54 protein-coding genes and 2 tRNA genes (1 of these 56 running past the window's edge) are annotated in these 57,671 nt (G+C 49.2%); 26 read left to right on the forward strand and 30 right to left on the reverse strand.

All coding sequences use genetic code 11. The annotated features are described in order from the left end of the window. Nucleotides 1-262: 262 nt before the first annotated feature. Nucleotides 263-646, reverse strand: coding sequence for a VOC family protein (locus tag GC178_17335; protein MBI1289334.1), 384 nt, complete (start codon nucleotides 644-646; stop codon nucleotides 263-265). Between the two features lie 53 nt (nucleotides 647-699). Here GC178_17335 and GC178_17340 point away from each other — a divergent pair, with 53 nt between their 5' ends. The 8 genes from GC178_17340 to GC178_17375 all read left to right on the forward strand — a co-directional run bounded on the left by GC178_17340 (nucleotide 700) and on the right by GC178_17375 (nucleotide 6,932). Then, entirely contained in the window at nucleotides 700-1,101 is a 402-nt protein-coding gene (locus GC178_17340; GenBank protein ID MBI1289335.1) for a 3-oxoacyl-ACP synthase, read from the forward strand. Between the two features lie 35 nt (nucleotides 1,102-1,136). After that, nucleotides 1,137-1,619, forward strand: coding sequence for a hypothetical protein (locus GC178_17345; protein ID MBI1289336.1), 483 nt, complete (start codon nucleotides 1,137-1,139; stop codon nucleotides 1,617-1,619). Between the two features lie 270 nt (nucleotides 1,620-1,889). Further along, nucleotides 1,890-2,444, forward strand: coding sequence for a sigma-70 family RNA polymerase sigma factor (locus tag GC178_17350; protein ID MBI1289337.1), 555 nt, complete (start codon nucleotides 1,890-1,892; stop codon nucleotides 2,442-2,444). Continuing rightward, the gene (locus GC178_17355; protein MBI1289338.1) at nucleotides 2,441-2,665 is read left to right on the forward strand and encodes a hypothetical protein; all 225 of its coding nucleotides are present in this window, start codon (nucleotides 2,441-2,443) and stop codon (nucleotides 2,663-2,665) included. Before GC178_17350 ends, GC178_17355 begins: the two co-directional genes overlap by 4 nt. A gap of 182 nt (nucleotides 2,666-2,847) precedes the next feature. Continuing rightward, nucleotides 2,848-3,759: a hypothetical protein gene (locus tag GC178_17360; GenBank protein MBI1289339.1), complete on the forward strand. Its 912-nt coding sequence runs from the start codon at nucleotides 2,848-2,850 to the stop codon at nucleotides 3,757-3,759. A gap of 16 nt (nucleotides 3,760-3,775) precedes the next feature. Next, a complete protein-coding gene (locus tag GC178_17365) occupies nucleotides 3,776-4,186 on the forward strand; it encodes a hypothetical protein (protein ID MBI1289340.1) in 411 nt (136 codons plus the stop codon). 429 nt (nucleotides 4,187-4,615) lie between these two features. Then, nucleotides 4,616-6,229: a gliding motility protein GldM gene (gene gldM, locus GC178_17370; GenBank protein MBI1289341.1), complete on the forward strand. Its 1,614-nt coding sequence runs from the start codon at nucleotides 4,616-4,618 to the stop codon at nucleotides 6,227-6,229. A gap of 10 nt (nucleotides 6,230-6,239) precedes the next feature. After that, nucleotides 6,240-6,932 carry a hypothetical protein gene (locus tag GC178_17375; GenBank protein MBI1289342.1) on the forward strand — a complete coding sequence of 231 codons (693 nt, stop codon included), beginning with the start codon at nucleotides 6,240-6,242 and terminating at the stop codon, nucleotides 6,930-6,932. Nucleotide 6,933: 1 nt separating this feature from the next. Here GC178_17375 and selD read toward each other — a convergent pair whose 3' ends face one another. Both selD and mnmH read right to left on the reverse strand, forming a co-directional pair. Next, nucleotides 6,934-7,968, reverse strand: a complete 1,035-nt coding sequence (selD, locus tag GC178_17380) for a selenide, water dikinase SelD (GenBank protein MBI1289343.1) — start codon at nucleotides 7,966-7,968, stop codon at nucleotides 6,934-6,936. A gap of 143 nt (nucleotides 7,969-8,111) precedes the next feature. After that, on the reverse strand, nucleotides 8,112-9,134 hold the full coding sequence (gene mnmH, locus GC178_17385; protein MBI1289344.1) for a tRNA 2-selenouridine(34) synthase MnmH: 1,023 nt from the start codon (nucleotides 9,132-9,134) through the stop codon (nucleotides 8,112-8,114). 47 nt (nucleotides 9,135-9,181) lie between these two features. Between mnmH and GC178_17390 the strand changes: the two genes are divergently transcribed. Beyond that, nucleotides 9,182-11,302, forward strand: a complete 2,121-nt coding sequence (locus GC178_17390; protein MBI1289345.1) for a S1 RNA-binding domain-containing protein — start codon at nucleotides 9,182-9,184, stop codon at nucleotides 11,300-11,302. On the opposite strand, the gene GC178_17395 is transcribed toward GC178_17390, so the two are convergent. Next, nucleotides 11,292-15,377 (reverse strand): PKD domain-containing protein, encoded by a 4,086-nt coding sequence (locus GC178_17395; GenBank protein ID MBI1289346.1) that lies wholly within the window; start codon nucleotides 15,375-15,377, stop codon nucleotides 11,292-11,294. The genes GC178_17390 and GC178_17395 overlap by 11 nt on opposite strands. A 208-nt stretch (nucleotides 15,378-15,585) precedes the next feature. On the opposite strand from GC178_17395, the gene GC178_17400 reads away from it, so the two are divergent. Then, complete coding sequence (locus GC178_17400) at nucleotides 15,586-16,515, forward strand: OmpA family protein (GenBank protein MBI1289347.1); 930 nt, start codon at nucleotides 15,586-15,588, stop codon at nucleotides 16,513-16,515. A gap of 2 nt (nucleotides 16,516-16,517) precedes the next feature. Here the strand turns inward: GC178_17400 and GC178_17405 are convergent, their stop codons facing one another. The 4 genes from GC178_17405 to GC178_17420 form a co-directional block, all read right to left on the reverse strand. After that, nucleotides 16,518-16,910: a hypothetical protein gene (locus GC178_17405; GenBank protein MBI1289348.1), complete on the reverse strand. Its 393-nt coding sequence runs from the start codon at nucleotides 16,908-16,910 to the stop codon at nucleotides 16,518-16,520. Continuing rightward, entirely contained in the window at nucleotides 16,907-17,728 is an 822-nt protein-coding gene (locus GC178_17410) for a phosphatase PAP2 family protein (GenBank protein ID MBI1289349.1), read from the reverse strand. The genes GC178_17405 and GC178_17410 overlap by 4 nt, the downstream gene beginning before the upstream one ends. Nucleotides 17,729-17,745: 17 nt before the next feature. Further along, nucleotides 17,746-18,609 (reverse strand): hypothetical protein, encoded by an 864-nt coding sequence (locus GC178_17415; GenBank protein ID MBI1289350.1) that lies wholly within the window; start codon nucleotides 18,607-18,609, stop codon nucleotides 17,746-17,748. A gap of 61 nt (nucleotides 18,610-18,670) precedes the next feature. Further along, a tRNA-Ile gene (locus GC178_17420) sits at nucleotides 18,671-18,744 on the reverse strand. A gap of 77 nt (nucleotides 18,745-18,821) precedes the next feature. Here GC178_17420 and GC178_17425 point away from each other — a divergent pair. After that, the gene (locus GC178_17425) at nucleotides 18,822-19,445 is read left to right on the forward strand and encodes an HAD-IA family hydrolase (GenBank protein MBI1289351.1); all 624 of its coding nucleotides are present in this window, start codon (nucleotides 18,822-18,824) and stop codon (nucleotides 19,443-19,445) included. Here the strand turns inward: GC178_17425 and mce are convergent. Then, nucleotides 19,437-19,841 (reverse strand): methylmalonyl-CoA epimerase, encoded by a 405-nt coding sequence (gene mce / locus GC178_17430; protein ID MBI1289352.1) that lies wholly within the window; start codon nucleotides 19,839-19,841, stop codon nucleotides 19,437-19,439. The two genes, GC178_17425 and mce, sit on opposite strands and share 9 nt — an antisense overlap. Nucleotides 19,842-19,905: 64 nt before the next feature. After that, nucleotides 19,906-20,658 carry a hypothetical protein gene (locus GC178_17435; protein ID MBI1289353.1) on the reverse strand — a complete coding sequence of 251 codons (753 nt, stop codon included), beginning with the start codon at nucleotides 20,656-20,658 and terminating at the stop codon, nucleotides 19,906-19,908. 211 nt (nucleotides 20,659-20,869) lie between these two features. On the opposite strand from GC178_17435, the gene GC178_17440 reads away from it, so the two are divergent. The 4 genes from GC178_17440 to GC178_17455 are packed head-to-tail and all read left to right on the forward strand — an operon-like array spanning nucleotide 20,870 to nucleotide 24,900. Continuing rightward, a complete protein-coding gene (locus GC178_17440; protein ID MBI1289354.1) occupies nucleotides 20,870-21,904 on the forward strand; it encodes a hypothetical protein in 1,035 nt (344 codons plus the stop codon). Nucleotides 21,905-21,928: 24 nt separating this feature from the next. Beyond that, on the forward strand, nucleotides 21,929-22,633 hold the full coding sequence (locus tag GC178_17445; GenBank protein MBI1289355.1) for an SDR family NAD(P)-dependent oxidoreductase: 705 nt from the start codon (nucleotides 21,929-21,931) through the stop codon (nucleotides 22,631-22,633). A 60-nt stretch (nucleotides 22,634-22,693) separates the two neighbouring features. Next, nucleotides 22,694-24,163 (forward strand): T9SS type A sorting domain-containing protein, encoded by a 1,470-nt coding sequence (locus GC178_17450; protein ID MBI1289356.1) that lies wholly within the window; start codon nucleotides 22,694-22,696, stop codon nucleotides 24,161-24,163. Next, nucleotides 24,160-24,900 (forward strand): hypothetical protein, encoded by a 741-nt coding sequence (locus tag GC178_17455; protein ID MBI1289357.1) that lies wholly within the window; start codon nucleotides 24,160-24,162, stop codon nucleotides 24,898-24,900. Before GC178_17450 ends, GC178_17455 begins: the two co-directional genes overlap by 4 nt. On the opposite strand, the gene GC178_17460 is transcribed toward GC178_17455, so the two are convergent. Both GC178_17460 and GC178_17465 read right to left on the reverse strand, forming a co-directional pair. Continuing rightward, nucleotides 24,901-26,382 (reverse strand): SpoIIE family protein phosphatase, encoded by a 1,482-nt coding sequence (locus GC178_17460; protein ID MBI1289358.1) that lies wholly within the window; start codon nucleotides 26,380-26,382, stop codon nucleotides 24,901-24,903. 75 nt (nucleotides 26,383-26,457) lie between these two features. Then, a complete protein-coding gene (locus tag GC178_17465; GenBank protein ID MBI1289359.1) occupies nucleotides 26,458-29,049 on the reverse strand; it encodes a M1 family peptidase in 2,592 nt (863 codons plus the stop codon). Nucleotides 29,050-29,133: 84 nt separating this feature from the next. Between GC178_17465 and GC178_17470 the strand changes: the two genes are divergently transcribed. Then, the gene (locus GC178_17470; protein MBI1289360.1) at nucleotides 29,134-29,637 is read left to right on the forward strand and encodes an acetyl-CoA carboxylase biotin carboxyl carrier protein subunit; all 504 of its coding nucleotides are present in this window, start codon (nucleotides 29,134-29,136) and stop codon (nucleotides 29,635-29,637) included. Here the strand turns inward: GC178_17470 and GC178_17475 are convergent. Beyond that, nucleotides 29,634-30,563, reverse strand: a complete 930-nt coding sequence (locus tag GC178_17475; protein MBI1289361.1) for a sugar kinase — start codon at nucleotides 30,561-30,563, stop codon at nucleotides 29,634-29,636. The two genes, GC178_17470 and GC178_17475, sit on opposite strands and share 4 nt — an antisense overlap. 75 nt (nucleotides 30,564-30,638) lie before the next feature. Between GC178_17475 and GC178_17480 the strand changes: the two genes are divergently transcribed. Continuing rightward, nucleotides 30,639-30,712: transfer RNA gene (locus GC178_17480), tRNA-Asn, on the forward strand. Between the two features lie 37 nt (nucleotides 30,713-30,749). Here the strand turns inward: GC178_17480 and GC178_17485 are convergent. Beyond that, nucleotides 30,750-31,418 carry a YdcF family protein gene (locus GC178_17485; GenBank protein ID MBI1289362.1) on the reverse strand — a complete coding sequence of 223 codons (669 nt, stop codon included), beginning with the start codon at nucleotides 31,416-31,418 and terminating at the stop codon, nucleotides 30,750-30,752. A gap of 94 nt (nucleotides 31,419-31,512) precedes the next feature. Between GC178_17485 and GC178_17490 the strand changes: the two genes are divergently transcribed. The 6 genes from GC178_17490 (at nucleotide 31,513) to azu (ending at nucleotide 37,773) form a co-directional block, all read left to right on the forward strand. Continuing rightward, nucleotides 31,513-32,178: a TetR family transcriptional regulator gene (locus tag GC178_17490; protein ID MBI1289363.1), complete on the forward strand. Its 666-nt coding sequence runs from the start codon at nucleotides 31,513-31,515 to the stop codon at nucleotides 32,176-32,178. A 22-nt stretch (nucleotides 32,179-32,200) separates the two neighbouring features. Beyond that, entirely contained in the window at nucleotides 32,201-33,868 is a 1,668-nt protein-coding gene (locus GC178_17495; GenBank protein ID MBI1289364.1) for an ATP-binding cassette domain-containing protein, read from the forward strand. An 8-nt stretch (nucleotides 33,869-33,876) separates the two neighbouring features. Beyond that, nucleotides 33,877-35,232: an HlyD family efflux transporter periplasmic adaptor subunit gene (locus tag GC178_17500; protein MBI1289365.1), complete on the forward strand. Its 1,356-nt coding sequence runs from the start codon at nucleotides 33,877-33,879 to the stop codon at nucleotides 35,230-35,232. Then, a complete protein-coding gene (locus tag GC178_17505; GenBank protein MBI1289366.1) occupies nucleotides 35,229-36,644 on the forward strand; it encodes a transporter in 1,416 nt (471 codons plus the stop codon). Before GC178_17500 ends, GC178_17505 begins: the two co-directional genes overlap by 4 nt. 36 nt (nucleotides 36,645-36,680) lie before the next feature. Then, nucleotides 36,681-37,151: a hypothetical protein gene (locus GC178_17510; GenBank protein MBI1289367.1), complete on the forward strand. Its 471-nt coding sequence runs from the start codon at nucleotides 36,681-36,683 to the stop codon at nucleotides 37,149-37,151. A gap of 109 nt (nucleotides 37,152-37,260) precedes the next feature. Further along, complete coding sequence (gene azu, locus GC178_17515; protein ID MBI1289368.1) at nucleotides 37,261-37,773, forward strand: azurin; 513 nt, start codon at nucleotides 37,261-37,263, stop codon at nucleotides 37,771-37,773. Between the two features lie 82 nt (nucleotides 37,774-37,855). Here azu and GC178_17520 read toward each other — a convergent pair whose 3' ends face one another. Then, complete coding sequence (locus GC178_17520; protein ID MBI1289369.1) at nucleotides 37,856-38,248, reverse strand: hypothetical protein; 393 nt, start codon at nucleotides 38,246-38,248, stop codon at nucleotides 37,856-37,858. Nucleotides 38,249-38,359: 111 nt separating this feature from the next. Between GC178_17520 and GC178_17525 the strand changes: the two genes are divergently transcribed. Further along, complete coding sequence (locus tag GC178_17525; protein ID MBI1289370.1) at nucleotides 38,360-39,244, forward strand: aldose 1-epimerase family protein; 885 nt, start codon at nucleotides 38,360-38,362, stop codon at nucleotides 39,242-39,244. Here GC178_17525 and GC178_17530 read toward each other — a convergent pair. Beyond that, nucleotides 39,232-41,973 carry a PAS domain-containing protein gene (locus tag GC178_17530; GenBank protein ID MBI1289371.1) on the reverse strand — a complete coding sequence of 914 codons (2,742 nt, stop codon included), beginning with the start codon at nucleotides 41,971-41,973 and terminating at the stop codon, nucleotides 39,232-39,234. The genes GC178_17525 and GC178_17530 overlap by 13 nt on opposite strands. Before the next feature lie 105 nt (nucleotides 41,974-42,078). On the opposite strand from GC178_17530, the gene GC178_17535 reads away from it, so the two are divergent. Next, nucleotides 42,079-42,678: a redoxin domain-containing protein gene (locus tag GC178_17535; GenBank protein MBI1289372.1), complete on the forward strand. Its 600-nt coding sequence runs from the start codon at nucleotides 42,079-42,081 to the stop codon at nucleotides 42,676-42,678. 27 nt (nucleotides 42,679-42,705) lie between these two features. Here GC178_17535 and GC178_17540 read toward each other — a convergent pair whose 3' ends face one another. The 13 genes from GC178_17540 to GC178_17600 all read right to left on the reverse strand — a co-directional run bounded on the left by GC178_17540 (nucleotide 42,706) and on the right by GC178_17600 (nucleotide 55,989). Further along, nucleotides 42,706-43,200: a redoxin domain-containing protein gene (locus GC178_17540; protein ID MBI1289373.1), complete on the reverse strand. Its 495-nt coding sequence runs from the start codon at nucleotides 43,198-43,200 to the stop codon at nucleotides 42,706-42,708. After that, nucleotides 43,184-44,086 carry an exopolyphosphatase gene (locus GC178_17545; GenBank protein MBI1289374.1) on the reverse strand — a complete coding sequence of 301 codons (903 nt, stop codon included), beginning with the start codon at nucleotides 44,084-44,086 and terminating at the stop codon, nucleotides 43,184-43,186. Before GC178_17545 ends, GC178_17540 begins: the two co-directional genes overlap by 17 nt. A gap of 56 nt (nucleotides 44,087-44,142) precedes the next feature. Continuing rightward, nucleotides 44,143-44,637 carry a histidine phosphatase family protein gene (locus tag GC178_17550; protein ID MBI1289375.1) on the reverse strand — a complete coding sequence of 165 codons (495 nt, stop codon included), beginning with the start codon at nucleotides 44,635-44,637 and terminating at the stop codon, nucleotides 44,143-44,145. A 178-nt stretch (nucleotides 44,638-44,815) separates the two neighbouring features. Further along, the gene (locus GC178_17555) at nucleotides 44,816-46,432 is read right to left on the reverse strand and encodes an FAD-dependent oxidoreductase (GenBank protein ID MBI1289376.1); all 1,617 of its coding nucleotides are present in this window, start codon (nucleotides 46,430-46,432) and stop codon (nucleotides 44,816-44,818) included. A gap of 70 nt (nucleotides 46,433-46,502) precedes the next feature. Then, on the reverse strand, nucleotides 46,503-47,882 hold the full coding sequence (locus tag GC178_17560; GenBank protein ID MBI1289377.1) for a hypothetical protein: 1,380 nt from the start codon (nucleotides 47,880-47,882) through the stop codon (nucleotides 46,503-46,505). Beyond that, nucleotides 47,879-48,433: a redoxin domain-containing protein gene (locus tag GC178_17565; GenBank protein MBI1289378.1), complete on the reverse strand. Its 555-nt coding sequence runs from the start codon at nucleotides 48,431-48,433 to the stop codon at nucleotides 47,879-47,881. The genes GC178_17560 and GC178_17565 overlap by 4 nt, the downstream gene beginning before the upstream one ends. 209 nt (nucleotides 48,434-48,642) lie before the next feature. Further along, entirely contained in the window at nucleotides 48,643-49,359 is a 717-nt protein-coding gene (locus GC178_17570; protein MBI1289379.1) for a DUF547 domain-containing protein, read from the reverse strand. Then, complete coding sequence (locus tag GC178_17575; protein ID MBI1289380.1) at nucleotides 49,353-49,712, reverse strand: hypothetical protein; 360 nt, start codon at nucleotides 49,710-49,712, stop codon at nucleotides 49,353-49,355. The genes GC178_17570 and GC178_17575 overlap by 7 nt, the downstream gene beginning before the upstream one ends. Nucleotides 49,713-49,881: 169 nt before the next feature. Further along, nucleotides 49,882-51,696: a hypothetical protein gene (locus GC178_17580; GenBank protein MBI1289381.1), complete on the reverse strand. Its 1,815-nt coding sequence runs from the start codon at nucleotides 51,694-51,696 to the stop codon at nucleotides 49,882-49,884. Further along, entirely contained in the window at nucleotides 51,693-52,835 is a 1,143-nt protein-coding gene (locus GC178_17585) for an AAA family ATPase (protein ID MBI1289382.1), read from the reverse strand. The genes GC178_17580 and GC178_17585 overlap by 4 nt, the downstream gene beginning before the upstream one ends. A gap of 76 nt (nucleotides 52,836-52,911) precedes the next feature. Then, nucleotides 52,912-54,402: a glycerol kinase GlpK gene (gene glpK, locus GC178_17590; protein ID MBI1289383.1), complete on the reverse strand. Its 1,491-nt coding sequence runs from the start codon at nucleotides 54,400-54,402 to the stop codon at nucleotides 52,912-52,914. After that, the gene (locus GC178_17595; GenBank protein ID MBI1289384.1) at nucleotides 54,395-54,976 is read right to left on the reverse strand and encodes a hypothetical protein; all 582 of its coding nucleotides are present in this window, start codon (nucleotides 54,974-54,976) and stop codon (nucleotides 54,395-54,397) included. The genes glpK and GC178_17595 overlap by 8 nt, the downstream gene beginning before the upstream one ends. Nucleotides 54,977-54,981: 5 nt before the next feature. After that, complete coding sequence (locus GC178_17600) at nucleotides 54,982-55,989, reverse strand: endonuclease/exonuclease/phosphatase family protein (protein ID MBI1289385.1); 1,008 nt, start codon at nucleotides 55,987-55,989, stop codon at nucleotides 54,982-54,984. 131 nt (nucleotides 55,990-56,120) lie between these two features. Between GC178_17600 and GC178_17605 the strand changes: the two genes are divergently transcribed. Beyond that, nucleotides 56,121-56,960, forward strand: a complete 840-nt coding sequence (locus GC178_17605) for an alpha/beta fold hydrolase (GenBank protein MBI1289386.1) — start codon at nucleotides 56,121-56,123, stop codon at nucleotides 56,958-56,960. A gap of 38 nt (nucleotides 56,961-56,998) precedes the next feature. Here GC178_17605 and GC178_17610 read toward each other — a convergent pair whose 3' ends face one another. Beyond that, nucleotides 56,999-57,671, reverse strand: partial view of a hypothetical protein gene (locus GC178_17610; protein MBI1289387.1) — the end only. 1,424 nt of this gene lie beyond the right edge of the window; 673 of the gene's 2,097 nt are visible here — the last part of the coding sequence; its start codon lies beyond the right edge, outside the window; the stop codon is at nucleotides 56,999-57,001.

Below are 57,671 nucleotides of genomic sequence, written 5' to 3' on the forward strand. Positions count from 1 at the left end.
CACAAAACAAAACGAAATATTTGTTTCGTATGCAGAGTCGCCAGCATCTGCAATAGGGAAAGAAAAAGCGTGGGAAATAATCAAAAAGCCTATTAAGCTATGAAATATCGGAATCAATCCTTTATAGGGAGACGTACGAAGAATTTTTATTAGAGGTCTCTGTTCAACGATTGAGCGAGCAAGAACAACAGTTTGCCAAGGAAATGATTAGAGCGGCTCAGAATTCCTCTGACATAATGAATGTCATCTATCAATTAAACACCTACTTCCGAGAATGAATCCCAATGCGGTTTCCTTCGCTATCGAGGATCAGCCCCATGTAGCCGTATTCTTCTGAGATCTGTGTTTTAGGAACGAGCACTTGTCCGCCAGCGGCACTTACTTTTTCCAATTCTTTGGCCACATCGCCTACGGCAGAAGTGAAGTAGATCAGCACGCCATTGTCCAACGGTTTGTAGAACTCAGAATTATGAACCAACGCGCCACCGCTTCCCATTCCTTCAGCGACCGAAGGAAACATGGCCATATCCAATTGCGGCATTTTCATCCGGTGGAATTCAAATCCGAAAACATCCTTGTAAAACTGAATGGCGCGTTCCATATCTCCAGTTGGAATCTCAAACCATCCGACAACATTCTTATTCATAGTCCTTTGCGTTTGTTGGAAACGAAAGGTAAGAAACAAGCTAACTTCGGAGCGTGAAAACCACGCTCTACAGTCGTTGCCTGGAATTAGCTTCCGAAAAGGTGAATGCCTTGGAAGCTGAACTTGCTTCCATGCGCGATGCCATGCAGACCGAAAGCAAAAGCACCGCTGGCGATAAGCACGAAACGGGTCGTGCCATGATACACTTGGAGCAGGAAAAACTCCAAAAACAATTAGCAGAAGCAAAAGCGGTTGTCGCAGAATTGGAGCAGATAAAACCCGACCAAACATTCGAAACCGTTCAGAAAGGCGCGTTGGTGCAGACCAACCGAGCCACGTTTTTCATTGCAGTTGGATTGGGCAGGATCAACCAGAACGGAACAGACGTTTTTGTGGTTTCTCGCCCATCGCAAAACAGATGTTGGGAAAACGGTCGGGCGAAAGCTTCAACATGAATGGAACGGAATATGCGATTACCTCAATTCAATAGATGAAAACAGCATTGCTTTCCACATTCCTTGTTCTGTTCTCGGCACACGAATTCCACTTGTCGCTTACGGAGATCAATCACAATATCGAGAACAAAACCCTCGAGATTTCCATCAAGCTTTTTACGGACGACCTTTTAACCGCCTTACAACAAGCGGGAGCACCCAAAATGGAACTCGGAACGGAGAACGAACCACCAGAAGCCAACGAATACATCGAAAGCTATTTGAAACGCCATTTCAAACTCACCATCAACGGCAAACCGACCGATTTCCTCTACCTCGGAAAAGAAGCCGAACTCGATGCCACGTGGTGCTACGTGGAGGTAAAAGACGTGAAGAAAGTACAATCACTGGAAGTTGAAAACAGCTTTCTGCTCGAAGCCTTTGACGATCAAACCAATATGGTCAACCTCAACATCAACGGCCGCAAAAAGAGTGGCCTTGCCCGAAAGGGCAATACCAAACTCAAATTCGAGTTCTAAGTACTTTGATTTCCTGCGGAAAGCGAGTTTATTTTTTCACAGAGACCAATGGAGAGATAGAGTTTCACAGAGAATGTTGTTTTGCAGAACCTAAGAGGGTAACAGGAACCGCGTTCCTCCTTTTAAAGCCTGTACTGAGCAAGGTCGAAGTAGAGGTGGGCCGACTCGCGTAGCGGTCGGGTCGGAGGATTTTTAGAACCGCTGTCTGTGCAATTTGCAGCGTACTTGTAATTTGCGAAGAAACAGTAACAAGCACATTGAACCTATAGCATGCTCACCCGCGAACAGGAGGCCGAATTCATCCGCAAGGCGCAGAAGGATATCAACGCCTTCGGGCCGCTTTACGATGTGCATTTCAGCACCGTTTTCGGGTTCATTTTCAAACGGGTTCGAGATCAGGCACTCACGGGCGAACTCACCTCGCTCGTCTTTCTAAAGGCCATCAACGCGCTGCCCAAATACCAGATCACGGGCGCACCGTTCTCTTCGTGGCTCGTTCAAATTGCCCTCAACGAAGTGCGGCAATATCAGCGCAGAACCAACAAGAACACGTCCGTGCCGCTGAGCCATGCCGATCTGCATGCCGTGTTCGATGGGCTGGACGAAAAACACGAGCACGAACGCAATCTCGAACTGCTCCTGCACGCCCTCAATGAACTGGATGAAGAAGCCACCGTTTCTATAGAGATGCGTTACTTTGAAGGGCGGTCGTTCAAAGAAATGGCAGAGATCTTGAGCCTATCTGCCGACAACGCCAAGGTGCGCACCTACCGCGCCCTCGACCGACTAAGAACAATAATGACCAACTTCGGCCACTCCAAATGACGCGCTACCACGCAAATACCGAAACCGACAAGAAGAGCTCCTTCAACGAGGTTCCTTCCGAAGAGGAAATGAGCCGCTACAAGGATTTCGGCAAGCTCACGCACAATTACCAGCGCATGACCGAACCGCTCTACAAGCGCCCCATTTACCGCTACCGAAAAGGATTTCTCATCATCCTGCTCGTACTCCTCGTGCTCTGGCTCATCATCGAATTCGGCTAACCGTTCGTTTCTCGCAAAGGCGCTAAGACACAAAGAAGAACATTGAAAAACCGTCATGTCAGGAAGCACGTCTCACAGACCATCCACGCGGGTTGTTGAAAACGTGTTCAAAACTCACCCCCCCGTTCCTTGTGGTTTCAAAAACCATTTCCTGAACTTTAATCAACAAAACGGAAACAACCATGAGCGATTCAAAAATTGATTACCTGAACCCCTACGCCACGTTGGCGCAGCAGCACAAAGATGGTCTTGATGCCATCATCACTTCCATTGGTACTGGAGGCCCTGGTACGGTTAGCTTGGATGACCTTGTTGATGCTGTCTATGATTATCTGACAACGGTTTACACGCAGCTAACAAGTCCAGAGGGGGAGAACACCACCCGAACTACTATCATCAATGCCATCAATGGATATTTGGATAATGGAGGTTCATCTCCGTACCTACGCACATTGCAATCTGGACCTGTTGCATTGTTGAGTAATCAATTTGACCGCATGTTCGATGCGTCAAGGGCTGCCCAACACTTGAAAGGTAATGCTGGAAGACGACAGATGGTAATTGCTCTCGGACAGGCAGATGCCGAATATTGGGGCAATCAGATTGATACTTCTGGCTCTTGGATTGCATACATGAGCACTAACTCCGCAATAGACCTGGCAAGCCTACCTTTCTGGGTAGACGCAGCTATGTTTGGAGCACAGTTCGACTATTATCAGGTCAATGCCACTGATTCCATGTCTACATCTCTGGTGTATGTTTCTGCCCTTACAGGGAGTTTGGCCGTTGCTGCTGGTAAAGTTGTATTCGGATGGGTTCCTAAACAAAAAGCAGTAAGTGGATCTACGGCTATTAAAATTGCCACGGCAATCTCGAAGGATCCGGGAATTTTAATTCGACCAAGTTCATCTGGAGGTGTAACAACCCCTGGATTAACTCCTACTAATGCCAAGGTTTACCAATATTGCTGTGATAATGGAGTGCAAGGAGAACTTGTTGCTGATAATGAGAATGATGCATACGATATCCTAAATATTGCTGGGAATCTGATGGGCACACAATGTAGCCTAAGCAGTAATTCAGACGCAAGCTAATTCAATGTTGTAAACAATGCGATTCTTAACTCTTTTCGCAATTCTTGCATACTGCTTCTCTCCTGCATTTACGTTTGGACAAGGTGTTGAACTGTGTGTAATATATACTGAATCCCATGCTGAGAATTTTTACTCTACACATATATCTGATATTGAAACTGGCTACCAGCGTGATTCAATAATGTTTTTATTTAAATGTGAAGAAGAATCAGTAATTAATGAGTTCAAAAATTGGGCCCTGTCCAACAACTTTGTTGTTTCTGTTAAATTAAATCCTTTGGAACAGGGTAAATCCGATAGTTGGATTCTGGTGAAACACAAACTCGAGAAGGTGGGATTTTACTATGCATACTTCCTTATCAATAAGGTCGCTGAAAGAAAGTCCGTATTGAAAATTGATGATTGTGGGTCAATCGCATACAAGTAATGAGTTGAACTCTATGTGGTTAATCGGTCTTTTTGGAAATAATTCAGTTAATCTGAAAGGGTTTCTATTTACCTTCCACCACAGTATTTACATTTGGTTGTGAGAACAGACGGAGAAGTTTACATCGAGAAGATTGTCGTGCAGTAGTTCACGGTCTAAGAATCATCTAATAAAGACGCGATTAATCGCGTCTTTACGATTCGCGAAAATCAGTCCAATCCGTTTCATCCGTGTTCCATTCTCTGTTTCTCTGCGCCTCTGCGTGAAATAAATCTGTTCCCTTTTTCTTTTCCTGCATTCTATTAGCAAGGACACCCAGATTTCCGGCCGGTTATCAGTCCAAAAACCACCACACACTCCCGTCCCGATAATTATCGGGAGCTATCGGGAGGTGCTGGACAAGGATTGTATTAACCAAAACTCAACATCATGGCTGGACAACAAGAAACACCAAGACAGAAAATGATCGGGATGATGTATCTCGTTCTAACCGCGCTGCTGGCGCTCAACATTTCCAAAGACATTCTCGATGCGTTTGTCATTGTGAACCAGAGCCTTGCGGCAAGCTCCGAAACAACGGGCAAAAAGATGAATGCGCTCTACACCGATTTCGATCTGGCTATGGCCATCGACTCAGAAAAAGTGGGTCAATATTGGGACCGTTCGCAAAAGGCGCGCGAAAAGGCGCAGGAGCTCAACACGTTCATCGATAGCGTTAAAACCACACTCATTTCCAAAACGGAGAAGGTTGAGCGAAGCGTTGCCGATACCATGAGCATGGGCAGCCTTTCCAAAAAGGACGATTACGACATCCCAACCAATATTCTTGTAGGAGAGAAGGAAAATGGCTCCGGTGGTTTGGCAAATGTGCTCAAAACCAAAATTGCCGAGTACCAAAGTTCCATGCGCGAACTGTTGAGCGAAGGCGACAAGCAGTTTTTCAATGAGCGCATCGACCTCTCAGACCGCAAGTTGGCTGATCAGACCTCAACCTGGGAAACCAACAACTTTTATCACACACCGCTGGTGGCTTCGTTGGTCATTCTCTCCAAACTGCAAATGGATGTGGCAGATGTAGAATATGATGTGGTGAGCAAACTCTACCGCTCATTCAACAAGAAGGATTTCTTCTTCGACACCATTGCAGCAACCGTTTTGCCGCAAAGCAATTATGTGCTGCTGGGAGAAGAATATCAGTCGGACATCATTGTGGCGGCTTACAGCAGGACCAAATCACCGACCGTGAAAATCGGCAAACTCAATGAGGAAGGAAATGCGCTGGTATCGTTCGAGGACACGGTCTATACAGAAAACGGGAAGGGCATTTTCAGAAAACGCGCCACTGTCGAAGGGATTTTCACCTATGAAGGAATGGTTGATCTTGTGAACAGCGAAGGAGAAACGCAGAGTTATCCTTTCCGCTCGGAATACATCGTAGCAAGGCCATCGCTTGTGGTTTCCCCTACCAAGATGAACGTGCTGTATCGGGGAATCGAGAACCCTGTAGATATTTCCGTGCCAGGTGTTCCATCCGAGAACATCATAGCCACCATTTCAGGCGGTCATCAACTGATTAAAAAATCAAACGGTAAGTACGTAGCGAAAATGAAGGCCCAGCCAGGCTCTGAAGCAAGCATCTCCGTGTCCGCAAGAATGGCTGACGGAAGCGTTCGCCAAATGGGAAAAATGGAATTTAGGGTGAAACGGCTTCCACGTCCGTTTGCTTATTGGGGGTTTGTGGACCCGGATAAAAGGATGTCGAGTCAGAGCGCGAAGGCCTCGCAAGGTCTTGTGGTACGATACGATGATAGCTTTGTTTTTAATCTCAACTGTACCGCAAGAAAGTTCAGGGTTCTTGTGGTTGACAATCGAGGAGAAGTAGTTGGTCGTTCAACAAACTATGGTGCAAGATTTAACAATGAGACACAGGAACTCTTAAATAAAGTAAAAAGAGGCTTCAAGGTGTACTTCCTCGGAATAAAAGCCGTTGGAGATGATGGAGTTGAGCACGATTTGGGTGACATCGTTGAAGAAATTATTTAAGAACTGGGAGATGAAGAAGGGAAGAATGTGGATGCTGGGAGTGCTGTCTTTAGTGGTTGTGATTTCCCAATCAGGTTGCTCGCAGACCAAGTTGAATTATGACGAGGTTAAAGAGGGGATCAGTAAGAGAAAGTCAGAGCTAAGTCGCGCTTACAGCGACCCAAAGTGTGATAAGGATTCTGTCGTGCGCTGTGCGCAGCAGTTCCTTTTCACCACCATGACGGCAAAGGTTTTTCCTTGCTGGTACGGAACCAAATGGGATTACAACGGCACCACCGAAAAACCACGAACGGGTCATATTGCCTGTGGCTATTTCGTTACCACGACTATGCGTGATCTAGGGTTTCGTATTCCGCGCGTTCGGTGGGCGCAATTGCCGTCAGAAAGTATGATAAAGGAAATGACCACACCGAGTAACATCAAACGGTATCGGTTTGCCGATATCAAGCATATTGAAAGCGAAATATTTGCTTGGGGCGATGGCCTGTACGTGGTTGGTATGGATAATCACACTGGCTACATCGTGAACCATGGTGGCAAGTGCCAGTTTGTGCACTCGTATTTCTTCAATTGGTCGGGAGGCGTGGTTTCGGAAAACTTGGACACGAACAATCCGTTGCGGTCTTCAGAATACCGCGTGATCGGCAAAATCCTCACGAAGGAAATGGTTCGAAAATGGTTGTTGTCTGAACGGTTTCCGTAATCTATTTCACACTCACCAACGGAGCGGCGGCTTCGGTCATCGCTCCGATTTTCCAAATGGTTTGATCCTGTGATTTTGCCAGTTCGAGGAGTTCGGTTTCGGATTCTGGCTGAACGCAGATCAGCAATCCGCCACTTGTCTGCGGGTCGCAGAGCGTGAAGAGTTGTTCGCCACTCAATTGACTGACCTTCGAAGAGTACGTGCTGAAATTCTTCATCGTCATGTCGGGGTAGATGAACTGGTCGAGGTACGTTTTCAGGTTCTCAATGAGCGGAACATCTGCGTAGTTGATACTTGCCGAAACACCACTTCCTTCGCAAACTTCGATCAAATGCCCAAGAAGCCCAAAACCCGTGATGTCCGTCATGGCGGTTACGCCAGCTAATTTGGAGGCAACGGCACCAAACCGATTCAGCGTTTTCATTTGCTCCACGGCACGTTGATGGTCGGCCACGTCAGCCTTTCCGCGTTTCTGTGCCGCACTCAGAATTCCAACGCCCAAAGGCTTTGTCAAATAGAGCAGATCGCCAGCCTTTGCGGCATCATTTCGCTTCAATTTTTCAAACGAAACTCTTCCGGTTACCGAAAGACCAAAGATGGGTTCGGGCGAATCTATGCTGTGTCCGCCAGCCAATGGAATGCCCGCTTTTTCGCAGATGGAACGCGCGCCTTCCATCACTTTTTGCGCAACCGAAGTGGGAAGTTTATCCACTGGCCAACCGAGCAGTGCAATGGCCATTAAAGGCTCTCCGCCCATGGCGTAAACATCCGATAGCGCATTGGCCGAAGCGATCGCTCCGAAATCGAAAGCATCATCCACAATTGGCATGAAGAAATCGGCTGTGCTGATAATGGCCTCTTCATCGTTTATCTTATAAACAGCTGCATCATCTTTGGTGGTGTTTCCGACCAACAGATTCGGGAATTCTGTAGGTGTGCGATCTGATTGCAGGATCTGCTCCAACACTTGCGGAGAGATTTTGCAGCCGCAACCAGAGCCGTGCGAAAATTGGGTCAGTTTAATGTCTTCATTCATTTTTATCGATGCTGTTCCGTTTGTATGTGCAATTGTGCAAACATCTTTTTGGCCATAGAAACACAGATTTCCACAGAGGTTTTCGCAGAAACAAGAAATATATCTGTGTCAGTTCTGTGTTTCTCTGTGCTTCAGTGGCTATTTCATGTAGAATTGGCCCAAGCAATCAGTTTTTGGGCGTCTTCCTTCAGGTTTTTGCCCTCCAATTCCAGTATAGTTGGTTCGTGTGTCAGGTACTTTTCCTGACTGAAACGATAACGTTTATCGTAGTACGTCAGAAGCAGTTCGGCCACCGCGTGGAGGTTTCCATTTTCCAAAAACTCCAGCGCAGCATTCATGTGCTGCCCACCCAGTTTCTGCTGCAATTTTCGGATGCTTTTCTCTAACGCTTCTTTCGGAGCATTTCCGTAGTCATTCACCAGCCGTTGGATGCGCTTTTCCAACGGAACGTCAATATGAACTACGGTCGAAACATTCATTTTCTGCCAAAGCGATTGCGGCAGATACGCCTTGCCGATGGTCATGCCTTCGCGCTCGATCCAAATGCGTTTGTTCAAATCCAACGCACGCAAATGCGCAAACAGGTCATTCTGAAACTGCTGCGAACTCGGTTGTTCTGGCAGACCGATGTTCCCGAAGGCAGAACCTTTGTGGTTGGCCAGACCTTCGAGGTCAAGGATCTGTTCTCCAGCAGCTTTCAGTTCATGAAGCAGATCGGTTTTTCCACTTCCTGTCGGGCCATCAATTACAATCAGATTTTCGAGATGCGCGAAAGCCGAAAGCGCCTCATTTCGGAAAGCCTTGTAACCACCGGTAAGTACGGAGCATTGCACTCCGTTCTCCTCAAACCACCAAGCGGTTCGGTTGCTCCGCATGCCACCTCGCCAGCAATACACGCCCAATTGGCCGTTGATGGCAGCGGCTTTTGCAGCATCGGCCAAAGCCGCCATTTTCGGTTCCACGAACTCCATTCCCTTGTCAATGGCTGGCTGTTGTCCCTTCTGTTTGTAGATGGTTCCTACAATGGCGCGTTCATCATCCGCAAACAGCGGAATGTTGATGGCACCGGGAATGTGTCCCGCAGCAAATTCGCTGGGTGAACGGACATCGACCACATTCAGATTGATGGTCTGGTCAAGAAATTGGGATGCGGGCAGGTATTCCATTGTCAATGATCAGCGAAGCTATTTCTTTATCGGCTCAATTGCCAAGCATGCAGAAAAGGATTGCCGCAGAAGTCGGATGCTGCCCAGAGCAGGTGGCCAGCACGTTGAAATTGTTGGAAGGAGGTGCCACGGTTCCGTTCATTTCGCGTTATCGGAAAGAAGCCACAGGCGGATTGGACGAGGTACAGATCGGGAACATTAAGGATCTGCATGAGCGACTGTTGGAACTGGAAAAGCGGAGAGAAACCATTCTTGCTTCGCTGAAAGAGCAGGATGTGCTAACGCGAGAGCTTCGCGAGAAAGTGGAAGCGGCCGCAACGCTTCAGGAGTTGGAAGACCTCTATTTGCCGTATCGCCCGAAGCGGAAAACGCGCGCTACCAAAGCCAAGGAATTGGGATTGGAGCCACTGGCCAAAATCCTCATGGCTCAGAACGAACGGTTCCCAGAAACGGCCGCAGCGCGTTTTGTGAAAGGCGAGGTCGGTTCGGTGGAAGAGGCGTTGCAAGGCGCTCGCGACATCATGGCGGAATGGATGAATGAGAATGCTGCATTACGTTCGAGACTTCGACAGTTGTTCTTGAAGGAAGCAACGATCTCATCCAAAGGTGTAAAAGGAAAGGAAGAGGAAGGCGAGAAATTCCGTGATTATTTCAAGCATGAGGAACAGCTGAGACGCGTTCCATCGCATCGGTTTTTGGCGATGATGCGAGGAGAAAAAGAAGGATTCTTGCGCGTCTCCATTGCACCTACGGAAGAAAGTGCGTTGCAGATACTGGAACGCTTTTTTGTGAAAGGTCACACGGCAAGTTCGGACGAGGTTCGAACAGTGGCCAAAGACGCCTACAAACGGTTGCTGCAACCATCACTCGAAACGGAAATGCGCAGCACATTCAAAGAGCAATCGGACGAGCAGGCCATCAAGGTGTTTGCAGAAAATCTACGGCAATTATTGATGCTTCCGCCATTGGGCGAAAAACGTGTGCTGGCCATCGACCCTGGTTACAGAACGGGTTGCAAAGTGGTCTGTCTTTCGGCACAAGGCGACCTGCTGCACAACGAGAATATCTATCCGCATCCACCACGGAATGAGCGTTCGCAGGCCATTAAAAAGCTGTCAACGTTGGTGGAGCAGCACAAGATCGAGGCGATCGCCATCGGAAACGGAACGGCAAGCCGTGAAACGGAAGCATTGGTCAAAAGCATCCATTTCGACAGAAAAGTGCAGCTTTTTGTGGTGAATGAAGCGGGCGCTTTGGTGTATTCCGCCAGCAAAGTGGCGCGCGATGAGTTTCCGCAATATGACGTGACGGTGCGTGGAGCGGTGAGCATTGGTCGTAGGCTGATCGACCCATTGGCGGAATTGGTGAAGATCGACCCATCAGCAATTGGTGTTGGACAGTACCAGCATGATGTCGATCAAAAGATGCTGAAAACCTCGCTCGACCGTGTGACGGAAAGCTGTGTGAATCAGGTTGGCGTAAATCTCAACACAGCAAGTCAATATTTGCTGAATCAGGTGTCTGGACTTGGGCCGCAATTAGCGGAGAACATTCTCGAATACCGAAAGCAGAATGGTCCGTTTTCATCGCGTGAGCAACTAAAAGAAGTTCCCCGATTAGGTGCCAAAGCATTTGAACAGGCCGCAGGGTTCTTGCGGATCTCTGACGGGAAAAATCCATTGGACAATTCAGCCGTTCACCCAGAAAGCTATTCCATTGTAAAGCGAATGGCCAAAGACCTGAAGGTTTCGGTGGATGAGTTGCTTGGAAATGAGGAATTGGTCAACGCGATCAACCTCTCCAATTACGTTACTGCCGAGGTCGGTCTGCCAACGCTGGAAGACATCAAAGAAGAGTTGCTAAAACCCGGTCGCGACCCAAGACGCATCATCAAATTATTTGAGTTTGATGAGAACATCAAATCCATCAACGACCTCATTCCGGGAATGGAATTGCCCGGAATAGTCACGAACATCACCGCATTCGGAGCGTTCGTGGACGTGGGCGCGAAGCAGGACGGTCTGGTGCATATTTCGCAATTGGCAGATGGTTTTGTGAAGAATCCGACCGATGTGGTTTCTGTACATCAGCACGTGAAAGTGCGTGTGTTGGATGTAGATGTTCCGCGAAAGCGCATTTCCCTCTCCATGAAAGGCCTTAACGGATAAGCGTCACTGTTCCGAGCTTCTTGTACTGTCGGTCGCGATAATCTTTGTAAAGAATCTGGTAAACGTACAGTCCCGACTTTACCTCTCGACCTGTTTTCATATCCGTTCCATTCCAACCTTCGGTAATATCATTGGTGTAGAAAAGCTCTTTGCCCCAACGGTCGAAAATGCGGAAATCGAACCAGAAGATGTCTTTTCCATAGGCGTAGAAGACATCATTGACGCGGTCTTTATCTGGCGAGAACGCGGACGGGACATACAAGGTGGTGTACGGAGCGATATACACCGAATCAAGGATCGTGTCCGTACAACCGAACTGGTTGAAAGTGACCAGTGTGATCACCTGCGTTCCTGTATCGGCATACGTGTGTGTCGGGTTCTGGTCATTGGAGAAACCGGAGAAATCACCGAAATCCCATTCCCAATCCACGGCATTGATGGAGAGATCCTCGAATGTGAAGAAAGGCTCGATGGCGGTTGCGTAACTTGGCGTTACCACAAACGAGGATGTCGGACGCGGATTGACGGTGGCCGAATCGGTGGCTTGGGCTGAACAATTTCCCCAAACGACCTGAAGCGTTACACCAAACGTTCCCGCTCCTTGGTAGACAACCGATGGAGATTGATCGGTTGAAACCTGTCCGTCACCAAAACTCCACAAATAGGTCACGCCCGTAGCTGGCACGGAGGAATTATCAAATATGGAAGTGTCGTTCACGCACACATCATCCACCGTAAAACTCACCGTAGGAATCGGCTCCACCGTAATGGTTGTCGATCCCGAATTCACGCAGCCGTTGGCATCGGTTCCCGTTACGGTGTACGTGAAAGTGCCATCAGATGTCGGTACAAAATCGGGATTGGAGATATTGGCGTTGCTCAGTTCCGTGGTTGGATTCCAAACATAGGAAACAGCCCCGGTTGCCATCAGGCTGAGTGTGTCCTCCAAACAGAACGGGTTGTAAGTGCCCGCGTCAACCGTTGGCAGATCATGTACAACTGCCAAAATGCTATCAGTAGTGGAGCAGTTGGAGTTGGTGGCCTCATAATAGAGGTAATAGTTTCCGACACCTGCTGTGGAGGGCGAGAATACCCCAGTGGCGTTTGTCACGCCAGTTCCGGACCAAGTTCCGCCCGCAGGCGAAAAGCCCGATAGCGTGACATCGGCATCATCCACGCAGTTCTCAATATCAGAGCCTGGATCAACAACAGGAGCTGCAATGACCGCGATGGAAACAGCGTTGCTTGCTACGCTGGTACAACCGTACTGTGTGCCTTCCACCGTTATGCTGTTGCCAGAGACCAGACCTGTGGTTGTCCATGTTTCGGAGGAAGTGTTCTGAACGGTCGTGCTTCCATCAAAGAACTCATAGCTGTCCAATCCGGCAGGATTTGCCGTGAATGTGATCGATTCTCCCTCGCATATTTCCGTGACCGGAGCACTTAGCGTCACACTCAGGTAAGGACTGACAACCGTAACGATGGCATTGCTCGGATCGCTCACGCAGCCATCGGTGCTTGTTCCTATCACGGAAACCGATGTTCCCGTAACCAGCGAACTGGTCTGGTAAAGATTGGAAGCGCCACTTTGAACAGATGCCACGCCTTCGAAGAATTCGTAGTTGGCCAAGCCGATAGGTAGCGCGGTGAAAATGAGTTGGTCGCCATCACAGATGCTGTCATTCGGGTCGGAACTGACAAGCGAAACCTGCGGAATCGGGTCAACTTGGGTCACAATCGGTTGGCTTGCGGGACTCGCACATCCGTTCTGCGTAGCAATCACCGTAATGCTGTTGTTCACGGGAACCGTTCCGAACAGAATTTCGCTCGTGCCGCTTTGCAGCGAGTTGGTTCCATTGAAGAATTCGTAGTTATCCAGCCCTGCGGGCGATGCCGTGAACGTGATGGTCGCTCCAGCACAGATCTCATTGTCCGAATCATCAGATGTGAGCGTAACCGTAGGAATCGGATTCACCGTGGGGATGATCGTATCACTCGGATTCGCGAAGCAGCTTCCTACAAATGCTTCCACCCAAATGCTGTCTCCCTGCTGAATCGTTGCGCTGGTGAAAGTGTTGCTTGCTCCATTCTGAGCCGACACACCATCAATGAAGAATTCGTAGTTGTCGTAGGTCGATGGGTTGGCCGTGAACGTGATCGGGTCGCCATCGCAGATGGTGGTACTGCTGGCGGTCAGCGTTACATTATAAACGCTCGACTGAACAGTTACCTGCGTTGAATCGGTCACGGGGCCGCAGCATGCGGTAAGCACCGTTACTTTCACCCAATACGTTCCCGGAGTTCCGAAATAGACATCAGATGTGGTGGTAACAGAAGCTCCAGATTCCGTGGCCGGTGCAGCCGCTGGGCCGAAATCCCAATCGTACTGGCTGCCAATAAGCGTGGTTGTGAACTGATTCGGGCAGCCCGCATCAACGGTCGGGTTGGCAGGGGAAATCGTTGGCAAGGTTGGACCTGAGTTGAAAATCCCGATGAAATCGGTGAAAGTTGTTCCTGCGTAAGTGATCGTTCTTCTTCCTGTGGAAGAATAGGTGACTGCAATAGGGCCGTTGCCAGATGCGGTCTGTGGCGTGGCTCCCGAACCGAAGTTCCACGCACCATTTCCTCCCGTGGCCGAAAAAGACACTTCAGAATTCGTACATCCGTAATTATCAACGTTTATGACTGGCGGATTTCCCGGAACGCCAGTATTGTTCGAAGCTGAAACGGGTGTTCCACTTCCTTCTTCCGCAAGGCTAACGCTTGGGCCAGTTGCTCCAGCACCACCAGCACCACCAGCACCGCCCGCACCGCCCGCACCACCAGCCGCACCAATACTTATCGAACAACCAAAACCAGAGCCACCAGTACCACCAGCGCCTCCTGCACCACCAGCACCACCAGCACCTCCCACACCACCGATTCCTCCCAGACCTGCCGAAAGCGCACAATCCATAATTACTCCCCCGTTTCCGTTGTTCCAGCAGAATATGGCAAACGACCCACCGCCACCTGTGCCGCCCGTACCCCCAGTACCTCCGGAGCCACCGCCACCGCCACCGCCACCAGAACCACCAACATCGTCAGAACCGGGCTGCTGTCGTCCAGCACCGCCCCCACCGCCCCCACCGCCACAGCCATCGCTACCAGCAGTACCGTTTCCTCCGGCAGCACCGGGAAGAAAATATCCTGAAGCATAGGAGCCCGGAACACCCACAGAACCAGCATTTCCGGGGCTTCCAGTTCCTCCCGCCTGACCATTGCTGGGTCCGGAACCTCCGCATCCACCATTATGACTTGAACCGAAAAGCCCACATCCACAGGAAGGGCCGTCTCCGTAATTTCCGCCAGCACCACCGCAACTACCACCACCAGCCTGACCAATAGCCGATGCCTGTGGATTGTGTTTGGCACCTGTACCTCCGTTGCCACCGTTGCTTCCGCCAGCACCACCGGAACCTCCTGCAGGAATGTTCTGTTCATTTGCAGCAGGAAGACCATTTCCACCGGGGCTACCTGGGGTACCGGGTGTTCCCGGAGTTCCCGGAAGACCCGCGCCCGCCTGTCCTGTGGTCACTTCACATCGAACGATGTTGTAACTGCTGCATCCATTGAGGTAGATGCCGTAAACGGAGACCTCCGTTCCAGTTGCATCTGCCACATTGATGGTAAGGTCTTGCAATCGAAATCCAGAGGCGTTCAGACCCGCCAGGCCGACCAAGGCATTGGCGGGGGAAGGTAGCGCGTTGGCAGAGGTACGGTCAATGATGGATGGCGTGGCATTGCTTTTTATCCATGTGGTCGGGTTGAAACCGCCCTCAATGGTCACATCGCTTGGGATGGACAGCGCATTGGTAATGGTGTAAGTGCCAGATGCCAGCCAGAGCACATTATTGGTTGCATTGGCAAGAGTAAGCGCATGGCTCAGGTTGGCAGGGTTGGCGCGCGTTCCTGTGGTTCCGCTGGAAGCTCCGGACGGTGACACGTAAATAATGCCACATTCCTGACCTAAAACCAATGTGGTTGTAAGCAGAAAACACAGAATTCCGTTAATGAGCCACCGAAGGGATCGCATGCTGGGGTCGTGTGGTTTTAAGTACGGGCAAAAGGGTCTCTGGTTGTCTTGAAAAGTACAAAAATGGCAGTTTATGGAGTTGATGCAATGGGCTGGGAAGCAAGCTCGTTTTCGGCAAACTATGAAATACCGACCGTGGATAACATTCGTGCGGTTTACGGAAAGCAAGGTGTGGACCCAACTAAATTTGAACTGCAAAATCAAACCTATGAGAACGACTTACCATCTTTTGGCAATCATATTAATAGCAGTTCTGGCGTCTTCCTGTGCTTCGGTAAAACCGTGCGGAGAGTCTTACACGGAGATGCAGGAATTCTTCCAATCGAAGAAATTCAAGGAAGCGTTTCACGAGCGCGATTCACTCTGTGAGCGGACCTCTGATCTGGAAGGAATTCTGGAGGCCACGGAAAAAGATCTGGCCAAAACCAAAGACGATCTGGAAGCATCGCGCAAGAATGGCGAAAAGCTGCAATCTGATCTGGCAGACAGCAAGAAGGCGTATGATCAGTTGAAGTTGTCTTCGGGAGCGCAGGTGGCCGGGTTGAGCAGCGATCTTGCTGCCAAGCAAGCAGAATTGGACGAGAAAGAACGGCTGCTAAAGAACAGAGAGGAGCGGTTGACCATGCTGGAGGAGATCATCAAGAAACAGGATGAGTTGATGAACGCGCTGAACGACCGCGTGAAAGATGCGTTGATGGGGTTTTCGGATGACGAGTTGAGCGTGGAAATGCGCGATGGAAAGGTTTACGTTTCGATGAGTGACAAACTGCTTTTCAAATCGGGTAGCGATGCGGTGGAACCGAAAGGAGTGGAGGCGTTGAAGAAATTGGCCGGAGTGATGAAGAAGAACACCGACATCAACATGGCCATTGAAGGACACACGGACAGTATTCCGATCAAGACAAACCGCTTTAAGGACAACTGGGATCTGAGTGTGGCGCGGGCTACTTCCGTGGTCCGTATTCTTACCGATGATGGCGTGGATCCGAAACGTCTGGTAGCTTCCGGTAAGGGCGAGTTTGCGCCAAAGGCGGATAATTCCACGAAAGAAGGCCGTGCTGTTAACCGCAGAACGGAAGTTGTGCTTTCGCCAAAGCTCAACGAACTGATGCAGCTGCTTGGGCAGTATTCGCGCTGAGGCTATTGTTTCCTGCCGAGGAAATGGGTGCGGAAACCTCCACCAAGACCACCGGTATTTGTATTCACCTCCAAACTATCGGTGCTGAAAAACTGGACGGAGAAATAATTTGAAGGACTTCCGATGCCTGAAAGCATGGAATAACCGTCCTCTCCGATGGTCATTTCAGTAGCATCCACACGAATGGACGAATCGCCTACCGCAACCACCGTAACGGTATCCGTGGTATCCGTGGTGTGACTCGGTTCTCCCAACATCCACGAAGTGGAAGTGCGTGGGCCAATGTACGTTCCAACAAACCCATCACGGTAGTCAGCTGCGTGTTCCTTTTTGCAGGAACTGAAGCCGACTGCAATCAAAAGGGCTGCGAGTGAAACAAAACACAGGAGTCTCATAGTTGGTAGCTAAGATAAACACCCACTTGCTTCTGTGTATTCGAAAAAGGAACGATGCTCAACCCTTTCACCAGCGGTTTTCGGTGGTGCAGCCAAGGCACCAGGTAGCCAATGGTTCCACCAATGATGTAGCCTGCAATGATGTCTGTGGGGAAGTGTTTTCCAGCCTCATAGCGCAGCATACCTACCGCAGCGGGGAAGAGGATCGCGCCAGTCCAGACCAAGGCTTTGTGCGTTTCGTTGTCTGAGTAATCGGAAAACACCTTGGCCGTGGTGAAGCAGAGGGCGGCCGTTATGGAGGTGTGGCCAGAGAAGAAGGAAAGCCGCGCATCTCGGTCGGTCTTGTACGACACGTCCACATCCTTATTGTAAACGAACGGCCGAGGCCTTCTCACGGCCGTTTTGGCCAATTCGGTCACGCCAAGCGTAAGCAAAGCCGTTTCGGCATAGATGAAACCCACGGCAAGGAAATCCTTACGCGCCCGTTTGTTTATCATCAAAAACGCAGGAAGCGTGATGGAGCCATAAAGCATGATATCGCTTGCCAGATCGGCCTTCGGGTTCCAACGATGTACCGCGCTCATGTCAAGCCCAGGGAGCGCATACGGGTCGAGTGCATTGATCTGTGCAGCTGTCAGCGGCTGTATCTGGTAATCCGCGAAAACGCCACCCGCAGCGATCAACCCGCTGCCAGAGGCATAGATAAGTTCACGCTTCCAGTTGAAATTGTAAGGGCTTTCCGCTTCTTGGGAATAAACCTGACCAAGGATGGTAAGGCCAAGCAACACAGACAGGAGAAACGGCTTCAGCGGACGCATGGGAACAACGGCATGGTTCAAAGGATCTCTTTCAGTTTGAATTCGAGGTTGTGAATCGCCTTTTTCATCTCATCGATCTCCGCTTTTTTAGCATCCTGATCCTTTTCGTTCTGTTTGATGGCTGCCTGAGATTCTTTGATCTTTTCTTCCAATTTTTCATTGTCTTTCTCAAGCCGCTTCTTGTCTTTTACCATCTTGTCAAGCTCCTTCTCGTAATCCTTTATCACTTTGGCCACTTCGTCTGAGGGCTTTTCAATCTGCCCTTGTTCCAATCGGTTTTTCTCGCTCTGCTTGGCCTTTTGGTCTGAAATGTTTCCCGCGATGGCCTCCTTGTTTGCGATGATCTTGTCTTTGTTGTCCTGAATGTCCTTTTCGGCTTTCTCTTTGTCTTTTTCGAGGCCGTTCAGGTCTTTTTCCAGCCCTTTCAAAAGTTTCTGGTCATCATCAATCTTTCCTTGAACAACTGCTTTGGCCTGGTCAACCCCAAAATCATGTACGATCTTTGTGGCAGCCAGGTATTTTTCGGGATGATCGGTGGAGTTGAGATCTGCCCCGCCCAGATCAAATGCTGCGGAAAGCCTCACGGACGTGTCAATGGTGGCTTCTACGATGGAATACACATCGAAGGTGTTATCGCCCATGGACTTGTCCTTGCAGTCATCTCCGAAGATGATGGTCTTATCATCCACTTTTCCCTTCAGGTCCTTGAGTTGCTTTTTCCAGGCCTTTTTCACCTCTTCCACGTCCGCTCCTTTGATGGAAACCGTGAGGCAATTGCGGTCTTTGCCATCGATGGTCACGGTTTTTTCTACCACCTCAATCTTTTTTTGTGCGAATGCGATGCTCGAAAACAGCACCAATGCAAGGGTCAAACTTCTCATGTTCTAATTCTTTGATGTTGCCATAAAGGAAATAAAAAACCCCGCAAATGCGGGGTTTGGGTGGGCCCACCTGGGCTTGAACCAGGGACCCCTTGATTATGAGTCAAGTGCTCTAACCAGCTGAGCTATAGGCCCGTGCCTTTCGGCTTTCCGTTCAAATTGAGCGGACGGCAAAAGTATATATTTGGCCGCTGCTGACCAACACGCTTCAAATGAACCCGAAAGACTATCCGAATATCATTTTTGACTTTGGAGGCGTGATCTTAAATCTCGACTATCAACGCACCATTGCGGCTTTTCAGGAATTGGGAATAAATGACTTTGAACAAAGCTATTCGCAGCTGAATCAGACCGATCTGTTTGACAGATTTGAACGTGGTGAAATCTCACCAGCAGCATTTCGAAATGGTCTGAGAACGGTTTTCAAAGATTCTATTCTGGATGAGGAATTGGATAGCGCGTGGAACGCCATGTTGCTCGACCTTCCAGCGAAGCGGCTTACTGTTTTAGAAAAGCTGCGTGCAGAAAAGCGCATCTCGTTGCTGAGCAATACGAATGAGATTCATATCGAGGCGTTTGAATCGTCACTAAAGCAAACGCACGGACTGGAAGACCTTTCTGGTTTTTTCGATCACGTGTACTACTCATGCCGAACGGGAATGCGGAAACCCGAAGCACGGATCTTTGAAATGGTTTTGAAGGAACAGAATTACAAACCGGAAGAAACGCTCTTTATTGATGATTCTCCACAACACATTGAAGGGGCGAGAAAGGTAGGTCTGAATGTTTACCACCTCAGAGCAGATCAAGGAGAAACGATTCTCGATCTATTCTGAGATCTCTTGGCAGAGCTCCATCAAAACGCCCGAAGTATCTTTTGGATGGACGAAACAGATGAGTTTATTGTCGGCACCGCGTTTCGGCTGCTCATTCAACAAGCGGAAACCATCGTTTCGCAAACGTTCCATTTCTGCACGGACGTCCTTTACCGCGTAAGCCACATGATGAATTCCCTCGCCTCGTTTCTCAATGAATTTGGCGATGGCACTTTCGGGAGACGTGGCCTGCAACAGCTCAATTTTATTGTTTGATGTTCGGAAAAACGCGGTGATCACATGTTCCGATGCCACTTCTTCCTGTTTGTAGCAAGTGGTGTTCAGCAGTTTTTCATAAATAGGAATAGACACGTTCAGGTCTTTTACTGCGATTCCGAGATGTTCAATGTGTTCCATGCTTGCAAAATAAAAAGGCCGCTCCGAATTCGGAGCGGCCTTCGTGTTATCAACAACTAAATTCTTATTTCTTGAACGTGGCGGTCTGAGTGCCGTAGTTCAGGTAGTAGGTGCCTTTCTCCAGGCCGCTCACATCCACACGCTTGCCCACACCTTTGGCCACTATGTTTCCGTAACCGTTGTAGATCTCGTAAAGCGTATTGTCTGAGAAATTGATCGCGTCATCTGCCCGTTTACCATCACCAGGTTGGAAGGTGATCTCAGGGGTCGGTGAATTCAACTTGGCTTCCGGAGAGTAACGCGGTTTGGCACGCTGGTCTTTCTGTTTTACGCGGAAACGGTTCTGGCCTGAATGAACGGTGGTCAGTTGAACCTCGTAATCGTTCTTCTCAGGATTTCCCTTTCCTTCAAACTCACCTACTTCCACCCATTTGTTCCAACGGAACTGCTCAATAATGTAAGGGAGTTTTCCTGTCTCGTTGGTGGTGGTCATTTCCAAAACTCCTGATTTGCTGATACCGATCAAACTCACATCGAATGTGCTCATCGGCTTCAGAACCTCTGGGTTCACTACGCGAGGTTTGCAATCGTCCTTGTGCGAAATGCGGATCTCAACAGGTGCGCCCAGTTCCAATTGGAAAAAGCTGAGGTCGATCTCAAATGCGCTTGAGTTGATCTCATCTGTGGTCACCTGTCCGTTCACTTTTACTTCGAACGTGCAGAAACCGACACCTTCTGATGCAAATGGATTCTGAACGTAAAGATTTCGCCCGTGGTAATTTCCCTCCAAAAGGATGGTTCCGGCCATGGCTGGCATTGTGCAAAGCAGCACGGCCACCGCAAGCAAGTGTTTTCTGAAGGTAAGGAATCTCGTCATCTTAGTGGAAAACATGTTAGTAACAGGCAATATTACAGGGTTGTAAAGATAATTCAAAACGAACGCAATTGGAATGTGCAGGAATTGGACGAATGGTCATATTGCTTGATTTCTTTCAGCGTAAACGCTAATCTTGTATAAACCGACCGCCATGAATCCACACAACTTCCGCGCCTTTGTACTGATAATTCTCGCTTCGGTTACATTTTCTTCGTGCGAAAAGGTGGAAAAGCCGCAAACCCAACGCACGGCCAAGGGCGATGTGGTCCTTGGCGGAACGTTGGCCGTGGCTCTCCCGAAGGGTGAAGTGACGCTGTTGCCCGCTCAGATCGTTGATGCGTCATCTTCCGAGATCGGGTTGCATCTGCACGGTTGTTTGGTGGCACTCGACCCGAAAACGCTGGAAGCGATTCCGTCCATTGCAGAGAGCTGGTCGGCCGATGAAAGTGGCACGTCTTATATTTTCTCTATTCGAAGAGACGTGAAATTCCACGCGAATGAGTGTTTCGGGAACGGGTCGCGGGATGTGACGGCCCATGATTTCGTGTACAGCTTCAAACAATTGTGTGCAAGTGATTCCAAGGCTTTCGGTAGCACATTCGCCAATCGCGTAGAAGGTGCCGATGTTTTTCATGCAGGAAGCGCGCCAGAAATTTCAGGCGTTCAGGCAATTGATGATTATACGTTGAGGATTGAGTTGATGAAACCCGATCCATCATTCCTTTTTGTGCTTGCACAGCCTTCAACAGCGGTTATTTCAGAAATCGCCATGGAGAAGTATGGTGCCGAAAGCAAAGTGGGAGCGGGCGCATTCATGTATGGCTCAGATGCCGATGGAATTGCCCTCGTTCGTAATCCGGAATACTTTGTCCAAGATGCGTTCGGCAACCGATTGCCCTACCTCGACACGCTCGTTTTCAGGGAAATTGCTGGAAAGGAAGCGCAGTTGGAAGCGTTCTTTGAAGGTAAGATCGATCTGGTCTCGGGACTTTATCTCGACCCGGTGCGTTCTATTCTGGAAACAAAAATGGACAGCTTTTCGGGCGAGCATCCTGCGTATATCATGGAACGCGAGTCGGAATCGGTCGGATTTGAATCGTACAGTATTTACCGCGCAGATCTGAAAGGCTTTGGAAGCAACTTCATGGGCTTTCGCGATTTTTTGCGGGTGCAGATCGAACAATAATCGCGCAAGCGGATTTCTTAGAACATGGATCTAAAAGATAAAGTAGCGCTGGTGACGGGCGGGAGCAACGGCATTGGCAAACAGACCGCGCTTCAACTGGTGAACGAAGGCGCTAAGGTGTACATCACTGGAAGAAACAAGGAACGACTGGAAGCAGCGGCCAACGAGATCGGTGCCATTCCCATTTTGGCAGATTCCTCCATTCAGGATGACGTGAATCGGACGTTTAAACAGATCACAGAAGAGAACTCATCGTTTGACATTCTGATCAACAACGCAGGTTTCGGTGCTGGTTGGGCAGAGATCGGAGAACTGAACATGGATGACATGCTCCGCGTGTATCAGACCAATGTTTTCGGTGCGGCCATGATGGGTCAGGCCGCGGCCAACGTTTTCAGGAAACAGAGGTCTGGGAATATTGTGAACATCGGTTCCACCGCCTCGCTGAAAGGTTATGCCAAAGGCAGCATCTATGCATCATCCAAATTTGCGCTGCGCGGATTGAGCCAATGCTGGCAGGCCGATCTTCGTCCGTTCAATGTGCGCGTCATGCACATGAATCCATCGGAGGTGACCACCGCGTTTGGCAATCCGAGCGGAGAAAACAGGGCGGAGGTTTCCAACAAACTGAGACCGAAAGAAATTGCGGATGTCATCATCTCTCAACTGAAAATGGACGACCGTGGATTTGTGCCCGAGGTCACGGTTTGGGCAACAAATCCTTGGTGATCTACGCGTTTCGCGTAGCCGAATGTTATATTTGAGAATCGTAACCTCTGACCGCGTGGTATGATTCGAAAATTTACGCTTCTACTTTCTTTCCCCTTTCTCATGTTTTCGATCGCTCTTGGTCAGCCAAGTACGGTTACGGTCGGCAACACCACGCTTGATGTACGCGTGGTGATCCAAGGAAACAACGAGAGCAATGGCATCGACATTCCGTGGGAGATCCAATGGGGGCCGGATGATCATATTTGGATGACGGAGCGCTATGGCCGCGTGAGCCGATTGGATCCAACCACCGGTGACAGAACCACGATCCTTGACCTTACCAATACGGTTTACGACAACACGGAATCGGGGCTTTTGGGCTTGGCACTTCATCCCGATTTTGAGAACACGCCACAGGTTTTTCTCGCGTACACCTACTATAGTGGAGGCATCAAAGAACGGGTTGTGCGGTACGATTACAACACCAGCTCGGGGATGCTTGAAAATCCGTTGACGCTGGTTGATGCGATCAACGGGAACACAACGCACGTGGGTTGCAGGCTGATGATTCTGCCAGACAATACGCTGCTTGCCACCACGGGCGATTACCAGAACCAGTCATCTCCGCAGAATGAGAATTCTGTGAACGGCAAGATCCTGAGAATGAATTTGGATGGCAGCATACCGGCTGATAATCCCTTCGGCCCGAACAGTTACCTCTACAACATTGGCCACAGAAACGCACAAGGAATGGTGCTTGCGCCCAACGGCAATCTCTACAGTTCGGAACACGGCCCCACCACCAATGATGAGCTGAACATTATTGTGGCAGGAGGAAATTACGGCTGGCCGGATGTGGAAGGTTTCTGCAACCTGAGCGGGGAACTTTCGGCATGCGCCTCCATGACCGATTATCAGGATCCGATCGCCATCTGGTACGAGAATTCGACCATTGCGCCATCCGATCTTATCTGGTACGATCATCCTGCCATTCCAGAATGGCAAGGAAAATTATTGATGACGGTGCTCAAGGCAGAACACTTGAAGGTGATAGAGGTGGACAACGTGGATGGAACTACGGTCGTTGGACAGGAAATTCTGTTCAATGACGACCATGCGGCCAATCCGGGCTCATCTTTCAGCAACGGTCTTTTCGATCGCTTACGCGACATCTGCATGGCACCGGATGGTCGCGTATTTCTGGCTACCAACGGACCGTCTTGGGGAACAAGCCTCACGTGGCAGAATTCCATTATCGAATTGAAAAATTCGGCTTACACACCAACATCTGTGGCAGAGCCGATGGCTGTGGTACACACACAGGTTTACCCCAATCCGAGCAATGGATCTGTCAATCTGGTTTTCGACAATGGCCTGATCGGATCTGCGTTTACCATTGCGGATCAATTGGGCCGAATGGTTTATTCTGGCGTGGTTAAGACAAGGAGAACAGAACTCGACCTTTCGGCCTTGGCACCGGGTTTGTATGTGCTGCGCGCGGCCAACCAAGGCCATGTATCCAACCAACAAATAATGATCAACGAATGAGATTTTTACAACTTACAATTGCTTGTCTGTTTTTGAGCGCACCTTTGTTTGCGCAGGTAAGCAATGCAGAGTTTGACAACATTGCCAAGAAGTTTGAGAAAGGGAGTTACGAGTCGGCATTGGAAACGGCCGAGTCGCTGATGGATAACGATAAGCATAGGAAGAAACCCGAACCCTATCTGTGGGCATCCATGTGTTTCTACGAACTTTCAAAATCGGACGACCCGAAGATCCAGGAGCGTTTCAAATCGGCCATGCGCGATGCGTTGAAGTATGCAGGAAAGGCGGTTTCGAAGGATAAGAACGGGGATATTGTAAGTGACAACCAAGAGTATTTCGACCTGATGAAGAAGGAAGGAATTGCTGTGGCACAGGCGTACGAGAAAGAAGAAGACTACCGAAAGGCATCTTACACCTACAAGCAGATACAGGATTTCGCTCCCCAAGACCCCTATGTACAGTTTGCAAAAGGCGTAACCGACATTCGGTTGAGTTCCATGTATGAGGCGGAAAAGGAGATCGGGGCAAGCTTTCCTGTGTTGGAGGAGAAATACCGCGACCTGAATTATAAACCCGATCCGATCAGCTCACCGTTACTCAAAGACGCGGTGATTTATTACATCGATCACCTTACCCAGAACAACTATTTGGATTCGGCCAGAACGGTGTTGCTCACTGCAAGGGTTTTCTTCCCTTTGGACGAGGACATCAAAAAGAAGCTACAGGATCTGGAGTGATCAAACTCTGAACCCGATCAGGCAGATATCATCCACCTGAGGATTGTTTCCACGCCACTCGGCAAAACGGATCTGTACGGTTTCGAGATGAAGTTCGGCAGAGAGATTGGTCATCTCTGCAAGCCAATTGGTCAACCGCTTGCGAAGCAGTTTTTTCGACTCCGTTCCTCCGAACTGATCCTGAAGGCCGTCAGAATAAAGATAGTAGGTACAGTCGGTCCTCAGTTTCAATGTGGTGTTTACAAAAGGCACTTGCTCCGCAAGAAAGTGTTCGCCAATGCCGCGCTTTGCACCACTTACGTGTTCATTTTCGGATGAACAAACGATGGTGAGCGGTCGTCTTGCTCCAGAAAAAATGATCTTCTCAGATGAACGGTCGATCAAACAGATTCCAAGGTCCATTCCATCCGTTCCCTTGGTCGGGTCTGAACCCTGGTCGGTGAAGGTTTCGTGGATCTTCTGATCCAAACGTTCCAGAATCTCGGCAGGAGAATCGGTCTTCTGTTCCACCACGATCTCATTCAAATAACTGTGACCCATAATGGACATGAGCGCCCCTGGAACGCCATGACCCGTACAATCGGCCACGGCTATCAAAGCACGGTTTTCATCCAACTGGTGAAACCAGTAGAAATCGCCACTCACAATATCTCGAGGCCGATTGAACACGAAACAATGGCTGAAGAATGCGCTCATTTCCGCTTGCGTGGGAAGCATGGTCTCTTGGATGGTGCGCGCGTATTCCAAGCTGCTCATCACCTCATCATTCTTTTCCTGTAGGTTATCCTTAGCTTCGGCCAAAGCAAGTTTTGAACGTTCCTCCGAACTCAATACCTGTCTAAGAACGGGGTAAGTGATCGCTCCTACCACAAGCATCACCAGCAAGGAAACAAGCACGTTTCGGATGGCTTCGCTTCGCGCTTCCATTTTGAATGAATCGAACGGATAATCGGCCTCGATCACGGCAAATACATTTCCCTGCATGTCCTTCAACGGGTACACGGCAGAAAGCCAGGTTCCATGTTCATCCCTAAAGGGAGGAATGGTTCCACCTTCCAAGTACATTTCGCGCAGCTTCTGTGGCGGGCTTTTGTACTGCCACCCGTATGTTTCTGCACCGTTGCTGGCCACACCACCAAAGAACACATCCCGCACAGAATCGTAACTGAGCGTGTAGATGGGTGTTTTCAGTTGATTGATTTCCACAGCATCACGAAAGAGATCGCAGTACATCTGCCACACAGGACTTTGGGAAATTCCATTTGTGTCTCCATCCAACGGAAACTGTTGGTAAAGCTCGGAAAGTGCCTGCCGATCCACCTGTTGCGAAAGTGTGGAAGCGATCCCATAAAGTTTGGAAAGCGTACTCTGCTCCGCTTGGTGGAGCTGCCGCAGATAGTTGCTTCCGATCAAGTAGACGGAAAGGACTGCCAGTCCTCCATAAACGATGAGGAAAATCCGAACGCTGGGTTTACGTATCACTTGGCGGATGGTGAGTTTCCGCGCAGTTAACGGATCCTATGTTGCAAATGTTGCGACCTGCTGAGGCGTCAGCATTTATTCGCCCAGCATGCCACGGATCATCTCGTTGGTCTCTTTGGCGCGCACTTCGTCAAGCACACCTTTGATCCTTGACACAAGCGCCTTCGCATCGTCAGATTCCTGCGATTCAGAGACTTTTTGAATTCCAGCCAACACCTGAATGGCAGAAATGCGCATCCACCATTCACCCGCGTTCAGGGCCATGTCGGTCAGCAGGTCCATGCCTTTGGTCTGTGTCGCCACGTCCTGCTTCATCAGGTATTTTCCGAAGATCTGGATGAACACGTATTTCCCGTTCGGGTCGCTGAGTTTTTTGTAGCCGTTCAAGAAGAAATCAAGCTGTTCGGGAGAACCGTTCTGTGCATAAAGCGAGGCAATGGATGAGATCATGGAACCGCTTGCATCGGCCACGGCAGCTTTCGCAATGCTCATTGCCTTGTCTGAGTCGAAATCCGAAATGGCATTCAGCGTAGCGCCAAGCACCGCATACGATTGGTCTTTCATGCAACCTTCAATGACCGCCTGTACGTTCGGGTCAGCAGCGAATTTCTCCGCGAGAAATGCGATCGCATCAGCACGCACAAGCGATTTCGTGTCTTTCTGCGCCAGCCAGATCAATTTGTTCTTCAAGGCAGATGTATCAGCCACAGAAAGGTTCTTCAACGCCTTCAGGGCAGATCTGCGAGTTCCCCAGAATTCATCATCCAACGTTCCGAGAATGGCTTCAACGGCATCTGGGTTTTTACTGAATTTCAGTCCCGCCAACGCTTCGGCCTTGTCCAAGTAGAGCGGAGCTTCTTTCAGCATATAGATGTACTGATCTTCCGTCAGGGTTTCGTCTTTTGTTCCGAGCAGCATCTTCTCCGCATCCACATTCACCAGTTGCGGTTCGCCCAACACATCGAACTCAAATGTCTGCTTCTGCTCTGTCAGATCGATGCGATGACGGTCTACCGCGCCACCGAAATACACATCCACGTCCATCGGAATTCGGTACAACGGAAATTCCTTCAGATCCTGTGTCTGCTCAATGGTCACGTAGTACTTCTTGGCCTCTGCGTTGTAATCGTGTGTAATGGTCAGGCTCGGATGACCTTTGTCGAAGAACCATTGGTTGAAGAACCAGTTCAGGTCCATTCCCGTCACCTTTTCCATGGCCAAACGCAGCTGGTGCATTTCCACCGAATGGAATTTGTTCTCGGTCAGATAAACATTCAAGCCCTTGTAGAAAGCCTCATCACCGAGCGTCTTGCGCAGCATGTGCAGAATGCGTCCGCCCTTCGCGTACGAATGCGCATCGAACATATCTTCTTTGTCATCATAATAGAAACGGATCATGTCCTTCGGCCCCGTTTGCGCCAACGATGCGATGTACTGACGCAATTGCTCATAGCCGTGCTTGTCGGCCTCGGCACGCCCGTGGCGATGCTCCAACCACATGTATTCTCCGTACGTGGCAAATGATTCGTTGAGCGGCAGATTGCTCCAGCTCTCGCATGTCACAAGGTCACCGAACCAATGATGGAACAATTCGTGGGCAATGATCTCCTCATTGTCGCCATCGATCATCTCGCGGTCAGTCTTATTCAGAAATTCACCGTGCAGCGTGGCCGAGGTGTTTTCCATCGCGCCCGAAACGTAATCGCGCACCACGATCTGATCGTACTTTTCCCACGCATACGGATAATCGAGCACATCCGAATAGAATTGAAGCATGTTCGGAGTTTCCCCGAAAATGGCTTTTGCATACGGCTCGTAAGCAGGCTCTACGAAGTAATCCACATCAATTCCGTTCCATTTGTCCTTCACCACGGCAAATTCGCCAACGGCCATCATCACCAAATAAGGCGCGTGTGGCAACGTCTGTTTCCAATGGTCCGTTCGGGTTCCGTCTCCGTTCTGCTTTGAACTCACAAGCAGACCATTCGACAGCGTCACATAACGGCTGTCAACGGTCATTTTGATGTCCTGCGTCATGTTCTGGTTGGGAGAATCGATGGTCGGAAACCAGCAGGAAGACGATTCCGTTTCACCCTGCGTCCAGATCTGCTTCGGTTTGTTCTTGTCTTCACCCTTCGGGTTGATGAAGTACAGCCCTTTGGCATCGGTAATGGCTGCGCTGCCTTGGGCTTCCAGTTCTTCTGGCTTCGCGATGTAATCGACCCAAACTGTCAAGGTGTCCTTGTTTGTGTATTCGCGATCCAGCGTAATGTAGATCTTCTCTTTGTCGTAGGTGTATTTCAGCGCACTCAGGTTGCCGCCTTTCTTCAAGCTCACCGAGCGCAGGTCGAAACCTTTCGCATCCAGCGTCAGCTTGTCTGTGGCATAGAAGTAAGGCTTCAAAATGATTTCTGCCTTGCCCGACAATTGTTGCTTGGCCCAATCGAAACGGACATCCAACGTGGTGTGTATCAGGTCGAAAGCCATCGTGTTGGCCGCGCGGTATTCGCGGGTTTCGATTTCTACAGGCTCTTCCGCAACCTCTTCAACTACAACTTCTTCTGGTTCGGATACGGCAGCTTTCTCTTGCGTTTTACACGCGCTGAAACCCATGCTGATGCCCAGCACGGCAATGATCCAAGTATGTTTCTGAACGGGAATTCTCATTCTATTCTTTTCTTTGGTTCCTGAATGGGCGGCAAAAATAGGTTAAGCCCATGTAAAGCCATGGTAATTAGTGATTTTTAAGAGATGAGTAAGCGTGTAAAGGTTTCGGATTCAGAGTTTTTGGTTGAGTTTGAGGATGAAAAAAAGGCATCTGGTCAATTGAACGGAAAGCCTTTCGGTTGGGACGTGAGCCGAATTTCGGAGAACGTTTATCACGTCATCAAAGACCATCGTTCGTACAATGTAGAGCTTTTGGGCAAGGCCGATGGCAAGCAGCGCATCAAAGTGAACGGCAACTTGTACGAGGCGGAGACCATCGATAAATTCGATGCGCTTCTGAAGAGTTTGGGAATGGAAAAAGGCGGTGCAGGGAAAGTGAATGAACTGAAAGCACCGATGCCAGGCCTTGTTCTTCAAATAGATGTAAAACCAGGCGATGCGCTCAAAAAAGGCGACCGCGTGTTGGTGCTTGAGGCCATGAAAATGGAAAACGTCATCAAAGCACCGGCCGATGTTACAGTAGCTTCAGTAGAAGTGGAAAAAGGAAAAACGGTGGATAAGAACCAGGTGATGGTTCGGTTCGCTTAGTCGTTAACCAACGAAATATCGAACTGCACGAGGTCGATAAAATCCTGAACACGGTCATCGATCTCATCTTGCGTAAGTCCGATCAATCGCTCCGTTCCGAACTTCTCCACGCAGAATGAAGCCATGGCCGAGCCGAAGATGATGGCGCGCTTCATATTATCGAACGAAATATCGCGTGTGCTGGCCAAGTAGCCGATAAATCCACCTGCAAAGCTGTCGCCAGCACCCGTTGGGTCAAAAACTTCCTCCAACGGAAGGGCAGGAGCAAAGAACACCGAATCCTTATTGAAGAGCAACGCGCCATGCTCTCCTTTCTTAATGACCAAGTATTGAGGTCCCATTTCCAAGATGATCTGTGCGGCCTTCACCAACGAATATTCACCAGAAAGTTGACGTGCTTCCTCATCATTGATGGTCAGCACATCGATCTTCTTCAGCACTTGTTTCAGTTCATCCAAAGCGATGTCCATCCAAAAGTTCATGGTATCCAACACCACCAATTTTGGGCGGTTCGGCAGTTGGTTGATCACTGACATCTGCACGGCAGGAGTCAAGTTTCCCAGCATGAGAAACTCACAGTTCTTGTACGAATCGAGCACAACAGGTTCGAAATCGGCCAGAACGTTCAGCTCAGTTGCCAGCGTGTCGCGTGTATTCATATCGTTGTGATACTTGCCGCTCCAGAAAAACGTCTTCTCGCCTTGTTTTATCTGAATGCCATCCGTGTTTGCGCCATGCTTGCGGAGGTTTTCCAATGCCTCTTCCGGGAAATCATCCCCAACCACAGAAACCATGTTGATTGGTTTGGTGAAATAAGATGCGGCCAACGAAATATACGTGGCAGCACCTCCAACAATTTTATCAGTTTTCCCAAATGGGGTTTCTATGGCGTCAAAGGCAACGGTTCCAACGGTAAGTAGGCTCATTTTCAGTGAATTTGAAATTTTGGTCAAAGGTATTGGATTATATGACCGAGCAAACTACATTTGCAGCCCTCAAATTCCTCCTTAGCTCAGTTGGTTAGAGCATCTGACTGTTAATCAGAGGGTCCTTGGTTCGAGCCCAAGAGGAGGAGCAGAAACCCGATCGAGAGATCGGGTTTTTTTGTGCCTTCAATTGACGAGGTTGCTTGCGTAAGACCATTTTATCTCAGACGAAGGTTTCCAGAGGTGGCCGCTGGTGCCCATTTTGCGCTGGGTTTCCGTTTTCTTCATGGAGATGTGGACAAATCCTGGTTGAAACGCCTTTTGGTGGTCAATCTTCAGGTTGAATTTATTCCAGTAACGGGTAAGCACAAATCGCCATCTGGCAGGAATGAAATCCGCGCAGATCTCATGGTCGAATTTTTTCGCCAGATACTGGATCATGATGCTGTGCGCCTTGTCTGAAACGACAGCAACCCGTTCGAATCCATGCTCTTTCGCTATTTCAAGGGAATAGAAAACGTTCTCCAAACTGTGTTCTGCCCGCTCTTCAATAATGATGTCCTCAGGTTTTATTCCCAGCTCGATCAGGTACAGCGCATAGATCTTGGCCTCAATGTAGGGAGTATGTACAGCTCCGCCAGATACGATGATCTTTTCGGTTTTACCCGTCTGGTATAGGTGGTACGCCCAGTAAAGTCGCACCTTGTAGATAGGGTTCATTTTTCCATTCGGGTGGTATGGATAACCAGGCACAATGATGGCATCATACTTTGTGTCTGGTTCACTCTCAAATCCAGCGGTAGCGAGTTCAGGTGATAGGTTCAGGAGCAATAGAGCGAGCAAGATTTTTTTCATCTCAAAGAATTTGATGAACGAACAATAAATCAAATGTATTGTTTACGAAAACAATAGTAATACTATTATATTTGTTGGTAATGATAAGTAAAAGATGCAGACACATATTAGAATTAGGGTGAACGATGGTGTTCATGTGAAGGATCCCGAAAGCAGCGAGCTGGGTCGAAGTATTGTGGAAGGCGGCATCGATCTTATCGATGATATTGGTTTTGAGGCATTCACCTTCCGTAAACTGGCCAAGCATATTGGAACCACGGAGGCTTCCGTGTATCGCTACTTTGAGAGCAAGCACCGACTGCTGCTCTATCTTACCTGCTGGTATTGGCGCTGGCTCGATTATCGGTTGATGCTCGCAACAGCCAATATCGGTTCTGCGGAAGAGCGTTTGCAACGTGCGGTGAAGTTGTTGGTTCAGCAGGTGGAGGAGGACAGCGAGTTCTCTCATATCAACGAGGTGAAACTCAACCGTATCATTATTTCCGAATCATCGAAAGCCTACCTGAACCGTCACGTTGACAAGCAGAACCAGGAGGGCTTTTTTGTGGATTACAAGGAGCTTGTGCAGCGCGTAAGCGGCATTATTTCGGAGATAAATCCATCTTACAAATACCCGCACATGCTGGTTTCTACGCTTATAGAGGGGGCTCATCTTCAGCGATATTTTGCCGACCATCTTCCAATGCTAACCAATGTGTTGGATGGCGAGGATTCGGTGACGCAATTCTGCTTACAGACCATCTTGAAAGCCATAAGATAACCTGATGGAAACGACAGCGACCATTACACCGATGCAGCGTTTTTGGCGATTACTGAGGCCAGAGCGCAAGGAGATACGCAACGTTTACGTCTATGCGGTCTTCAATGGTTTTATCAACCTTTCGCTACCGCTGGGTATTCAGGCGATCATCAATCTGATTCAAGGAGGAAGGGTAAGTACCGCTTGGATAGTACTCGTATCTGTAGTGGTGGCGGGCGTGGCGGCCACGGGCGTTTTGCAAATCGCGCAGCTGCGCATCAGCGAAAACCTGCAGCAACGGATCTTTACCCGATCGGCATTTGAGTTCGCTTTCCGCATTCCGAGGGTGAAAATGGAGGCCATCTACAGGCATTATGCTCCAGAGCTGATGAACAGGTTCTTCGACACGCTAACGGTGCAGAAAGGGCTCAGCAAGATCCTTATCGACTTTTCATCGGCCGTGCTGCAGGTGGTTTTCGGGTTGATCCTGCTCTCGCTCTACCATCCGTTCTTCATCATTTTCAGTTTGATCCTGATTCTTCTGGTCTTTGCCATTTTCAGACTTACTGGGAAACCAGGTCTTGAAACCAGTCTGCAGGAATCGAAATACAAGTACAAAGTGGCGCATTGGCTGGAGGAACTGGCACGCACGGGCACCACCTTCAAACTGGCGGGCAGAACGGATCTTCCGCTGTCCAGAACCGACAAGGAGCTTGGCAATTATCTCGAGGCCAGAGAAGGACATTTCAGGGTGCTTGTTCAGCAATACTCGTTGATGGTGGTGTTCAAAGCGCTGGTGGCAGCAGGACTGCTTGCCATGGGCGGAATTCTGGTGATGCAGCAGCTTATGAACATCGGCCAATTTGTGGCGGCAGAGATCATTATTCTGTTGGTGATGGGCTCAGTAGAAAAACTGGTGATGAGCATGGAGACGATCTATGACGTGCTCACGGCCTTGGAGAAAATGGGACAGGTGACCGACCTTGAGATCGAGGAGGAAGAAGGCGAAAAGACGATCTGCCGACCAGAGGATCTTGGAATGACCATTTCGCTGCGCAACGTTCATTTCCGCTATCCAGACGGAGATAGAGACATATTGTGCGGGATCACAGACGAGATCCGCGATACAGAAAGCGTGGTGATCAGCGGGCCGAACGGCTCAGGAAAAAGTACGCTTCTCCAGATCATTGCGGGGCTTTACGACCCAACGCAGGGGCTTGTAACCTACAACGGGTTGCCGAAAGGCAACTTGAATCTGCCCAGCCTGCGCTCGCACATTGGCGATTGCCTGACGCATGAACAGCTCTTTGACGGAACCATTTTGGAGAACATTACCATGGGGCGTGAACGCGCCACGTTTGAGAACGTGAAGTGGGCGGTCCGTCATCTCAAACTCGATGACTTCATCAGCACATTGCCTAATGGTTTCGATACGCATATCGAGCCACAGGGCAAGCGACTTCCTAAAAGCGTTACACAAAAATTATTGCTTGCACGTAGTGTTGCTGATAGACCCAAACTGCTGCTGCTCGAAGACGCATTGGAATACTTGGATCCGCCAGACCGTAAAGAGATAACGGATTTCCTGTTGAACAAGGAGAATGAATGGACCGTGGTGGCCGTTTCTTCCGATCCCTATTTCAGCTCCAAGGCAGATAGAACCATTCTGCTGCAGGACGGCTGCTTCAAAAACCCATCAGAACCCGCTTAAGAACAGGCATGCTCGACATATCAAACACATCGATAGACAGGTATTTCGACCGTTCGAACTATGCCTCTTTGCGCAAGACCGACAGCTTGACCTCAAGCAAGGTGCTGCGCAGGTCGCTGGCCATCTTTTTCGGATTGGCGCTGGTGTTCATGTTCGTTCCGTGGACGCAGAACATACGGGCCACGGGAAATGTGACCACATTACTCCCCGATCAGCGTCCGCAGACCATCCATTCCGTCATTGCTGGCCGTATTGAGAAGTGGTTTGTGCGAGAAGGCGACCTGGTGCACAAAGGCGACACCATTCTGTACATATCCGAAGTGAAGGACGACTATTTCGATCCGCAGCTATTGAGCCGAACACAGGAACAGCTGAAAGCAAAGGAAATGTCGGTGGATTCGTACATGGAAAAGGTGCGTGCGCTGGACACGCAGATCGATGCGTTGGCACAGACGGCCGAGCTCAAATTACAGCAAACGAAGAACAAATACAGGCAGGCAGAGCTTAAAGTGGTGGCCGATAGTATGGATTTTCAGGCGTACAAGGTCAATTACGAAATTGCCAAAACGCAGTTCGAGCGATTTCAGGGTCTTTACGATCAGGGGCTGAAATCGCTCACCGATCTGGAGAACAAGCGCAACTCCATGCAAAAGGCCAAGGCCGAGATGATTTCGGGAGAGAACAAATTGCTCACAAGCAGAAACGAACTGATAAACGCGGAGGTGGAACTGGTGGCCGTGCAGGCCAAGTACCGTGATGAGATCGCCAAGGCGGAATCGGACAAATACTCCGCCATGAGCAACATGTACGATGCAGAGGCCACCGTCACAAAACTTCAGAACCAGTACATGAACTATTCGGTGCGCGCAGGACTCTATTTCATTACTGCTCCGCAGGATGGGTACATCACCAAGGCCATACGCTCGGGCATCGGAGAAACCATCAAAGAAGGAACCGCCATTGTAAGCATCATGCCTGCCGTGTACGATCTGGCCGTGGCCATGTACATCAAACCCATCGATCTGCCGCTGTTGGAGAAAGGCGCTCCCGTCAGAATTCAGTTCGATGGTTGGCCTTCCATCGTTTTTTCCGGGTGGCCCAATACCAGTTACGGAACCTATGGCGGAAAGGTGTTTGCCATCGATAATTTCATTAGCGATAATGGGAAATATCGTGTGCTGGTGGCGCCAGATCCAGAAGACCATGCGTGGCCAGAGGCACTGCGTGTGGGCGCAGGCGCAAACAGCATGCTTTTGTTGAAAGATGTTCCCATCTGGTACGAGCTGTGGCGGCAGATCAACGGGTTTCCGCCAGATTATTACAAGCACGGAACCGATTTTATCGAAGAGAAGGCCGAAAAATGAAAAGGGTGCTGTTCACATATCTATTGGCATGCGCCATTATCGGGTTGGCACAGGCGCAGCCTGAGCAGGGCAATGTGCTCAGTTTCGAGGATTTCAATGCTATCGTCAAACAGCATCATCCCATGGCGGTCCAATCGCAGCTTATTCGCAAAAAGGGAGATGCAACTGTGCAGATGGCGCGAGGCGGGTTCGACCCGAAGATCGGCACCGACCTCAGTCAGAAGTACTTTAACGGAACGCAGTATTACAGCCTTCTGGATGCAGGGCTGAAGGTGCCGACCTGGTTCGGAATAGAAGCGTACGCGGGCTACCAGCAGAACGGGGGCGTGTATCTCAACCCCGAGAATTACACGAATGCGGGCGGACTCGTTTATGCGGGGCTTTCATTGCCCGTTGGGCGAGGGCTTTTTATCGATGAGAGGAGAGCGGAACTCCGCAGAGCGCAGGTTTACCAGAAAAGCACGCTGGTGGAACAGCGACTGATGATGAATGAACTGCTGTACGAGGCGGGCAAGGCCTATTGGGACTGGTTTGAGAAGCATCAGGTGATGAAGGTATACGAGGAAGCTCTACAGTTGGCCCATTTCCGTTTTGATGCGGTGAAACAGCAGGCCATTTCGGGCGATAAGCCGTACATCGATACGCTTGAGGCTGGAATACAACTGCAGAACCGACAGTTGGCGCTGCAGCAGGCCAAATTGGATTTCCAGAACGCATCGGCCATGCTGGATATTTTTCTCTGGCAGAACGGCCAGATACCGCTGGAACTGGAGGAGACAACCGTGCCTGTTGATCGCACAACCGTGCAGATCAGCACCACGCAAGGCTTGCTGCTCGACCGCATGGACAGCCTGGTGGCCTACCATCCGTACCTGCAACAGTATCGCTTTAAGATCGATCGGCTGAAGATCGAGAAACGCCTGAAAGTGGAAAGTCTCAAACCGCAGCTTGACCTCAAATACAACGCACTGAGTCAGGTGGTCGGAAATGCTCCGTTTGCAGATCTGTCCATCAACAACTATCAATGGGGCTTGAATTTCAGCATGCCCATTCCGTTGCGTAAAGAACGTGGCGCGCTGCAACTGACAAAACTCAAGATTCAGCATGCCGAACTGGACGTGGTAGGAACGCAGGCCGAGATCGGCTACAAGATCACAGCGGCTGTAAATGAGTGGAACACCACGCGCGAACAGACCGCGCTTTACCAGCGGACGGTAGCAGATTATCTGGGGTTGCTGGAAGGGGAACGGGAGAAATTCACCGCAGGAGAAAGTTCCGTTTTCATGGTCAACTCGCGCGAACTGGGTTACATCAATGCGCAGATCAAATATTTGGAGCTGCTTGCCAAGAACCGAAAGGCCGAACTTTCGGCACATTACGCGCTGGGCATTCTTCATCTTGGCGAATCCTAAGTTCGCAGAACCCGAGGTTTCTGTTCCTTTGTTCTTATGAGAGATGAGATTGAAAAGTTGCCCATCTATCAGAAGGGCAAGGAGATCGGAGACCTTGTACGGAAGATCATTGAATTGGCCGATGAGGACAATGAGGACCTCCAACGGGTGTGTGGCGATATGCTTGTGGATGCCCACAACCTTGCCGTGAAAGTGGCGGGAGCGGAAGGAGGCGACCTGTACGATCTGCGCATGGAGAATGCGGCCATCATCCGAAAATCAGCCCGCGAATTGGTGGTGAACACCCACGCCTTGGACATGTTCGGGTTTAAGCACCCAGAATATTATCCGTTGATCCGTGAAGCGGTGGAGGAATACCGACTGCTCTTTATCGATTGGGTCGAGAGTTTCGACAAATGGAACTACATCATTGACCGTTGGGGGCTTTTCAACCCGCCCGGAGTTGGCCCGCACGATAAAGACCCAGACGATGATATTCCTTTCGACCCGAATGATTTTTTCGAATGAGCGGTTGACGAGGCATTAATGACCAAGCTCATGGTTATTCTCAGATGGTTACCTCAACTTTGATGTTTCAAACCAAACAGCTAACGAAATGAAATACACGTGGATCATGATCACATCCGTGGCATTGTTTGCCATTGGTTGTGGTGGAAACGAACAAAAACCCGCTCCTGGAACCTCACAATCTGAGGAAGCACCGAAGCATGAAGCGGTGGCCGATGAACCGACCGGATCCACTAACGAGGACAAGCAGGAGGTGATCTTGCACCTTGAGGGCAACGATCAGATGCAGTATGATAAATTGGAACTGAAGGTGCCAGCAAACAGTACGGTTACCTTGACCTTGGCTCACACAGGAAAAATGGCAAAAGAAGCCATGGGGCATAATTTCGTGTTACTCAAGCCTGGAACAGATATTCCTGCTTTTGCAACCAAGGCGATCGAAGCGGGTATCGATAAGGATTACATTCCTGAAAGTGATGCGATCATCACCCACACCAAATTACTTGGAGGAGGAGAAGAGACCACGATCACGTTTGATGCACCTGCCAAAGGAACGTACGATTACATCTGTAGCTTTCCAGGGCATTATGGCACAATGCACGGAAAACTTATCGTGGAATAAGTGGCAATTACCCATACAGTATTAACGCGAAAGCCCCGCCAATTTTGGCGGGGCTTTCTGTATCTCGTTTTTCAAATACGTCTTACTTGTCTTTTACAGCAAACTCGGTCTGTTTGAGGTAACGATTTGCAGAAACCACTTTTCCGTGGTCGTAGCGCATTTCAATGTAAGCGTTATCAAACTCATCCCAAACGCGGAACTCTCCGTCACGCTGACCGTCAACATAGGTCAACTCTGCAGTTTTCGAACCGCCTTTATCGAATGTTTGCCATTTTCCAGTAGGAACTCCATCCTTGAAGAACCCGGTTTCCTTTACCGCTCCGTTCTCATAGTAGTTGGTAACGGCTACCAGACCGTCCTTTTTCTTAACATATTCGCTTTTTACAGCGCCATCATCGTATGTGGTCTTCGCCTTATTTTGTGCGAAACAAGTTGACCCAACCAAAACGACCATACTCAACATCAATGCTTTCATGACTCAACCCTTTTGTTAATCCAAAGTTACGCAAAAATCATTTAGTTAACATTCGCGTAACATTAGAATCAACGGAACGGGTTCAAAAATGTTTCATCCAAGTTCAAAAACATGCAAAACTTAACATTAGAAAATGATTTCCTGAATGTTAACATCAACGTTCTGGGCGCAGAATTGTGTAGCCTTTTCGACAAAAGGGATCGGATAGAACACATGTGGAATGCTTCGCCAGCGTTCTGGCCGCGCCATGCACCCATTCTGTTTCCGACAGTTGGAGAGTCGAAGGATGGAAAAATAAACGTTGCTGGAACCGATTATCCGATGGGGAGGCACGGCTTTGCCCGTTTCTCGGAATTTGAAGTGGTGGAACAGACGGAGTCCAAAGCGGTTTTCGAGCTGAGAAGCAATGAAGACACCAGAAAGCACTACCCTTTCGAGTTCATTTTCCGTGTTGGATATGAACTTGATGGCGCCCGTTTGGTCCAATCATTCGAGGTGGAGAATTCGGACGGAAATGACATCGGCTTCCAAGTAGGCGGGCATCCCGCATTTGCAGTTCCTTTCAGAAACGGGGAGAAATATGACGACTACGAAATTCGTTTCGATGCACCGCAAACGCTGGAGCGTCATCTGCTCACCGAAAAGGGACTTTACAGTGGGGAGAAGCGCAAGTTTTTGGACAACGAGAATAGCTTCGGACTCTTTTACGAGCTTTTCAATGAAGATGCGCTTGTGTTCAGACACATTCCTTCAAAGAGGGTGTGGATTCAACACAAAAAAGGAGGGAAACGACTTCAAGTGGATTATGAAGGATTTCCGCATTTGGGAATTTGGTCTGTTCCCGGGGCCAATTATGTTTGCATTGAGCCGTGGATCGGTTGTGCAGACATGGCCGACCAACCCGCAGATTTTTTCCAAAAGGACAGTCTTGTTGTGCTGAAAAGTGGAGAAACGTTCAATGCGACATTCACCATATTGTTGATTCAGGAAGGTTGATCGCCAGCGCGTTCTTTCAGTTCCCTGTTGGCTTTTTCCAGTTTCTGTAGCATGTCGCGCTGAAGCTGTTCCACCTCTTTCTGTTTGGTAATGTCGGTGCCGATGCTCACGATCTTTATCACGTTGCCATAATCATCCAAAATAGGAGCGTAACTGACGTTGACCCAAACCGAATGACCTTCTTTATGCCGCAGACTGTTGACCGATGTGAACGGTTTCCCTGCCATGATCTTTGCGTAGGTCATTTCCACCAATTTCTGGTTGGTTTCCGGCCCACCGACAATAGACCACGGTTCTTTACCAATGACCTCCTCTGAACTGAAACCGGTGATATTGGTAAACCCTTTGTTCGCCCAGATGATCTTACCGTCCGGTTCATGGATCAGAACTCCATTGATGGTCTCTGATGCCACAAGCGAAAGTGTCTCAATTCGTTCTTTATCCAGTTTCTGTTTGGTGATGTCTTCCGTGATTCCTGCTACCCGCGAAACGGATCCGTCTGGGCCATAGACCGGAAATGCCCTGTCTCGCACCCACTTTATGGTTCCATCCTTCATTACAAGCCGATATTCCTCGTCATACTTTCCCGTAATGGCCAGTTCTCTGAACTGAACGGTCGCCCGATCAAGGTCGTCCGGGTGGATGGCCTTGGACCACGAAGTAGGGTCTTCGTAAAGTGATTCAACCGAAAGCCCGTAAAGCGTTTCGTACTGCGGGCTGATGTAAAGCACTTCGTTGAGTTTCCAGTCGGTAAGCCAGAAAACCTCCGTAATGTTCTCTGCCATGTCTCGGAAAAGGCGTTCGCTTTCGCGCAAGGCGGTTTCCATCTCGTGGCGTTCGGTCATGTCGAGGATAATGCCGTCCATACGCGTAGGTTGTCCGTTGCTACCGAAGGTGACCTTGCCTCGCGACATAAGAAACTTGACACCATCGGCAACGCGAATTCTGTACTCAGCCTTATAATCACCCGAAATGAATGATTCTGTGATGCAACGTTGCATGGCATCGCGGTCATCTTCATGGATAAACCCAACGAATTCCTGTGTGCTGATCGGACGTTTTTCAATCCCGTAAATGTCATAACAGCGGTCGTCCCAGAACAGTTCTGATCTGTCCAGCTCCCAATGCCACACACCTATCTGGGCAGCATGCAGCGTCAACTCGCGTTGAATTCGATACGCTTCCCGTTCCTTGGTCGCTTGCACCGAATCGGTCACGTCCTGCAACGTTCCGATCAATCGGGTCACTTTTCCTGTCGCATCCTTTATCTGCTTCGCACTCGAAACCACGTGTTTCACTTGGCCCGAGGCCAGAAGAAGACGGTATTCGATCACGGAAGTGAACATAGCGTTCAGATCGTTGGCAGTAATTGCATCAACACGTGCTCTGTCTTCGGGGTGAATGAATGATCTTACATCCTCAATAGTGATGTTTTTCTTATCGGTCTCATAGATGTGGAACATCTCTTCTGACCACCAGACCTCTTCAGACCCTGCTTCCCATTCCCAACTTCCCACCTTGGCAATTTTCTGAGCCTCCATCAACGAAGCCTTGCTTCGCTCAAGTTCATGTTGCGTTCGAACACGTTCTGAAATATCCTGTACGCTGCCGATCCACCTTACGGTATTGTCTTCGGTATTTACTCTTCGGCCATTGGATTGCAGATGAATTACCTGTCCATTGTCAGGTCTTATGAACCGATAAACGTGCGGTTTTCCTGTATTGGTTCGAATGCTTTCCTCAAGAATGCGTTCATATTCTTCGCGGTCATCAGGATGCACGCACGAGACAAAGAATGCGCGCCTGATGACGGTGTCGGGTTTAATGCCCGTGATGCGATAAAAGTTCGGAGACCACTTGGTCTTCCGATTGGTAAGGTCGAGTTCGAAACTTCCGCTGTCCGAAATTTCCTCTCCCAGTTCCAACAATCCCTGTTTCCAGAAGAGTTTCTGCTCAATTTTCTTCCTTTCGGTGATGTCTTGCAACGTGCCGAAAAGTTTAACCACTTCACCTTTCGGATTTTTGATGGCCTCGGCAATGGCTCGCACCTCCTTGGTCTGTCCATCGGCAGTTACAATGGTGTATTCCAGCACGGGCAACACTCCGCTGGGCAAAGCCTCTTCCATCAATTCTGCAACGCGCTCTCGGTCTTTCGGGTGGATGAAATTGCGGGCATCTTCCAGCGTGAATGAATCTGGATCGCAGTCATAGATACGGAACATCTCATCAGAGCAGATGACCTGATTTGTAGAAAGGTTCCACTCCCAACTGCCCACTTTGGCGATCTTCTGCGCTTCGCGCAACGAGGTTTCACTCGATCGGAGTTTCACCTCGCTCATCAGGAGTTCAAGCTGTGTCTTATAACGCTGAAGCGCTTTTTTGATGGCCACAGGAAGGCGCTTCAGCGTGGAGCGCAGCACGTAATCCTCTACACCCGCTCCAAGCAGATCGATGGCAATATCTTCCGAAAGGTCGAATGCCAGCAGAATGAAAGGCGCCATGACGCCACTTTTCCTGGTCGTTCCCAGCAACTTGATGGCATTGGTTTCTGCCAAGCTGTACGAACTCAGTATAACATCTGGATTGAATGAACCGAGTGCCTTCTTAAAGTCTTTTTTGGTCGTTACGACTTCGGTCACGAAGTTCATGTCCGCCTCTTCCAATTCGCGGACAACCGCTTCGGTCTCGGCATGAAAATCCTCAACGATGATGATTCGAATGGGCTCCACCGTTTCTTTTAGGTTTATGAACCTTTACTTCATAGTGTTGTTCAGAGTTTCACCGAAACAGCACTTTCAGATACATTTGTTAAAGCATTCTAATATCGCGAAAACATGAAAACAGTTGCTCTTACACTTCTCACGGTCTTTTGTACCAGCTTCTTTGAGATCGAACAAATTAATGTCGGAGACAAGGCCCCGAAAATGGAGATGAAAATGATGGGAATTGACGGGAAGTCGGTTTCCCTGAAGGACCTGAAAAAGGAAAAGGGACTGTGCGTGATCTTCAGCTGCAACACCTGCCCGTGGGTGATGGCCTGGGAAGACCGTTACAACGAACTCAACGAGCTTTGCGCCAAGAACAACATTGGTTTTGTTCTCATCAACTCCAATGAAGCCAAACGCGCAGGCGATGATAGCATGGCCAAAATGAAAGAACACGCAAAAGCGGAAGGGTATGAATCGTTTGCCTATCTGGTGGATGAGAAGAATGTATTGGCGGATGCCTTCGGAGCCACCAAAACACCCGATGTTTTTCTTTTCAATGGAAACATGGAACTGGTTTACAAAGGCGCCATCGATGATAATTCGAAGGACAAAACGGCCGTGGAAGAACCCTATTTGAAAAAGGCCATCGAAGCAGTGGCAACTGGAAAAACGGTGAATCCTGCGGAAACCAAAGCGTTGGGTTGCAGCATTAAACGCGCATCCTGATGACCGCAGAGACGCGATTCATCGCGTCTACAGACCCAGTTCTTTGAGCTTTTGTTCAAGCTCACCTTCTTTGAAAGACCCTTCATAAAAATGGCGGGTCTTTTTTTGTGTGTTGACGAAAAGCGTGGCAGGAAGCGCACCGCTCCATTCTTCACTCACGCGTGGGATCCATTGGTTCGGTTTGGCCTCATCCATCAGCAACACCTCGCTTTTCAGTTGTTTTTCTTTCAAAAATGGAATCACTTTCGACTCAAGCTGCGAAACGAAATCGAGCGTTACAAGCAGCACTTTTCGGTCGGTTCCAACCGCGTTGAGATGGAGGTTTTCGAAGAACGGGAGTTCCTTCACACACGGACCGCACCACGTGGCCCAGAAATTCACCACGTAGGTGGTATCGCCACCATTTGCCAAACGCGTTTCCAATTGGTCCAAACCGATCACGGGAACCGTTTGCGCCTTTCCAAAAGAGGCGAAGGCAAATAGCAGAAGCGTTGCAGCAAACGGTTTAAACAGCTTTTGCATGGTAATCTTCGTACAGTAAACGCGTAATTCCATCCGAAAGCCCGAACTCGGGAACAATGATGTCCTTGATCTTGGCACGCTTCAAAATGGCACGGAAAATTTCGCACGCTGGAACAATTACATCCGCTCGGTCTGGGTTCAGTCCGAGTTTCGAAATTCGTTCTTCGTAGGTCATTCCGCGCAGCATGACGTGCAGTTCCTTCAACTTGCTGCATTGGAGCGGCATTCGTCCTGGAATCTCGGCCATTTTATACAGTTTGTTGATGTTGCCGCCCGAGCCGATCGCGTCCAATTTCTCTAAACCTGCCGTATTTTCTTCCACCCAGTTCAAAAGCTTGTCCCAGTATTGTGGTTCAACCTTATTGTTCAGCAAACGCAACGTACCGATACGGAATGAGCGGCTGGCCACAGGTTTGCTCTCGCTGAAAACAGTGAGTTCTGTACTACCACCGCCCACGTCAATGTAGAGGTAGCTGCGATCATGGAACAGCTTTTCCTCAAAATGGTTCGAGAAAATGATGTCTGCTTCCTTTTTTCCTTGGATGACCTCAATATCGAGTTTTGCGTGCTCTGAGATTCGTTCTACCAGTTCTTCTCCGTTGGTCGCATTTCGCATGGCGGAGGTGGCGCAAGCGCGGAACGAAACAACGTCATGCACACCCAGTAGCAGACGGAATGCTCTCATCGTATCAACCAGCTTTTCCGCCTTTTTGGCTCCAACGTGTCCGTGAACAAAAACATCTTCACCCAAACGGATGGGAACACGTACCAATGAGGCTTTTTTGAAAACAGGGCCGTCCGCACTTTCAAACACATTGGTTATCAGCAGTCTAACTGCGTTAGAACCGATGTCAATTGCCCCGAATTTCAGCACGCTCCCATTCATTTCAAGCTCCTTCAAAGTGAAGCCCGAAAGTACGTGATCTAAACAGGACGAACGGTTTACGCGACCTCTTTTGGGAAAAGCGAAAACAGCTTCTTTCCCTTGGCTTTGGTCACTTCCGCCCAACTGTTTATCGGCAGTTCGATGGCGAACACTCCGCAGGTTGGCAGGTTGTAAAGCGATTCTTCCTGCAATTGGTTGATGAGCGAGGTGAAAGATGGATTGTGACCGAAGATCATCAACGTTTCGATGTTGTCTTCCACGTTTGAAATGAGTTTCAGCAGTTCGTACGTGGAGGCTTCGTAAATTCCTTCATTCGCGCGAATGCGCTGAAGGGGAAAATCCAGTTTACGGGCAATGATGATGGCCGTGTTCATGGCACGAATGGCGGGACTTGAAAGGATCAGATCTGGAAACACATCTTTCTCGAGCAGTTCCTCGCCAATGGCGAACGCATCGTTGATGCCGCGTGGTTTCAGTGGACGGTAAAAATCTTCGAGATCGGGGTAGGCCCAACTCGACTTTCCATGACGAACAATGATCAGCGTTTTCATTGCAGAATCGAAATTAGGCACAATGACGGAAAACGCAGAGCGAAATAATGATTCCTTAACGAAGCGTTCTTATTGAACGCACATCACCCATCCTGCAAAGCACTCGCCCTTAGGCTGTAAGGGTCAGTCGCCCCAAACTCCCCTCCTGGTAAGGAGGGGTCGGGGGAGGTCATAACGGTCAAACAAAATTCAGCACATCCTTGCTTTCGCAGCGATAGGTGTTCAGCGAAGCCTTTTTCTGCTCATCGCTCAGCTTCAGCAACTGGGCAAGTTCTTCGTTAAGCTGCTCAGCATATTTGTCGGCCACAGGTTTTTCGAAGTAGAGACGTCCTGTTCTTCGAATGAGGAAATCAGAGAGTTCGGTGATCATTTCGTTTTCCACGCTGTACTTCAGTTCGGCCAAGAGAATGGCGAGGGTTCTGTCCTTATTTTTCCAATCGATGTTGGAAATGATCTCCAACGCATTGCTTCCGTACTTGTGGAAAAGGCTTGCCAGTTCAACCGATGTCAGTTCGGTTTCGCCCACTTCAGAGATGAAAGCCTTGAGGCTGTGGAAGGTTCCACCAGATAATTTCCTGCTCGAAGAGCGTGAAAGAATGAACGGTTGTTTTTGCTCCGCTTCCAATTGGCGCAGCGCAAGATCAACCGTGCGTTCGGCCATTTTACGGTAACCCGTCAACTTTCCACCTGCAATACTGATCAACCCATGCTTGGAAATGAAAATTTCGTCCTTGCGCGAAAGTTCAGAAGGCGATTTTCCATCCTCATGTATCAATGGGCGCAAACCTGCCCACGTGGACTGAATGTCCGCTTCGGTCAAAGGTTCAATGTCGAACGCATTGTTTGTTGCTTTCAGGATGTAATCCACGTCTTCTTGCGTTACGTGTGGTCGCTCGATCTTGTCTGAATAGTTGGTGTCGGTTGTACCGACATAGGTGGCATTGTCGCGCGGAATGGCGAAGATCATTCGGCCGTCAGGCACATCAAAATAAACAGCCTGCCGCAGCGGAAACCGCTCATGGTCGAAAACCAAGTGAACACCTTTGGTCAGATGCAGCCGCTTGCCCTGCACTTCCTCATCGTGCGACCGCACATTATCTACCCACGGCCCAGCCGCGTTAATGGTTCGTTTTGCTTTTATGCGGAACGATTTTCCCGATCTCAGGTCGGTCATTTCGCCACCCGCAATGTGATCGTTCTGGTAGATGAAGTCTTTGAATTCGCAGTAATTGAGAAGCAGCGCGCCATCTTCCGTAGCGGTTTTGGCCACCTCAATTACCAACCGCGCATCATCGCTTCGGTATTCCCAGTAAACGATTCCAGCTTCTAATCCCTCTTTCTTCAGAAGAGGTTCTCTGTTCAAGGTCTGCTTGCGGTCAAGAACGTTCCTGCGCTCGCTGCGTTTTACGCCCGCAAGCCAATCGTAGGTGTAAATCCCAAACGAAGCGGAGGTTTTCCCGAACGAACCATCTTTGGTTATCGGCAGCAGCATCTTCTCTGGAATGACCAAATGAGGCGCATTGTGGTAGACGGTTTTCCGTTCCTGTCCCACTTCGCGCACCAATCCGAATTCCAGTTGCTTCAGGTAACGCAGACCACCATGGATCAGTTTGGTGCTGCGGCTGCTTGTTCCCGCTGCAAAATCCTGCTTCTCTACCAACGCCACTTTCAATCCTCTGCCAGCGGCATCGAGCGCAATGCCAACACCCGTAATTCCACCACCGATGACCAACAGATCGAAGGTCTCGTTTTTGAGTTTTTCAATGATGGATGAGCGGTCGTTGGCAGAAAACATCAGGAGATTTTCAGCCCGCGAAGTTAAAGGTTCGTGTGCTTCGGTCTGAGTTCAAACAGACATTCTTAGGTTAATGTTTGAAAACGCTTGAATCAGGTTCTAAACTGATGTTCTCGTCATCGCTCTGGTAGGGCAACCATGTGATAATGAACTGGAACATCTCATCCGTGGTCTTCATGTCGCGGTCAACGGGTTCCACCACCGTTCGTGGTGGGTCATAAGGATTGTTCGGGTTGTCGAGCGTGTTGTCGTAAATGCCTTCGGCATGGATCACCGAGCCTTTCGGGATTTTCAGCATGTGATGGAACGTGTAGAAATACTGCCATCTGAAATCCCATTTCGGAATGGAAATGAGCGGGATCTCCTCCCCACTTGGCGTGGTTGCCCACGCTTTGAAACTGTGCCCGATGAGATGCATGTGCGGGTTGATGGTGAGCAACGAAATATCCTGGGGAACTGTGAAGTTTGTTTCCGCTTTCATTATCTCGTTGGGTGGCACCACCAAAGGCGGAACAACCTCCGAAATTCCGAATGTGCCAAGGATCCATTCGTGTATCGGGCGTTTGGGCGGGCCATCGGCAAAGAACACGTTGAAATACGAATGATCGTACGCATCGATAGGGCTGGGGCCATAATGCATGTTCTTGACGAGGAAAGCCGATTTTCGGGTTACCTGATATGAACCGATGCCCTCGGGATAAATGGCGGGCAGTACGCCTGGCAGGTAATTGCTCACCGAAGGCGTGAGAGTTGGAAACGTGCCGTCATCGTTGGCTATGGCCAGTGCGCGGTACGATTCCATGCTGTTTCCGTCCACATCAGTTACCACGTGTGGGCCTTCAAAAACGTCTTTCTTCTTGTTGAAATCGTAAGTGAGCAAGTGGCCGTTCATGTGATGCACGAGGTCGCGATTGCCAGGCACAAACTCGATTAAACGGATGAATGTGTCCTTCGGCAGTTCAAACGGCAATGTCATCACCATGAACTTGTCGAGGTTGTTGCCTTCAATGACTACCGAATCCTTCAATTGCACCACCAGATCGGGTTCACCGAACATGGAACCTTCAGGAAAATGTGGTGGTGCAGGAGCAGTTCCTTCGCCCGCTTCACGGCCGTCTTCCACCCATTTTGCAAGCATGGCGATCTGCTTTTCTGTGAGGAAACGCTCACCCACAAAAGAAGAATAGTGCGGGTCGGCAGGCCAAGGTGGCATGTAACGGTCGGAGGTCACATCACGGATCATCTTGGCGCGTTTGGCCACATCTCGATACGTGATCATTTGAAATGGAGCGCCTCCATTCGGCCGATGGCAGGGCGTACAGTTCTCGTAAATGATCGGGGCCACATGCTGGTTGAACGTGACCTTTTCGGGAAGGTCGAAATGCTGTTTTTTGAGTTGACTGCAGGACACAGACAGAATGAAGAGAAACAGCCAACCGTAATTTTTCATTCGATGAGACAACCTTTGGGTTCAGTTCGTTTCGGTTCAATGGGTTCTCCATCACGCCAAGCAACCAGCGCATTTTCGAGATAATGGTCGGTAACCTCCAGTTTCTTCTTACCAAGGTCGTTCACCCAGTTGTCAATTTTGCCGCTATAGATCTTGTCTCCATCGCGGTTCAAAACCACCACTTCTGGAGTAACGGTTGCGTTGAGTGCATGCGCCAATCGGTTGCCGTCATCAAAAAGCATTTTGAAGCCGAGGTCATATTTCAATGCAAAGGAATCGACCTCGGCAGGCGTAAACCATTCCTTTGAATAGATGCCATAAAAAACGATGCTGTCAGATGCGAAATCCTGCTCCAAATTCCGCATCGCCAGCGTGTAATTGATGCATAGTGGACATTCAGGCGAAAGGAAATAGATGACAGAAAGCGCATTCTCTCTGGGGTTGATGTGTGCCTCAGCATTCGCGACATCTGTCAGTGGAATGGTCTGAATATCAGGCTTGCTGGCGCATCCAGCAATAAAGAGAGCCGAAATGAAAATAAGCGACCGCATGGGTCAAAGGTCAAAAGATCGGGCGAAAAATCCAGTCAACGAATGGACGGTAGGGCTTGAAACCGTGTAAGGGTTTGCCGTGCTCGTAACGAGTTTGGATTGTGACAAACATCAATGGCGGCTGTCATGCTGAACTCGTTTCAGCATCTATTTTCATAGTTTTTGGGTTAGACCCTGAAATAAATTCAGGGTGACGCTCTGCAAGTGGATTACAGTTCATTCAAACTCCAATCGTATTCATAGAACGAATATTTAGGATTGAGTTTGATTTTCTTGAGCAGATATTTCTGAATGAACGGGATCACATGGTCTTTGCCTCCGAAATCGGCCGCGTACCAATCGAATATCTGTGAAACCTGTGCATTCGACCCGCTCAAGTGGATGAAATCAGGGTCGTTGATGATGGCTCGTGTCTGACTTTCCAATTGCGTTTCGAGTTCCTTTCCGTTGTAAGCGAACGAGGCCAGTTTTGGACAACCTTTGGCGGCACAGACCAATACGAAATGCAAGCGTGGGTCGGGAAACTGCTTCATCAGCATTTCCTTTTCAAGCTGGTTGAGCGTCACTTGTTTCCCTCTCAGGTTGAAGGTCTGCTTGTCGAAGAAACCATCCACTTTCAGCGGGCCTTCCACGGGGTAATGGTCCACAATTCCCTTGATGACGAATGTGTTGTACGCGTTGATGAGAAAGGCTTTTTGGTCATCACCTTTTTTTGCGGCCGCATTGGCAATTGCCTTCAGCAGGGTATTCAGCTCGGTAGGATTTTTCTTGATACCCGAATAATCTACGAGACCATCCTTCACATTTTCGCTGAAAAACGAATTGAACTCCTGCGCATGAACAGAGAAAAAAGAAAAAAGAAGAAGGAAAAAGGGGAAAAGAGTTTTCATGCGAAGCGAAGGACGAAATCCGTGCCAGATCACCATGGGTTTTCGAGGTCTTTGGCTGTGTAGCGATGCTGCCTGAAGATGAAATTGCTCTTTTCGGGAGCGTGTAGCTGAAGCGGGTCTTTTTTGCCCATTCGCGAGAAGAAAGCAATTGGCGTTAGCACCAAATAATAGACAATGAAAAGCAGGATGGCCGCATTCACCTTACCGATCTTTTCTCCGATCCAAAGCCAAGCCTTGTCTATGATGACGGCCGCCTTTTCGCTTAGAGCAGACAGAATCAGGACAACAAGCGCAAGGATGAGAAAGGCAATTGTCTTTTCCTTGAAAAGCATATGCAGACCGCAGAAGCCCGCGATCATTACAAGAATGTTCTTGTAAACCTTTTGCATCAGAAAAGCGTGTAAACGAACGGAGCAACGGCTGTTCCGCCACCCATCACGATTAGAATTCCGAGCAGAAGCAACACGAGTACAATCGGTGTGAGCCACCACTTTTTGCGCTCCATCAGGAATTTTATGAGGTCAGAAAACGCTTCCATTTCAAATATTTCTCACGAAGTTAATTATCCTTTTTCATGGCAATGAACGAGCCGATGGCCAGCACATCCATTTCGGTGTTCAGAAAACCGTTGATGGCATCTTCGGGCGAGCAGACAATGGGTTCGTTGTTCACGTTGAAACTGGTGTTGATGGTCAGTCCGTGACCTGTTTTTTCCTTCATTTTAGAAAGGAGCAGGTGCATTTTCGGGTTACTTTCTTTGCTCACGGTCTGAATACGTCCCGACATGTCCACATGCGCTACGGAAGCAAACTCAGAACGCACGGTTTCCAGCTTCTCTTTCCACGGCAATGAGCTGTAATTCGCGGGCAGGGGATTGTGCCATTCGCTCTTCCATTGGTGCACTTGTAGCATGTAGGGTGAAGGCAGTTTCACATCGAAATAGCGTTGCAAATCTTCCTCGAGCAGAATGGGCGCAAACGGGCGGAAACTTTCGCGGAACTTGATCTTGAGGTTCACCTTTTTCTGCATTTCGGGATTGCGCGCATCGGCAATGATGCTTCTACAACCCAATGCTCTTGGACCGAACTCCATTCGCCCTTGGAACCAACCGATGACATGTGCTGAAATGATCAGGTCACTGACCTTGTCCGTCAATTCTTGTTCGCTTTCAACTTTCGAATAGTTGATGCCTTTTGCTTTCAACGCAGCTTCAATCTCCGTATCCGAATATTCACTGCCAAGCAATGAACCTGACATCGCATCAGGCCGAACAACGGTTCGTTCATTCCCTTCGAAAATGTGGTAAACGGCCAATGCTGCACCAACGGCTCCACCCGCATCTCCAGCCGCTGGCTGAATGAAAACTTCATCGAACATGCCGCTGTCAATGAGTTTTCCGTTGGCAACGCTGTTCAATGCCACACCGCCCGCCAAGCAGATGTTCTTGCAACCCGTATTCTCCTTGGCGGTGGCGGCCATTTTGAAGAAAATGTCTTCGGTCACTTGCTGAATGGCCAAAGCCATATCGCAATGCTCGCTCAGCATTTCGTCTTTCGCCTCACGCTTTTTCAGGCCGAACAATTTCTGCCACTTGTCGTCCTTGGCCATGCGAAGGCCCGTGGCGTAGTTGAAGTAGTCTTGATTGAGCCAGATGGAACCGTCATCGTAGACGGTTACCAGGTTATTGGTTATTAGTTGCCTGTACTTCGAGGTTCGTTCGCCATCGGGATTTCCGTAAGGCGCCAAACCCATCAGTTTGTATTCGCCCTTGTTCACCTCGAAACCGAGGTAGTACGTGAAAGCGGAGTAGAGGAGACCCACCGAATGCGGGAAATTCATGGTGGCGAACATTTCAATGTCCTTGCCCGAACCTTTGCCGATGCTGGCGGTGCTCCATTCGCCCACGCCATCGATGGTGAGGATTGCGGCCTCTTCAAACGGAGAAGGATAAAAGGCCGAAGCAGCATGAGAAAGGTGATGGTCAGGAAAACGGATCGGAATCTTTTTCGCCTCTTTCGAATCAGAAATCTCCTTCAGTCCGTTACGAATCTCACGCTTGTGAAACAGCTTTTCGCGAAGCCAAACAGGTACGGCTTTATGGAATGATATGAATCCGCTGGGCGCAAATGCGTAATACGTTTCAAGTAAGCGTTCGAATTTCAGAAGGGGCTTGTCGTAGAATGCAATGGCATCGACATCCTCCAACTTCAGATTGGCAAATTCCAAGCAGAAACGAACCGCATTTACGGGGAATGAAGCATCTTGCTTTTTCCGCGTGAAACGCTCTTCCTGCGCTGCCGCGATGATCTTTCCATCAATGATAATGGCCGCAGCGGAGTCGTGGTAAAATGCCGAGATGCCGAGGATGGTCATACGAGCGGTGCTGATGGGATGAGGAAATCGGTGAAATTGTCGCGGTTTACAACAGACCCCCCGGTCTTGTAATTCTCTTTGAATTTAGGGGGGATTCGCGGTTTCTTCTTCGGATTCCACTTGAACTCAAAAGCGGTAAGTTGCCCATTCCGTTCCTCCAAATAATCAACCTCCTGTTGATGGGTCGTTCGCCAAAAATAGCTTTTACCCAAAACACGGTGTGTCTGCAGGTATTTGATGCGTTCGCTGATCAGAAAATTCTCCCAAAGCGCACCAACGTCCTGTCGGAGTTGAATTGGATTGAAATTATCGATCACCGCATTTCGGATGCCATTGTCGTAAAAATAGACCTTCCGACCTTGTTTGATCTCGGTTCTAAGATTTCGACTGTATGCCGGAAGTGTGAACACGACAAACGCCTTTTCCAGCAGGTCGATGTAAGAAGAAACCGTGTTCTTGTCGATGTTGAGAAGTTGTGCAAGTTCATTGTAACTGACCTCAGAACCGCATTGCAGTGCCAATGCCTGAACAAGTTTCTGTAGTACATCGGGTTTCCTGATGCCGGCCAAGGCAAGAAGATCCTTGTACAGGTAACTTGAGCTTAACTCCTGCAAGACCGGTCTTTCATCTCCGATATTGTTCAACACATCCGGGTACATACCGTAGACCAATCGCTGCTCCAATTGTGCCTGCACCGTGAGAAAATCATTGTGATGCTGCCATTCTTCCCAGGTTATCGGATAAAGGTTGAATTCCCATTTACGACCTGTGAGCGGTTCATTGACGGAGTCGCCCATTTCCAAAGCAGATGAGCCACTGACCAATAATTGAACTTGTGGAAACCTGTCGGTGATCATCTTCATGGTCAGTCCACCATTGATGATCCGTTGGGCTTCATCAATAAAAACCACTTTGTGTTCACCGATGACGCTGCGCAGTTGCTCATAACCCACATCGGTAAGCTGTTCGCGCGTTCTTGGGTCGTCCCCATCAAGGTAGAGGTACTCTCCGAGAGAGGATGCCAGTTTTTTGAGCAATGTGGTTTTTCCCGTCTGGCGAGGCCCGGTAAGTACGATTGCCTTGCCCGAAAATACCCGCTTTTCCAACTGCGGGAATATGATACGTTCAATACGGTTCATCTTCTTCTATTCACCAAAAATACGGTTATTTGGTGAATGAACTCACCATAAATACGGATATTCGGTGAATAGGAGATTATTCCTTTTCCCAATCCATCGTGCGCTCCACCGCCTTTTGCCAGCCTTTGTACAGCTTCTTGCTTTCAGCTGATGACATGTTTGGTTTGAACGTTCGGTCGATGGCCCAGTTCTTCGAAATCTGATCTTTTTGATAGAAGCCAACCGCAATTCCAGCTAAGTAAGCCGCACCAAGAGCGGTCGTCTCTATTACATGCGGACGCTGCACTTCCGTTTGAAGGATATCTGATTGGAACTGCATGAGCAGGTCGTTGGCGCATGCACCGCCATCCACACGAAGAGCGTTCAGCGTGATCTTCGAATCTTTTTGCATCGCATCCAAAACGTCTTTTGTCTGATAGGCCAACGATTCAAGCGTTGCTCGGATAATGTGCTGTTTGGTTGTTCCACGAGTGAGGCCGAACATGGCACCACGGGCGTACATGTCCCAATAAGGCGCGCCCAATCCTGCAAATGCAGGAACCACATACACACCATCGGTGTCATTTACTTTCATGGCGTAATACTCAGAGTCGGGCGACTCATCGATCATCTTCAAGCCATCGCGAAGCCATTGGATGGCCGCACCTGCAATGAACACCGAACCTTCAAGTGCATATTCCACTTTTCCGTCCAATCCCCAAGCAATAGTGGTTAAAAGACCTTGCTTGGATTTGACGGGGTTTTCGCCTGTGTTCATCAGCATGAAGCAGCCCGTTCCGTAGGTGTTCTTGGCCATCCCAGGCTCAAAACACGCCTGACCGAACAGCGCAGATTGCTGGTCACCAGCAATACCTGCAATGGCAATCTCGCCACCGAAAAGTGATTTATCGGTTTTACCGTAAACCGAACTGCTGTCTTTCACTTCTGGAAGAACCGATTCAGGAACATCAATCGCTTTCAGCAGTTTCTTGTCCCATTTCAGTTCGTTGATGTTGTAGATCAATGTTCTTGAGGCATTCGAATAATCGGTGACGTGCGTTTGGCCTTTGGTCAGGTTCCAAATGAGCCAAGAATCAACGGTTCCAAAAGCCAACTCGCCTTTTTCAGCCTGCTTTCGCGCACCTTTCACATTATCAAGAATCCATTTCACTTTGGTGCCTGAGAAATAAGCATCGACCACCAAACCTGTTCGGTTTCGGATGTCTTTTTCCAAACCATCGGCTTTGAGTTTATCGCAGATGGAAGCCGTTCTTCGGTCTTGCCAAACGATGGCGTTGTAGATCGGTTTTCCTGTTTTTCGGTCCCAAACAACGGTTGTTTCGCGCTGGTTGGTAATGCCGATAGCCGCGATGTCCTTCGCTGAAACAGCGTTCTTTTTAAGTACATCCTGCGCAACCTCCAATTGGCTGCTCCAGATTTCCATTGGGTCGTGTTCCACCCAACCGCCTTTCGGGAAATATTGCGTGAATTCTTTCTGCGAAACGCCCGCAATTGCACCTTTTTTATCGAATAGGATTGCTCGTGAGCTGGTGGTGCCTTGATCTAAGGCAAGAACATATTTAGCCATGAATTGAGTTCAAAGTTTGTGGTTCAATATTCAAGGTCAGTTGGTCGGGATTTGGGTAATTGGTCGGTAGCAGATTGATTTTAAAAGGCAGTTCCATGCTTGTCAATTCCTCTACTGTTCGGTCAAGGAGTCCGTTTTCATTGCAGTAATTATACGTCAATTTCAGATAGCGTCTAATTACCATCAGAGGTAGAAATTGCCCACGAAACTCCATCCATTCCATGAGGTCCTTTTTTCCTTTCGAACTATTGCACGAACGGCATGCATAGATTAGGTTCTCTGCATTGTCCTTTCCTCCTAATTTTTGCGGGAAAACGTGGTCTAACGCCAGTTTCTCAGTAGAGCCACAGTAATTACAGATTTGTCCTGTTTGAAGCTTGATTTTCTCATCGTCAAAAATCGTCCTCATATTCATCGTTCCCTCTTTCAGACCTTTGAACAGCTTGGCTCTGACCATGTAATTGAACCTTCCGTATTTGACCTGTTTCTTATCAACTGCCGTATGAGCCATGGCCAGATTGGCGTATGAATAATAGATATGTTCCCGAACAATTGTGCCAGCAGGTATTGCCATTGGCTTCAGCCTTTTAGTTTGGCCCGAAGGTAAACGGGTTGGTGGTCGGAGAATTTGAAATCGAGGTTGATGACCTTGACCGCCTCCACCGAAATATTCGGGCTACAGAGATAAAAGTCGATGACCTGCGTTTGTGTTTCTCCGGCAACGTAAGCCTTTTCCAAGTTTCGGTTGGTAGGGTAGGAGGTGTCAAATGCCCACGTCCAGCCATCCAGAAAATCCTGCGGAACTGCTCGATCTCCCGTTCCTGGCGCATGTTGGTTCCAATCGCCTCCAACGATCACGTAGTTTCCCTTTTCCTCTTCCGTTATCAGGAAATCTTTCAGGAAATCCATTTCGGCCTTTTTCAACGAACCATCGTCATACGCGGAATTGTGCGTGTTGATGATGACCAGTTCCACATCGTTGTACGGCATGCGCTGCACCATGAAACAGCGGTCGAGGAAATAGATACGGTTCGGCCAAGCGTAGCTTGATGGAAACTGATAACGCATGGCGTTGGTGACCGTAAAACGGTTGAAAGAGGCCAATCCGCCCATCACTTTACCCATGGGTTCCGTAAATGGAATAGGTACAAAACGCACATTATAGTTGAGCGTGAACGAAGCGTTGAAATGAGGAAGCATGGAACGCAGTTCGTTATACTCGTTAAACTGCCAGCTTCGCTTAGAAAGCGTGTCTACTTCTTGTAGAAGGAAAACATCCACCGAATCATTATTCTTTACAAAACTGAGAACGCCATCCAGATTTTTTCGGACAGTTTCCTCCTTCATCCGCACGGTTTTTCCGCCATCATAGAAGAAGTCCGACTCCTCTCCCAATCCGCAATAACCCACGTTCCAGTCGATAAGGCGGACAATGCTGTCTGGCCGCTGCGCATGAGTTGCCCGAATGGCCACCGTTTCCTCTTTCGGAGGCTGATAATCGGTCATGGTTCCGTAAATAAGGTTGCATACCACCCACAGAATGGGCAGCAGAATGATGAAGAGTGCGGTACGGAGGCTTTTTTTCATACTGGGGTTATTTCACAAAGATGCATAAACGTAGCTATTGGAAGCGATGAACGGAATTCCGTAGGAAGCATTATTCGGAAACAAAATCCGTTGGATTGCGTCTATATTTGGCATTCAAGCGAAAAACAGAGATGATACACAACGAGTACACGTGGAAGTCGAAGACGGGAATTACGGTTTACGGACAGTCGTGGTTGGTAGAGAATCCGAAAGCGGTGGTCGGTATCGTTCACGGAATGGGAGAACATTCGGGCCGATACAATTACATGGTCGATGCATTGAATGCCGCGAATATCTCGGTGGTTTCCTACGATCAGATCGGTCATGGAAAAACGCAGAGCAAGCGCGGACATGTGGCCAACTACAATATTCTTCTTGGCTGCGCCAACGAACTGGTAGCGAAAATGATCGAGCTGGTTCCCGCTAAACCCGTTTTTCTGTTCGGGCACAGCATGGGCGGCAACGTGGTGCTCAACTATCTGCTTCAGCGCAAGCCAAGGATAAATGGCGCCATTGTTTCTGCGCCTTGGTTGAAATTGGCATTCGACCCACCAGCCATTCAGGTGAAGCTCGGAAGATTGGTAAGTAATATTCTGCCAGGATTGCTGCAATCCACAAAATTGGATGTGACCGCCATTTCGCGCGACCCGAAAGAAGTGAAGCGCTATTCTGACGATCCGTTGGTGCATGATAAGATCAGTACCGCGTTTTTTGTGGGAGTGCATGATAGTGGCGAGTGGGCACTTGAACATGCATCGGAACTCGAAACTCCGTTGTTGCTGTATCACGGAACGGGCGACCAATTGACCTCGCATGATGCATCAAAGCAGTTTGCCGAAAAGGCTGGGAGCAATGTGACCTTCAGGTCTTTGGAAGGATATTACCACGAAAGCCACAACGAGGCGGAGGCCGATCGTCAAGAGGTTTTCAAGATGATCATCAACTGGATCAACTCCCACTTGGGAAAGTAATTCCTGAATAAAAGTTCAATTGGGTTTCTGAGAGCCGATCACGGTTCAGAAATGTTCTCTGGGTTCACCTCGGTTTTGGCCGCATCCAAGTCGGTCTTATAAAGTGCTTCGGTAATGATGGCCTCGCCCTTGTAGTAGAACACATCGCCCCAACTGTGGGCTATTTTCTTGAATGTGGTCTTCGTTCCGTAAATGTCAATGACTGTGGTTGTGATCACATCACCGCCTTTCTTCTCAACCGTGGTCGTGTAAGTATTTTCCTTGCGCTGTTCTCTCACTCGCGCAATCTCCGCTTGCTTGGCCGCTTCTTTTGCTGCCGCGAGGGAGTCTATGCGGGCCTTTTCGCGTCTTTCAGCCTCCTCCTGTTGACGCAATCGCTCAACTCTTGCAGCCTCTTTTGCTGCGGCAATGGAATCCATGCGCGCCTGTTCGGTCACTTCGGCCAATCGCTTCGCCTCTGCAAGTGAGTCCAGAACTGCCTTCTTGCGTGCCTCTTCCGCCAAGCGAGCGGCTTCCTCGGCTTTTCGTTGCGCTTCTTTGGCTGCCGCCAACGAATCAGCAACGGCCTGCTTGCGCTGACGCTCCAACTCCTTGGCCAGTTCTGCTGCTTTGCGCGCAGCCTCTTTTGCCGCATCTATCGAGTCTTTCTCAGCCTGACGCTTTGCAGCCTCGGCAGCCAATTGACGTTCCCGCTCCAAGCGTTCCGCTTCT

This window comes from Flavobacteriales bacterium (assembly GCA_016124845.1).
Classification (GTDB): Bacteria; Bacteroidota; Bacteroidia; order UBA10329; family UBA10329; genus UBA10329.

Coding starts and splice junctions, on each gene's coding strand:
- GC178_17335 (MBI1289334.1), bottom strand. CDS start 646: ATGAATAAGAATGTTGTCGGATGGTTTGAGATTCCAACTGGAGATATG.
- GC178_17345 (MBI1289336.1), top strand. CDS start 1,137: ATGAAAACAGCATTGCTTTCCACATTCCTTGTTCTGTTCTCGGCACAC.
- GC178_17350 (MBI1289337.1), top strand. CDS start 1,890: ATGCTCACCCGCGAACAGGAGGCCGAATTCATCCGCAAGGCGCAGAAG.
- GC178_17355 (MBI1289338.1), top strand. CDS start 2,441: ATGACGCGCTACCACGCAAATACCGAAACCGACAAGAAGAGCTCCTTC.
- GC178_17360 (MBI1289339.1), top strand. CDS start 2,848: ATGAGCGATTCAAAAATTGATTACCTGAACCCCTACGCCACGTTGGCG.
- GC178_17365 (MBI1289340.1), top strand. CDS start 3,776: ATGCGATTCTTAACTCTTTTCGCAATTCTTGCATACTGCTTCTCTCCT.
- gldM (MBI1289341.1), top strand. CDS start 4,616: ATGGCTGGACAACAAGAAACACCAAGACAGAAAATGATCGGGATGATG.
- GC178_17375 (MBI1289342.1), top strand. CDS start 6,240: ATGAAGAAGGGAAGAATGTGGATGCTGGGAGTGCTGTCTTTAGTGGTT.
- selD (MBI1289343.1), bottom strand. CDS start 7,968: ATGAATGAAGACATTAAACTGACCCAATTTTCGCACGGCTCTGGTTGC.
- mnmH (MBI1289344.1), bottom strand. CDS start 9,134: ATGGAATACCTGCCCGCATCCCAATTTCTTGACCAGACCATCAATCTG.
- GC178_17390 (MBI1289345.1), top strand. CDS start 9,182: ATGCAGAAAAGGATTGCCGCAGAAGTCGGATGCTGCCCAGAGCAGGTG.
- GC178_17395 (MBI1289346.1), bottom strand. CDS start 15,377: ATGCGATCCCTTCGGTGGCTCATTAACGGAATTCTGTGTTTTCTGCTT.
- GC178_17400 (MBI1289347.1), top strand. CDS start 15,586: ATGAGAACGACTTACCATCTTTTGGCAATCATATTAATAGCAGTTCTG.
- GC178_17405 (MBI1289348.1), bottom strand. CDS start 16,910: ATGAGACTCCTGTGTTTTGTTTCACTCGCAGCCCTTTTGATTGCAGTC.
- GC178_17410 (MBI1289349.1), bottom strand. CDS start 17,728: ATGCGTCCGCTGAAGCCGTTTCTCCTGTCTGTGTTGCTTGGCCTTACC.
- GC178_17415 (MBI1289350.1), bottom strand. CDS start 18,609: ATGAGAAGTTTGACCCTTGCATTGGTGCTGTTTTCGAGCATCGCATTC.
- GC178_17425 (MBI1289351.1), top strand. CDS start 18,822: ATGAACCCGAAAGACTATCCGAATATCATTTTTGACTTTGGAGGCGTG.
- mce (MBI1289352.1), bottom strand. CDS start 19,841: ATGGAACACATTGAACATCTCGGAATCGCAGTAAAAGACCTGAACGTG.
- GC178_17435 (MBI1289353.1), bottom strand. CDS start 20,658: ATGCCAGCCATGGCCGGAACCATCCTTTTGGAGGGAAATTACCACGGG.
- GC178_17440 (MBI1289354.1), top strand. CDS start 20,870: ATGAATCCACACAACTTCCGCGCCTTTGTACTGATAATTCTCGCTTCG.
- GC178_17445 (MBI1289355.1), top strand. CDS start 21,929: ATGGATCTAAAAGATAAAGTAGCGCTGGTGACGGGCGGGAGCAACGGC.
- GC178_17450 (MBI1289356.1), top strand. CDS start 22,694: ATGATTCGAAAATTTACGCTTCTACTTTCTTTCCCCTTTCTCATGTTT.
- GC178_17455 (MBI1289357.1), top strand. CDS start 24,160: ATGAGATTTTTACAACTTACAATTGCTTGTCTGTTTTTGAGCGCACCT.
- GC178_17465 (MBI1289359.1), bottom strand. CDS start 29,049: ATGAGAATTCCCGTTCAGAAACATACTTGGATCATTGCCGTGCTGGGC.
- GC178_17470 (MBI1289360.1), top strand. CDS start 29,134: ATGAGTAAGCGTGTAAAGGTTTCGGATTCAGAGTTTTTGGTTGAGTTT.
- GC178_17475 (MBI1289361.1), bottom strand. CDS start 30,563: ATGAGCCTACTTACCGTTGGAACCGTTGCCTTTGACGCCATAGAAACC.
- GC178_17485 (MBI1289362.1), bottom strand. CDS start 31,418: ATGAAAAAAATCTTGCTCGCTCTATTGCTCCTGAACCTATCACCTGAA.
- GC178_17490 (MBI1289363.1), top strand. CDS start 31,513: ATGCAGACACATATTAGAATTAGGGTGAACGATGGTGTTCATGTGAAG.
- GC178_17500 (MBI1289365.1), top strand. CDS start 33,877: ATGCTCGACATATCAAACACATCGATAGACAGGTATTTCGACCGTTCG.
- GC178_17505 (MBI1289366.1), top strand. CDS start 35,229: ATGAAAAGGGTGCTGTTCACATATCTATTGGCATGCGCCATTATCGGG.
- GC178_17510 (MBI1289367.1), top strand. CDS start 36,681: ATGAGAGATGAGATTGAAAAGTTGCCCATCTATCAGAAGGGCAAGGAG.
- GC178_17520 (MBI1289369.1), bottom strand. CDS start 38,248: ATGAAAGCATTGATGTTGAGTATGGTCGTTTTGGTTGGGTCAACTTGT.
- GC178_17525 (MBI1289370.1), top strand. CDS start 38,360: ATGCAAAACTTAACATTAGAAAATGATTTCCTGAATGTTAACATCAAC.
- GC178_17535 (MBI1289372.1), top strand. CDS start 42,079: ATGAAAACAGTTGCTCTTACACTTCTCACGGTCTTTTGTACCAGCTTC.
- GC178_17540 (MBI1289373.1), bottom strand. CDS start 43,200: ATGCAAAAGCTGTTTAAACCGTTTGCTGCAACGCTTCTGCTATTTGCC.
- GC178_17545 (MBI1289374.1), bottom strand. CDS start 44,086: ATGAATGGGAGCGTGCTGAAATTCGGGGCAATTGACATCGGTTCTAAC.
- GC178_17550 (MBI1289375.1), bottom strand. CDS start 44,637: ATGAAAACGCTGATCATTGTTCGTCATGGAAAGTCGAGTTGGGCCTAC.
- GC178_17555 (MBI1289376.1), bottom strand. CDS start 46,432: ATGTTTTCTGCCAACGACCGCTCATCCATCATTGAAAAACTCAAAAAC.
- GC178_17560 (MBI1289377.1), bottom strand. CDS start 47,882: ATGAAAAATTACGGTTGGCTGTTTCTCTTCATTCTGTCTGTGTCCTGC.
- GC178_17565 (MBI1289378.1), bottom strand. CDS start 48,433: ATGCGGTCGCTTATTTTCATTTCGGCTCTCTTTATTGCTGGATGCGCC.
- GC178_17570 (MBI1289379.1), bottom strand. CDS start 49,359: ATGGTGATCTGGCACGGATTTCGTCCTTCGCTTCGCATGAAAACTCTT.
- GC178_17575 (MBI1289380.1), bottom strand. CDS start 49,712: ATGCAAAAGGTTTACAAGAACATTCTTGTAATGATCGCGGGCTTCTGC.
- GC178_17580 (MBI1289381.1), bottom strand. CDS start 51,696: ATGACCATCCTCGGCATCTCGGCATTTTACCACGACTCCGCTGCGGCC.
- GC178_17585 (MBI1289382.1), bottom strand. CDS start 52,835: ATGAACCGTATTGAACGTATCATATTCCCGCAGTTGGAAAAGCGGGTA.
- glpK (MBI1289383.1), bottom strand. CDS start 54,402: ATGGCTAAATATGTTCTTGCCTTAGATCAAGGCACCACCAGCTCACGA.
- GC178_17595 (MBI1289384.1), bottom strand. CDS start 54,976: ATGGCAATACCTGCTGGCACAATTGTTCGGGAACATATCTATTATTCA.
- GC178_17600 (MBI1289385.1), bottom strand. CDS start 55,989: ATGAAAAAAAGCCTCCGTACCGCACTCTTCATCATTCTGCTGCCCATT.
- GC178_17605 (MBI1289386.1), top strand. CDS start 56,121: ATGATACACAACGAGTACACGTGGAAGTCGAAGACGGGAATTACGGTT.